The organism is Lutibacter sp. TH_r2, from assembly GCF_033101135.1.
Lineage (GTDB): Bacteria > Bacteroidota > Bacteroidia > Flavobacteriales > Flavobacteriaceae > Lutibacter.
In genome coordinates this window covers 57672-115342 of sequence record NZ_JAWMPV010000001.1, presented here as the reverse complement: position 1 = coordinate 115342, position 57671 = coordinate 57672, and the positions used below count along the sequence as shown (strand labels likewise).

At 30.5% G+C, this 57671-nt stretch carries 68 protein-coding genes (1 of these 68 only partly in view); 44 read left to right on the top strand and 24 right to left on the bottom strand.

Going from position 1 to position 57671, the window contains the following annotated elements; translation table 11 throughout:
* Window positions 1-140: 140 nt before the first annotated feature.
* The 5 genes from R3X25_RS00610 to R3X25_RS00590 all read right to left on the bottom strand — a co-directional run bounded on the left by R3X25_RS00610 (window position 141) and on the right by R3X25_RS00590 (window position 8642).
* Window positions 141-1319: a hypothetical protein gene (locus tag R3X25_RS00610; RefSeq protein WP_317670811.1), complete on the bottom strand. Its 1179-nt coding sequence runs from the start codon at window positions 1317-1319 to the stop codon at window positions 141-143.
* A gap of 17 nt (window positions 1320-1336) precedes the next feature.
* A complete protein-coding gene (locus R3X25_RS00605) occupies window positions 1337-2185 on the bottom strand; it encodes a hypothetical protein (RefSeq protein ID WP_317670809.1) in 849 nt (282 codons plus the stop codon).
* Between the two features lie 27 nt (window positions 2186-2212).
* A complete protein-coding gene (locus R3X25_RS00600; protein WP_317670807.1) occupies window positions 2213-3634 on the bottom strand; it encodes a SusD/RagB family nutrient-binding outer membrane lipoprotein in 1422 nt (473 codons plus the stop codon).
* Window positions 3635-3660: 26 nt separating this feature from the next.
* Window positions 3661-6792: a SusC/RagA family TonB-linked outer membrane protein gene (locus tag R3X25_RS00595; protein ID WP_317670804.1), complete on the bottom strand. Its 3132-nt coding sequence runs from the start codon at window positions 6790-6792 to the stop codon at window positions 3661-3663.
* 179 nt (window positions 6793-6971) lie between these two features.
* Window positions 6972-8642, bottom strand: a complete 1671-nt coding sequence (locus R3X25_RS00590) for a ShlB/FhaC/HecB family hemolysin secretion/activation protein (protein ID WP_317670802.1) — start codon at window positions 8640-8642, stop codon at window positions 6972-6974.
* 155 nt (window positions 8643-8797) lie between these two features.
* Between R3X25_RS00590 and rpsL the strand changes: the two genes are divergently transcribed.
* From rpsL to R3X25_RS00395, 39 genes are all read left to right on the top strand, one after another.
* On the top strand, window positions 8798-9172 hold the full coding sequence (gene rpsL, locus R3X25_RS00585; protein ID WP_068206887.1) for a 30S ribosomal protein S12: 375 nt from the start codon (window positions 8798-8800) through the stop codon (window positions 9170-9172).
* Between the two features lie 23 nt (window positions 9173-9195).
* A complete protein-coding gene (gene rpsG, locus R3X25_RS00580; protein WP_317670798.1) occupies window positions 9196-9672 on the top strand; it encodes a 30S ribosomal protein S7 in 477 nt (158 codons plus the stop codon).
* Window positions 9673-9682: 10 nt separating this feature from the next.
* The gene (fusA, locus tag R3X25_RS00575) at window positions 9683-11800 is read left to right on the top strand and encodes an elongation factor G (RefSeq protein ID WP_317670796.1); all 2118 of its coding nucleotides are present in this window, start codon (window positions 9683-9685) and stop codon (window positions 11798-11800) included.
* Between the two features lie 17 nt (window positions 11801-11817).
* Window positions 11818-12123 (top strand): 30S ribosomal protein S10, encoded by a 306-nt coding sequence (rpsJ, locus tag R3X25_RS00570; protein WP_070237956.1) that lies wholly within the window; start codon window positions 11818-11820, stop codon window positions 12121-12123.
* A gap of 141 nt (window positions 12124-12264) precedes the next feature.
* Entirely contained in the window at window positions 12265-12882 is a 618-nt protein-coding gene (rplC, locus tag R3X25_RS00565; protein WP_317670792.1) for a 50S ribosomal protein L3, read from the top strand.
* Complete coding sequence (rplD, locus tag R3X25_RS00560; RefSeq protein WP_317670790.1) at window positions 12882-13511, top strand: 50S ribosomal protein L4; 630 nt, start codon at window positions 12882-12884, stop codon at window positions 13509-13511. The genes rplC and rplD overlap by 1 nt, the downstream gene beginning before the upstream one ends.
* 9 nt (window positions 13512-13520) lie before the next feature.
* Window positions 13521-13811 carry a 50S ribosomal protein L23 gene (gene rplW, locus R3X25_RS00555; protein ID WP_317670788.1) on the top strand — a complete coding sequence of 97 codons (291 nt, stop codon included), beginning with the start codon at window positions 13521-13523 and terminating at the stop codon, window positions 13809-13811.
* Between the two features lie 12 nt (window positions 13812-13823).
* Window positions 13824-14648: a 50S ribosomal protein L2 gene (rplB, locus tag R3X25_RS00550; RefSeq protein WP_317670786.1), complete on the top strand. Its 825-nt coding sequence runs from the start codon at window positions 13824-13826 to the stop codon at window positions 14646-14648.
* A gap of 7 nt (window positions 14649-14655) precedes the next feature.
* Window positions 14656-14934, top strand: coding sequence for a 30S ribosomal protein S19 (gene rpsS, locus R3X25_RS00545; RefSeq protein ID WP_317670784.1), 279 nt, complete (start codon window positions 14656-14658; stop codon window positions 14932-14934).
* Window positions 14935-14943: 9 nt separating this feature from the next.
* Complete coding sequence (rplV, locus tag R3X25_RS00540) at window positions 14944-15348, top strand: 50S ribosomal protein L22 (protein WP_317670782.1); 405 nt, start codon at window positions 14944-14946, stop codon at window positions 15346-15348.
* A 12-nt stretch (window positions 15349-15360) separates the two neighbouring features.
* Complete coding sequence (gene rpsC, locus R3X25_RS00535; protein WP_317670780.1) at window positions 15361-16077, top strand: 30S ribosomal protein S3; 717 nt, start codon at window positions 15361-15363, stop codon at window positions 16075-16077.
* A gap of 26 nt (window positions 16078-16103) precedes the next feature.
* Window positions 16104-16532: a 50S ribosomal protein L16 gene (gene rplP / locus R3X25_RS00530; protein ID WP_317670778.1), complete on the top strand. Its 429-nt coding sequence runs from the start codon at window positions 16104-16106 to the stop codon at window positions 16530-16532.
* Window positions 16533-16544: 12 nt separating this feature from the next.
* On the top strand, window positions 16545-16736 hold the full coding sequence (gene rpmC / locus R3X25_RS00525; protein WP_317670776.1) for a 50S ribosomal protein L29: 192 nt from the start codon (window positions 16545-16547) through the stop codon (window positions 16734-16736).
* An 18-nt stretch (window positions 16737-16754) separates the two neighbouring features.
* Window positions 16755-17012, top strand: a complete 258-nt coding sequence (gene rpsQ, locus R3X25_RS00520) for a 30S ribosomal protein S17 (protein WP_317670774.1) — start codon at window positions 16755-16757, stop codon at window positions 17010-17012.
* A gap of 2 nt (window positions 17013-17014) precedes the next feature.
* A complete protein-coding gene (gene rplN, locus R3X25_RS00515; protein WP_317670772.1) occupies window positions 17015-17386 on the top strand; it encodes a 50S ribosomal protein L14 in 372 nt (123 codons plus the stop codon).
* A gap of 13 nt (window positions 17387-17399) precedes the next feature.
* A complete protein-coding gene (gene rplX / locus R3X25_RS00510; protein ID WP_317670770.1) occupies window positions 17400-17705 on the top strand; it encodes a 50S ribosomal protein L24 in 306 nt (101 codons plus the stop codon).
* A 2-nt stretch (window positions 17706-17707) separates the two neighbouring features.
* Window positions 17708-18259 carry a 50S ribosomal protein L5 gene (gene rplE / locus R3X25_RS00505; RefSeq protein WP_317670768.1) on the top strand — a complete coding sequence of 184 codons (552 nt, stop codon included), beginning with the start codon at window positions 17708-17710 and terminating at the stop codon, window positions 18257-18259.
* Between the two features lie 3 nt (window positions 18260-18262).
* The gene (gene rpsN / locus R3X25_RS00500; RefSeq protein WP_317670766.1) at window positions 18263-18532 is read left to right on the top strand and encodes a 30S ribosomal protein S14; all 270 of its coding nucleotides are present in this window, start codon (window positions 18263-18265) and stop codon (window positions 18530-18532) included.
* 74 nt (window positions 18533-18606) lie between these two features.
* Entirely contained in the window at window positions 18607-19005 is a 399-nt protein-coding gene (gene rpsH, locus R3X25_RS00495; protein WP_317670764.1) for a 30S ribosomal protein S8, read from the top strand.
* Window positions 19006-19023: 18 nt separating this feature from the next.
* Window positions 19024-19569 (top strand): 50S ribosomal protein L6, encoded by a 546-nt coding sequence (gene rplF / locus R3X25_RS00490; RefSeq protein WP_317670762.1) that lies wholly within the window; start codon window positions 19024-19026, stop codon window positions 19567-19569.
* Between the two features lie 15 nt (window positions 19570-19584).
* Entirely contained in the window at window positions 19585-19938 is a 354-nt protein-coding gene (gene rplR / locus R3X25_RS00485) for a 50S ribosomal protein L18 (protein ID WP_317670759.1), read from the top strand.
* A 6-nt stretch (window positions 19939-19944) separates the two neighbouring features.
* Complete coding sequence (rpsE, locus tag R3X25_RS00480) at window positions 19945-20469, top strand: 30S ribosomal protein S5 (protein WP_317670757.1); 525 nt, start codon at window positions 19945-19947, stop codon at window positions 20467-20469.
* A gap of 10 nt (window positions 20470-20479) precedes the next feature.
* Window positions 20480-20662, top strand: coding sequence for a 50S ribosomal protein L30 (gene rpmD / locus R3X25_RS00475; protein WP_317673370.1), 183 nt, complete (start codon window positions 20480-20482; stop codon window positions 20660-20662).
* A gap of 13 nt (window positions 20663-20675) precedes the next feature.
* The gene (rplO, locus tag R3X25_RS00470; protein ID WP_317670755.1) at window positions 20676-21128 is read left to right on the top strand and encodes a 50S ribosomal protein L15; all 453 of its coding nucleotides are present in this window, start codon (window positions 20676-20678) and stop codon (window positions 21126-21128) included.
* 10 nt (window positions 21129-21138) lie between these two features.
* Window positions 21139-22473: a preprotein translocase subunit SecY gene (secY, locus tag R3X25_RS00465; RefSeq protein WP_317670753.1), complete on the top strand. Its 1335-nt coding sequence runs from the start codon at window positions 21139-21141 to the stop codon at window positions 22471-22473.
* Window positions 22473-22688: a translation initiation factor IF-1 gene (gene infA / locus R3X25_RS00460; RefSeq protein WP_068206835.1), complete on the top strand. Its 216-nt coding sequence runs from the start codon at window positions 22473-22475 to the stop codon at window positions 22686-22688. The genes secY and infA overlap by 1 nt, the downstream gene beginning before the upstream one ends.
* Window positions 22689-22700: 12 nt before the next feature.
* Window positions 22701-22817 carry a type B 50S ribosomal protein L36 gene (ykgO, locus tag R3X25_RS00455; RefSeq protein ID WP_073370549.1) on the top strand — a complete coding sequence of 39 codons (117 nt, stop codon included), beginning with the start codon at window positions 22701-22703 and terminating at the stop codon, window positions 22815-22817.
* 2 nt (window positions 22818-22819) lie between these two features.
* Complete coding sequence (gene rpsM, locus R3X25_RS00450) at window positions 22820-23194, top strand: 30S ribosomal protein S13 (protein WP_317670741.1); 375 nt, start codon at window positions 22820-22822, stop codon at window positions 23192-23194.
* Window positions 23195-23299: 105 nt separating this feature from the next.
* Window positions 23300-23683 (top strand): 30S ribosomal protein S11, encoded by a 384-nt coding sequence (gene rpsK / locus R3X25_RS00445; protein WP_317670739.1) that lies wholly within the window; start codon window positions 23300-23302, stop codon window positions 23681-23683.
* A gap of 83 nt (window positions 23684-23766) precedes the next feature.
* Window positions 23767-24372, top strand: a complete 606-nt coding sequence (gene rpsD, locus R3X25_RS00440) for a 30S ribosomal protein S4 (protein ID WP_317670737.1) — start codon at window positions 23767-23769, stop codon at window positions 24370-24372.
* 95 nt (window positions 24373-24467) lie between these two features.
* Window positions 24468-25460: a DNA-directed RNA polymerase subunit alpha gene (locus R3X25_RS00435; RefSeq protein WP_317670735.1), complete on the top strand. Its 993-nt coding sequence runs from the start codon at window positions 24468-24470 to the stop codon at window positions 25458-25460.
* Window positions 25461-25522: 62 nt separating this feature from the next.
* On the top strand, window positions 25523-25996 hold the full coding sequence (gene rplQ, locus R3X25_RS00430) for a 50S ribosomal protein L17 (protein ID WP_317670733.1): 474 nt from the start codon (window positions 25523-25525) through the stop codon (window positions 25994-25996).
* An 88-nt stretch (window positions 25997-26084) separates the two neighbouring features.
* Window positions 26085-26750, top strand: coding sequence for a hypothetical protein (locus R3X25_RS00425; protein WP_317670732.1), 666 nt, complete (start codon window positions 26085-26087; stop codon window positions 26748-26750).
* Between the two features lie 2 nt (window positions 26751-26752).
* A complete protein-coding gene (gene carA / locus R3X25_RS00420) occupies window positions 26753-27856 on the top strand; it encodes a glutamine-hydrolyzing carbamoyl-phosphate synthase small subunit (protein WP_317670730.1) in 1104 nt (367 codons plus the stop codon).
* Between the two features lie 156 nt (window positions 27857-28012).
* A complete protein-coding gene (gene eno / locus R3X25_RS00415; RefSeq protein ID WP_317670728.1) occupies window positions 28013-29302 on the top strand; it encodes a phosphopyruvate hydratase in 1290 nt (429 codons plus the stop codon).
* A gap of 178 nt (window positions 29303-29480) precedes the next feature.
* Window positions 29481-30767, top strand: coding sequence for a citrate synthase (locus R3X25_RS00410; protein ID WP_317670726.1), 1287 nt, complete (start codon window positions 29481-29483; stop codon window positions 30765-30767).
* Between the two features lie 82 nt (window positions 30768-30849).
* Entirely contained in the window at window positions 30850-31764 is a 915-nt protein-coding gene (locus tag R3X25_RS00405; RefSeq protein ID WP_317670724.1) for a dimethylarginine dimethylaminohydrolase family protein, read from the top strand.
* Between the two features lies 1 nt (window position 31765).
* Entirely contained in the window at window positions 31766-32701 is a 936-nt protein-coding gene (ctlX, locus tag R3X25_RS00400; protein ID WP_317670722.1) for a citrulline utilization hydrolase CtlX, read from the top strand.
* Window positions 32702-32730: 29 nt separating this feature from the next.
* Entirely contained in the window at window positions 32731-33147 is a 417-nt protein-coding gene (locus R3X25_RS00395) for an Rrf2 family transcriptional regulator (RefSeq protein WP_317670720.1), read from the top strand.
* 60 nt (window positions 33148-33207) lie between these two features.
* Here R3X25_RS00395 and R3X25_RS00390 read toward each other — a convergent pair whose 3' ends face one another.
* From R3X25_RS00390 to R3X25_RS00370, 5 genes are all read right to left on the bottom strand, one after another.
* Window positions 33208-35016: a hypothetical protein gene (locus tag R3X25_RS00390; RefSeq protein ID WP_317670718.1), complete on the bottom strand. Its 1809-nt coding sequence runs from the start codon at window positions 35014-35016 to the stop codon at window positions 33208-33210.
* A 160-nt stretch (window positions 35017-35176) separates the two neighbouring features.
* Entirely contained in the window at window positions 35177-35911 is a 735-nt protein-coding gene (locus tag R3X25_RS00385) for a head GIN domain-containing protein (RefSeq protein ID WP_317670716.1), read from the bottom strand.
* Window positions 35912-36005: 94 nt separating this feature from the next.
* Window positions 36006-37769, bottom strand: coding sequence for a PspC domain-containing protein (locus R3X25_RS00380; RefSeq protein WP_317670714.1), 1764 nt, complete (start codon window positions 37767-37769; stop codon window positions 36006-36008).
* A complete protein-coding gene (locus R3X25_RS00375; protein WP_317670712.1) occupies window positions 37762-38106 on the bottom strand; it encodes a PadR family transcriptional regulator in 345 nt (114 codons plus the stop codon). The genes R3X25_RS00380 and R3X25_RS00375 overlap by 8 nt, the downstream gene beginning before the upstream one ends.
* Window positions 38107-38136: 30 nt before the next feature.
* On the bottom strand, window positions 38137-38514 hold the full coding sequence (locus R3X25_RS00370) for a DUF4870 domain-containing protein (RefSeq protein ID WP_317670710.1): 378 nt from the start codon (window positions 38512-38514) through the stop codon (window positions 38137-38139).
* Window positions 38515-38667: 153 nt separating this feature from the next.
* Between R3X25_RS00370 and R3X25_RS00365 the strand changes: the two genes are divergently transcribed.
* Both R3X25_RS00365 and R3X25_RS00360 read left to right on the top strand, forming a co-directional pair.
* Window positions 38668-39126 carry a DUF4442 domain-containing protein gene (locus R3X25_RS00365; protein WP_317670708.1) on the top strand — a complete coding sequence of 153 codons (459 nt, stop codon included), beginning with the start codon at window positions 38668-38670 and terminating at the stop codon, window positions 39124-39126.
* A gap of 5 nt (window positions 39127-39131) precedes the next feature.
* Window positions 39132-39932, top strand: coding sequence for a TIGR00266 family protein (locus R3X25_RS00360; RefSeq protein WP_317670698.1), 801 nt, complete (start codon window positions 39132-39134; stop codon window positions 39930-39932).
* Between the two features lie 51 nt (window positions 39933-39983).
* Here the strand turns inward: R3X25_RS00360 and R3X25_RS00355 are convergent, their stop codons facing one another.
* From R3X25_RS00355 to R3X25_RS00340, 4 genes are all read right to left on the bottom strand, one after another.
* Entirely contained in the window at window positions 39984-40631 is a 648-nt protein-coding gene (locus R3X25_RS00355; protein WP_317670696.1) for a hypothetical protein, read from the bottom strand.
* Window positions 40632-40634: 3 nt separating this feature from the next.
* A complete protein-coding gene (locus tag R3X25_RS00350; RefSeq protein ID WP_317670694.1) occupies window positions 40635-41129 on the bottom strand; it encodes a sigma-70 family RNA polymerase sigma factor in 495 nt (164 codons plus the stop codon).
* Between the two features lie 123 nt (window positions 41130-41252).
* On the bottom strand, window positions 41253-41951 hold the full coding sequence (locus R3X25_RS00345; RefSeq protein WP_317670692.1) for a DUF4369 domain-containing protein: 699 nt from the start codon (window positions 41949-41951) through the stop codon (window positions 41253-41255).
* A 53-nt stretch (window positions 41952-42004) separates the two neighbouring features.
* Window positions 42005-43306 (bottom strand): DUF819 domain-containing protein, encoded by a 1302-nt coding sequence (locus R3X25_RS00340; protein ID WP_317670690.1) that lies wholly within the window; start codon window positions 43304-43306, stop codon window positions 42005-42007.
* A gap of 98 nt (window positions 43307-43404) precedes the next feature.
* Between R3X25_RS00340 and R3X25_RS00335 the strand changes: the two genes are divergently transcribed.
* Entirely contained in the window at window positions 43405-45603 is a 2199-nt protein-coding gene (locus R3X25_RS00335; protein ID WP_317670688.1) for a S46 family peptidase, read from the top strand.
* Between the two features lie 29 nt (window positions 45604-45632).
* Window positions 45633-47801: a S46 family peptidase gene (locus R3X25_RS00330; protein ID WP_317670686.1), complete on the top strand. Its 2169-nt coding sequence runs from the start codon at window positions 45633-45635 to the stop codon at window positions 47799-47801.
* A gap of 52 nt (window positions 47802-47853) precedes the next feature.
* Here R3X25_RS00330 and R3X25_RS00325 read toward each other — a convergent pair whose 3' ends face one another.
* Genes R3X25_RS00325 through R3X25_RS00305 form a run of 5 tightly spaced genes read right to left on the bottom strand, consistent with a single transcriptional unit; the run spans window position 47854 to window position 50506 of the window.
* A complete protein-coding gene (locus R3X25_RS00325; RefSeq protein WP_317670684.1) occupies window positions 47854-48033 on the bottom strand; it encodes an Arc family DNA binding domain-containing protein in 180 nt (59 codons plus the stop codon).
* Between the two features lie 3 nt (window positions 48034-48036).
* Complete coding sequence (locus tag R3X25_RS00320) at window positions 48037-48975, bottom strand: alpha/beta hydrolase (protein ID WP_317670682.1); 939 nt, start codon at window positions 48973-48975, stop codon at window positions 48037-48039.
* The gene (locus R3X25_RS00315; protein WP_317670680.1) at window positions 48968-49471 is read right to left on the bottom strand and encodes a hypothetical protein; all 504 of its coding nucleotides are present in this window, start codon (window positions 49469-49471) and stop codon (window positions 48968-48970) included. Before R3X25_RS00315 ends, R3X25_RS00320 begins: the two co-directional genes overlap by 8 nt.
* Window positions 49471-49644, bottom strand: coding sequence for a DUF4177 domain-containing protein (locus tag R3X25_RS00310; protein WP_317670678.1), 174 nt, complete (start codon window positions 49642-49644; stop codon window positions 49471-49473). Before R3X25_RS00310 ends, R3X25_RS00315 begins: the two co-directional genes overlap by 1 nt.
* 1 nt (window position 49645) lies before the next feature.
* Window positions 49646-50506 carry an SPFH domain-containing protein gene (locus R3X25_RS00305; protein ID WP_317670676.1) on the bottom strand — a complete coding sequence of 287 codons (861 nt, stop codon included), beginning with the start codon at window positions 50504-50506 and terminating at the stop codon, window positions 49646-49648.
* Between the two features lie 115 nt (window positions 50507-50621).
* Between R3X25_RS00305 and R3X25_RS00300 the strand changes: the two genes are divergently transcribed.
* Window positions 50622-51398 (top strand): S1/P1 nuclease, encoded by a 777-nt coding sequence (locus R3X25_RS00300; RefSeq protein ID WP_317670674.1) that lies wholly within the window; start codon window positions 50622-50624, stop codon window positions 51396-51398.
* 4 nt (window positions 51399-51402) lie between these two features.
* On the opposite strand, the gene R3X25_RS00295 is transcribed toward R3X25_RS00300, so the two are convergent.
* From R3X25_RS00295 to R3X25_RS00275, 5 genes are all read right to left on the bottom strand, one after another.
* Window positions 51403-52017: an RluA family pseudouridine synthase gene (locus R3X25_RS00295; protein WP_317673369.1), complete on the bottom strand. Its 615-nt coding sequence runs from the start codon at window positions 52015-52017 to the stop codon at window positions 51403-51405.
* 332 nt (window positions 52018-52349) lie between these two features.
* Entirely contained in the window at window positions 52350-53027 is a 678-nt protein-coding gene (locus tag R3X25_RS00290) for a hypothetical protein (protein WP_317670672.1), read from the bottom strand.
* A gap of 108 nt (window positions 53028-53135) precedes the next feature.
* The gene (locus R3X25_RS00285) at window positions 53136-54689 is read right to left on the bottom strand and encodes a LamG-like jellyroll fold domain-containing protein (RefSeq protein WP_317670670.1); all 1554 of its coding nucleotides are present in this window, start codon (window positions 54687-54689) and stop codon (window positions 53136-53138) included.
* 10 nt (window positions 54690-54699) lie between these two features.
* Window positions 54700-56286, bottom strand: coding sequence for a LamG-like jellyroll fold domain-containing protein (locus R3X25_RS00280; protein WP_317670668.1), 1587 nt, complete (start codon window positions 56284-56286; stop codon window positions 54700-54702).
* Between the two features lie 10 nt (window positions 56287-56296).
* On the bottom strand, window positions 56297-57671 hold the 3' portion of the coding sequence (locus R3X25_RS00275) for a LamG-like jellyroll fold domain-containing protein (protein WP_317670666.1). Its footprint extends 1070 nt past the window's final position; 1375 of the gene's 2445 nt are visible here — the last part of the coding sequence; its start codon lies beyond the right edge, outside the window — the gene reads right to left on this strand; the stop codon is at window positions 56297-56299.

Here is a 57671-nt window from a genome sequence, read left to right as displayed (position 1 = left end):
AATTTAACAATTTAAATAATAAAGTCCTAACAATTAGTATTTAAAATATTTTCATTTTTTATTAAAGTATTTTTTTGATTAAAAAAGCCATCAGTTTTAACTGATGGCTTTTATTAAAATTTATGACTTAATTTTTAAAATTAAGGACAAACATTTGTAGAATCATACAATGTACCTTCTGGAATATTTACACCATCAAATGCAGTTCCCCAAGATAGTACAGTACCATCAGGTTGAACAACACCTAAATTATGTTCTCCTTCATAATCACCAGATGTGTAGCTAATGCTAAATTCAGCACCAGCAGGAACTTGTATATATTCTTCTAGAATATCAGCTGTAGGAGAATAATCTGTAGAAACACCATTAAGTGTTACTGTTATGTAGGCTCCATCCCAACCGTCACCCCAAGAATCATATAGGAAAAAGTACCATTCACCTTCAGCATCTAAAAGAGGTTGTGATTCACCAATAGAAGTAATTGTATAAGAATCTCCTGTTTTTACAAGTTCAGCAAGTACAAAATAAGCTGCAGAACATTGAGTTGAATTATTTAGTGCAGCAGCGTACTCATACGTCATTCCGTTTATAGTACCAGCTTGGTTGATCTCCATTGTTAAATCTAAATCTCTAAAGATTGTTTCATTAGCAGCATAAAAATCAGCTACTATATAATACGTACCATCTGCAGTTGAAGCATCTAAAACTAAAGTTTCAAAACTTCCACCATCAGCTTGAGCAATATCACCAGCATTGTCTGGAGTAGAAGAAACTAATAATCTTAAATCAGCAAAATCTGTAGCGCTTATTTCTTCACCAGCGTCATCAGTTACAATAGACATATCCCAAGCTAAATCTACCACTAAATCACCATCTGTGTAATTAAGTATTGTAAATTCAGTAGTAACAGGTGTTAACGCTGCGTTAGAAGTTGTTTCAGTACCAACTTGAATTTGTAATGTTTCTGTATCTTCAATTAAATCATCAGCTAAAATTTTGATTGAACCACTTGCAGAAGTATAACCTGCAGGTATAGAAATCAAATCAGTCATTTCATAATCATCAGAATTAGCAGTACCTCCAATTTGAACAACATGTAATTTAACATCAACTACTTGTGTTTCGCTCAAAGTAACGGTATACGTATATTCTGAATCATCTTCAATTAAAGTTGGATTTGTGAAATCCAAATCAATTGCTAATGAAGGAGACGAAGGAGAAGTTACACTAAACCCAGTTTGCTCATTTTCATCACAACTAAATATGATAGCACTCAAAGCAAAAAGCATTAAGAACTTTTTAATAATATTTATTTTCATCTTTTTTAAGTTTTAAATTATTTTTTGGTATAAGTTCCTACACAAGTTACATCTCCACTTGAAAAACTAACCGTATAAAATATTTTTAAATCACCAGTAGCACCATCTACATAACCAGCTTCTGTATTAAATACATCGTTACTGTAGTACCCTTGTGCTAAATCTTGATCTGGCACGTTTAATTGACCACATACATCAGAAAAGTTAAACCCTTGATCTGGCGCAATAGATCCAACTGACCAAGCGTAGATAGATGTTGTTTTATAGTATCCAGGACTTACTTCAGTAATTTCTTCATTTGGAAAGTTAATAACATAACCATTACTAGATACCATAGTTAAATCGTAAGTACCAGCTAAATCAGAAGAACAGCTTACAGTAATACTGTAAGAACCATCATTTGGTCCAGCATATATTACAGATCCATCAGATTTAGTCATTTTAGTTTTAAAAGTTATAACATCTCCAATTCTTAAGTCGTCAGCAGTAATTCCTAAACCATCAATATAGTCATCTACAGTAGTATAAACTAAAGAGATAGGTAAAGTTGAAGAAGTTGCAACACTTGCTTCAGTTCCACCATTTATAGACTTTACAATTTCATAGGTAGCAATGTCAGCTCCACCAGACATTAAAAGTACACCCAAATCTAATTCAGAAGCAGCAAAAGAAATAGTAGCTGTTTCGAAATCTGTAGATGAAGGAACTCCTAAAAGTTTTCCTGTGGAATTTGAATTTACGGCAACTATAACACCACCTTCGGCAGCGGTGCCAGTCATCATGTCTTCGGTATTGAAATCTTCATTATCATTACAAGAAATGAATAATAAAGAAAACACTACGAATAGATTAAATATTTTTTTCATAATTATATGTTTTAATTAGTTATTAGCTTAATTCATCCACCAAACTGGTGTTGTTAATTCATCGGCACCTTGAGCGGCAACTGCAGCATCATAATTAGCTTTGTTAATAGATGACTCTGTAGTTGGATAATTATATCTAGATGGAATCTCATTTAAGTCTGCTTCAAATGCAGGGCTTAATACAGGGTAACCTGTTCTTCTCCATTCTGTCCAAGATTCAACTCCTTGTGCAAATAATGCAATCCAATTTTGCTCTGCAATTTGTTGTAATGCAGTTGCTGTGTTAGATTGTAAAAATTGACCAGAAATGTATGCACTTCCATCAACTCCGTTGAAATCCATAGAAGCAGTAATACCTTCTATAAAATAATCGTTTGCAGTTCCAGAAATATACCCTTTAGTTGCAGCTTCAGCCATTAAAAATTTTAATTCTGCATTTGATACAAAATAACCTGGTAATTGAGGACGTAAATAAAACTCACCTAAAGCAGATACATTAGTATAGTTATAATCATCATTTGGTACATCTGTATATCCTGAAGGTTTTCCTCTATAGATATCAGCATCATTTAATGCTGCATAAACTTCTAATCTAGGGTCACTAGTTGATGCTAACATGTCTACTAAAACAGAATTAACTTTCCATTCACCTCTAGTACCATACACAATAGTTTCATATAATGGATTAGCGCTTGGGTCTTCGTCTAAATAAACTAATTTGGCTTCATCATCATTACTAGCAAATAAATTACCAGAATCTACTAAAGCTTGTAAAGCTGAAGAAACATTCATTTTTCCAGAAACTCTCATTAAAGCTCTGAATTTTAATGAAGCAGCAAATTTTTTCCATTTCGTTGCATCTCCACCATAAACAACATCATTTGTTTCATCGATAGATCCACCAGTTCCAATTAAAGAAATTGCTTTGTCTAACATTGAGAAAATTCCACTGTAAACTACATCTTGTGTGTCATAAGCAGGAGCAATGTTTCCTTCATCAGCTGTAATAGCTTCAGTAAAAGGTATTGAACCATAACAATCTGTTAAAAAAGCATATCCATATGCTTGTAAAGTTAAAGCAACTCCCATCATGGTATTGTTACCTTCAGATTCTGCAATATTATACATAGCGTCTGCATCTGATATAACAATTGCATAATAATCATCCCAAACAGCCGTAATAACACTTTGTCTTGGTATATATCTTGCTTCATCGTTATATTGCACTTTGGCAAATTGTTGAGACCAACAAGCTCCCATATCTCCACCAGTAAAAGTGCTATAAGATCTGTTTTGTGCAGCTCTAGCAATACCTGGTATTAACAAACTAGAAGGCACCGTGGTAGGATTGTTCGGGTCTGTATTTATTTCTTCAAAATCATTATCGCAACTAACAGTAGTCACCAATAAGCTCAAGAAGAGAATAGTTATAATTTTAAATCGTTTCATATTCTAATATTTTATAATTATTTTAGTTATAGTTTTAATTGGATGTTAAAACCGATACTTCTTGCTGATGGTAATTGTCCAAATTCTTGACCTTGTTCACCGTTATCATCACTAAATGAAGTTTCAGGATCAATATGTGGAGCATTTTTGTGTATAATAAGTAAGTTACGACCAACTAAAGAGAAATTAACATCAGTTAACATTGTTTTCTCAATAATTCTTTTAGGTAATTTATAAGATAACATAACTTGTCTTAATTTAACATATGAAGCGTCAAATACAGAACTTTCAACTATACTATTAGAATAAGCTCTTTTGTTATAATCTTCAGCAGTTCTTACTACATTGTTTGCAACATATTCACCGTTAACTAACATAACACCATCACCAACAATACCAGTTTCTCTACCTAATAAAGTTTCTTCTAATACACCAGCGTATCTACCCCAAGAAGTTGTCATAGAATATATATCACCACCTATTTTAGCATCAATTAAAGTATTTAAGCTAAAGTTTTTGTAACTAAACATAAAATTAGCACCACCTGTCCAATCAGGAGCAATGTTACCTAGTACTTTAGTACCAGAAGCTATTGAAGGTAAACCGTTTTCATAGATAATATCACCACTAGGACTTCTGTCAAAGTAAGAACCTACAATGTCTCCATATGCATGTCCTTCTCTAGCTTCTAATGTCATTGACCATTGACCACCTAATACTAATGATTCTAAACCACCTAATGAAACTACTTCATTTGTGTTTTTTGCAAAGTTAAGGTCTAAATCAAATTTGAAATCTCCTTTATCTACAAGAGTAGCTCCTAATTGAAGTTCAACTCCTTTATTGTTCATTTCTCCAACATTTTGGATAGCACTAGAATAACCAGATGCAGCAGTTACTTGAACAGGAACAACTAAATCTGTACTTGTTTGATCATAGTAAGTAGCATTAAATCTAACTTTACTATTAAATAATCTAAGGTCTAAACCAAATTCAGTACCTGAAGTAGTTTCAGACTTAATATCAGGATTGTTTAATGTTCCTGGTAAATAAGCAACTGTATTTCCTCCCCATGTTTCAGTTGATAAAGCATATGTTGGTTCTAAACTATATGGGCTTAAAGCTCCAATACCACCAACTTCAGACCATCCACCTCTTACTTTTAAGAAGTTAACTACATCTGAATTAAAGTCTATCATATCTGATACCACAGCAGATGCAGTAACAGAAGGGTAGAAGAATGAGTTATTACTCATAGGTAATAAACTTGACCAGTCATTACGTCCAGAGAATTCTAGGAATAAGTAATTTTTGTAAGAGAACTTACCAAAACCAAATAAACTGTTAATTCTTTGTTCTGAAAATGAATTACTTAATACCCAGCTACTACCAGCAGCTAAATTACTAACGTTATATAAACCAGGTAATTGTAGGTTTGGAACACCAGTGTAAGCTAATTCAGATTTTCTACGCATAGAGTTTCCACCTGCGCTAATTTCAAAATCTATATCTTCAGTTATTTTTGTAGCGTAAGAAGCAATCAATTCAGTGTTTGTTTCAGTATATGTACGGTTTGTTTCACTATAATAACCGTTTGGTGCACTATTACTTCCAAATGCTTGTCTGTAATTTTGTCTAGAGTTCCAAAAGTTTGTACCAACTTTAGCGCTAATATTAATTTTATCGCTTAAAGCATAGTTAAGAGCGATGTTTCCAACAACTCTGTCTTTAGCATACTCTCTTGTGTTTGTGTCTAACACCCAGAAAGGGTTATTTTGAAACACTGTATTCCAGTTTAAAGGTGTACCTTCAGCAGCAGTACCTTCAGCAGCTAATGGTAAATTTTCCCAATCTCTTAAAGCTGCAAAATCAACGTTTCTACCAGACCAAATCATTTGTTGAACTGGATTTTCGTTGTTATATCCTTGAGTTACAAAGTTATCACTTTTAGAACGTGTGTAGTTAACATCAAAAGAAGCTGTTAATTTATCTGCCATAGTATATGTAGAAGAAGCTCCAATAGAGTAACGTTTTAAATCTGTATTTGGTACCATACCAGTTTGATCCATATGACCAATTGATAAACGGTAACCCATATCTTCAGATCCACCTGTAAATGAGATACTGTTGTTTAATGTAATACCAGTATCATAAAAATCTTTGATATTGTCAGGTTGAGAAACCCATGGTAATGGAGCACCATCAACAGTGTATGAGTTCCATTGTACAAATTCTAAACCAACATCTAATGGAGGTCCCCAACTTTCATCAACTCCACCATCACCTGTAGAACCATCTATCCATTCAAAGTAGTAAGGATTAGAACCTTGTCCGTAAGAATTTTGAAAATCAGGTAATAATAAAGGGTCTTCCATACTTATAGTACTGTTATAAGTAATACCTAAACCTTGTCCTTTTCTACCTGTTTTAGTTTTAATTTGAATTACACCATTTGCAGCTCTTACACCATAAAGTGCAGCAGCAGCAGGTCCTTTTAAAACAGAAATAGATTCAATATCATCAGCGTTAATATCTGAAATACCATTTGGTAAATCAGCTCCACCACCATCTGAAGAGTTACCGTAGTTTCCACTTTCTAATGGAACTCCGTTCACAACATATAATGGTTGGTTATTACCAGTAATAGATGCCGCACCCCTTAAAACAACACGAGAAGAAGAACCAACGGCTCCAGAACTATTTGTAATTTGAACCCCAGCAACTTTACCGGAAAGTGAATTTACAATGTTACTTTCACGAGCAGCAGTCATTTCTTCACCACCAACTTGCTGTACAGCAAAAGTTGCAGATCTTTTTTCAACTTTTCTACCAAAACCAGTAACTACAACTTCCTCAAGTGCTTCAGCACTTTCAGTCATTGTAACGTTAATGACATTAGATGAACCAACAGTTTTTTGAGCTGTGTTCATACCAATAAAGCTATATAGAAGAACATCTCCTGTTTTAGCTTTGATAGTATAGTTTCCATCAAAATCAGATTGAGTACCTGTATTAGTACCTTTAATTATAACTGTTACTCCAGGCAGTGGCCCACTTGCATCGGCTACCTTACCCGTAACAGTTTTTTCTTGTGCATACGATATATGCACTAGTAACGCTAGAAATAACGTTAAAAAAACATTTAACTTTGTTTTCATTTGTATAATTATTTGAATTAATCAGGTCAAAAATCATAATAAAATGTTAATAATCCAAACTAAATACCGATAAAATGCTAAAATATGTTAAAAAATGTTCGTAATTAGCTGTTGAATGTGTTATATTGATGATTATAATTTAAAATTAAGACAAAGTTAATTTAACATTGTAGTCAAACTTAAAATAGATAGGAGATTTTAATTAAAATTTTTGAAGTTTTAAATTTTATTGGGATATTTTCATACTTACCAAGCGCATAACCAATATTAAATATACTTGATTTTGTTGTAAAGTTATAGCCTAAACCTAGACCAAATAAATTAGAAGTGGAATTTTCAATTTCGTTATCTATAAATCCTATATCTATAAAAGAATATAAATAAGAATTGTTATTAGTTAAGTGTTGATATTCTATAGAATTGGTTGAGTATTTAGTAGTTAAAATACTTTCTTCGTCAAAACCTCTTAATGAATTAAAACCTCCTATTTGGAATTGTTCATTTTCAAAAGTAGTATCTGTTACCAAATACGCATTATCCGATTTAAAATATAAAAAGTTTTTTTTGTTTAATTTTTGAAGATAGTTGAAATTTAAGGAGTATAACTGCTGATCATTATTTGATAAATCTTTTCTTTTCCCAACAATTGCTTTTGACTCAAATGATAACTTTGTATTTTGTAAATGATTATTCTCAAAAAGTTGATAGGTAAATGAAGCGCCATAAAGTGTTTTGGAATAATTATTTATTAGTGGGTTGTTATTTTCATTTGTAATGTTAGATTTCTCTATGTTTATAACGGAACTAATAATTACATTGTTTTTAAGATGATATCCTAAATTTATTTCTGTAGTTGAATTTACATAGGTAGAATCTTTTCTTATTAATTCAAATTCACTTTTAAAATTAAAATTAGTATTAAATATATAAGGTGTGTTGTAATTAATGTTAAGTGTTTTTTGTTGAGTGTTTCCAATCCAGTTAAGTGATATTTCTTCAGCACGATTAAAAACATTTGAAAGTTGTAAATTAAGATATCCATTTAATTGTAATTTATCTTCATTTTCATTTGAGAAACTTATCAAACCATCAAATTTACTGTTAGATTTTTTTTTCAAATAAATATAAACTTGTGTAGAATCTTTAGAGAAAAGTACTTCAGGATCTTTAATTGCATTAAAATACTTCGATTCATCTATTCTTTTTTTGAAGGATTTTAGAGACGCTATATTAAAAGATGAATTATTTTGAATATTTAAAAATTTTCTTAATTTTTTTATTGGAAACTCATCATAGCCATAAGTTACTATGTTATTAATACTTCTTTTATTCTCAATATTGATATTTAGATTAGCATAAATTTCATTTTCAATTATTTCAAAATCATTTAATTTAATAGTTGTAAAAGTAAAACCTTCTTTTTCATATGTTGAAATAAGTTGATTTAATACTAATTCTGTTTTGTAGGTAGGAATTTTAAAAATAGAGTCAAAATATTTAATTGAAAGTGTATTCAAGAGTTTATTAACTAATGGTTCATTTTTATAGTGAATTTTTATAGAGTCAAATTTTCTTGTAAAATAAAAATCAGCAATTATTGTAGAGTCTTTTACGCTACTTTTGTAATAATTATCAAAATAACCTTTGAGAGTTAATAGTGTTGAAATAGAGTCACAACTTTTTAAAGCTTTATTTTTGGAGATAAACTTTTTATTTAAGTCAAAGGTTGCTAGTTCTACATTAAATATACTGTCTTTTGAAGTTAATTTTAATTCAAAATTTTGAGCACACATATATATATAAGGTGTAAAAAAAAGAAAAACTATTAAGTAATAGGATTTTTTGCTCAAAACCATCAATTTTTAAGTTTGTAAATGTACTATAAAAAAATGTTAGGAAAATATAATTTGGTAGGTGTTTGAATTACAATAAATTATTTGTACATTTGCGCACTCTTAAAAAAGAGCATTTAGAAAAATAAAAGTAATTATAACAAAAATTTAGTATGCCAACAATTTCGCAATTAGTACGAAAAGGAAGAACCAAAATAACTAAGAAGAGTAAATCGGCTGCTTTAAATTCTTGTCCTCAACGTAGAGGTGTATGTACTCGTGTATACACAACTACACCAAAAAAACCTAATTCAGCAATGCGTAAAGTTGCAAGGGTAAGGTTAACAAATGGAAATGAAGTGAATGCTTACATTCCAGGTGAAGGACACAATTTACAAGAGCACTCGATAGTATTAGTTAGAGGTGGAAGGGTTAAAGATTTACCAGGTGTTAGATACCACATTGTACGTGGAGCATTAGACACAGCCGGTGTTGACGGAAGAACTCAACGTCGTTCAAAATATGGTACAAAAGCCCCAAAGAAGTAATTTAAAAACTTTAATGTAAAGACATGAGAAAAAGAAGAGCGAAAAAAAGAGTGCTTTTACCGGATCCAAAATTTAACGATCAGTTAGTAACGCGTTTTGTGAATAACTTAATGTGGGATGGTAAAAAATCTGTAGCTTTTAAAGTATTCTACGATGCGTTAGAAATTGTAGAGGAAAAGAAACAAGATGAAGAAAAATCAGCTTTAGAAATATGGAAAGAAGCTTTAACTAACGTTATGCCTCACGTAGAAGTGCGTAGTAGAAGAGTTGGAGGAGCAACATTCCAAATTCCAATGCAAATTAGACCAGACCGTAAAGTGTCACAAGCTATTAAGTGGTTAATTAGTTTTTCTAGAAAAAGAAATGAAAAATCTATGGCTCAACGTTTAGCTGCTGAAGTATTAGCTGCTTCTAAAGAAGAAGGTGCTGCAGTTAAGAAAAGAGTTGACGTTCATAAAATGGCTGATGCAAATAAAGCATTCTCTCACCTTAGATTTTAATAATTAGAAAATGGCAAGAGATTTAAAATATACAAGAAATATTGGAATTGCAGCTCATATTGATGCGGGTAAAACTACATGTACAGAGCGTATTCTATATTATACGGGAGTTTCACATAAAATTGGTGAAGTACATGATGGTGCTGCAACAATGGACTGGATGGAGCAAGAGCAAGAAAGAGGTATTACAATTACTTCTGCAGCTACTACATGTGAGTGGCAGTTTCCAACTGAAAATGGAATACCTACTAAAGAGGCTAAAGGTTATCACTTTAATATTATCGATACTCCAGGTCACGTTGACTTTACAGTTGAGGTGAATCGTTCATTAAGAGTATTAGATGGTTTAGTGTTTTTATTTAGTGCTGTTGATGGTGTTGAGCCTCAATCAGAAACTAACTGGAGATTAGCAGATAACTATAAAGTTCCTAGAATTGGGTTTGTAAATAAAATGGACCGTCAAGGAGCTAACTTTTTAGCTGTTTGTCAACAAGTAAAAGAAATGTTAGGATCTAATGCAGTTCCTATCGTTATGAATATTGGTGACGAAGACAACTTTAAAGGAGTGGTTGATTTAGTGAAAAACCGTGCTATTGTTTGGCATGATCATACACAAGGGTCAACTTTTGATGTTATTGATATTCCTGAAGAATTAAAAGAAGAAGCTCACGAATTACGTGGTAAACTTATTGAAGAAGTTGCTGCTTATGATGAGGCTCTTTTAGAAAAATATATGGAAGATGAAGATTCTATTACTGAAGAAGAAGTGCATGCTGCGCTTCGTGCTGCTGTAATGGATATGTCAATTATTCCTATGGTTTGTGGTTCAGCTTTTAAAAATAAAGGTGTTCAATTTTTATTAGATGCTGTTTGTAGATACTTACCAGCACCAATTGATAAAGAAGGTGTTGTAGGAATTAATCCAAATACAGAAGCTGAAGAATTACGTAAACCAGATGTAAAAGAACCATTTGCTGCATTAGCATTTAAAATTGCTACAGATCCTTATGTGGGTCGTTTAGCTTTCTTTAGAGCTTATTCAGGGCGTTTAGATGCAGGTTCATACATTTACAATAGTCGTTCTGGTAAAAAAGAACGTATTTCAAGAATTTACCAAATGCACTCTAATAAACAAAATGCTATCGATTATATAGAAGCTGGAGATATTGGTGCAGGTGTTGGATTTAAAGATATTAAAACAGGAGATACAATGTGTGATGAAAAACACCCTATTGTATTAGAATCTATGGATTTTCCTGATCCAGTAATTGGTATTGCAGTTGAGCCAAAAACAAAAGCAGATGTAGATAAATTAGGAATGGCTTTAAGTAAATTAGCTGAAGAAGATCCTACATTTACTGTTAAAACAGATGAAGCTTCAGGTCAAACAATTATTTCAGGAATGGGTGAGTTACACTTAGAAATTATTGTAGATCGTTTAAAACGTGAATTTAAAGTTGAAGTAAACGAAGGTCAACCACAAGTTGAATACAAAGAAGCGTTTACTCAAAAAGCAGATCACAGAGAGGTTTATAAAAAGCAATCAGGTGGACGTGGTAAATTTGCCGATATTAAATTTATTATAGAGCCTGCTGATGAAGGTGAAACTGGTTTAACCTTTGTTAATACCATTAAAGGTGGTAATGTACCTAAAGAATTTGTTCCTTCTGTAGAAAAAGGTTTCAAAATGGCTATGAAAAATGGTCCTTTAGCTGGTTACGAAATGGATAGTTTAAAAGTAACTTTATATGATGGTTCATTCCACGCAGTGGATTCAGATCAACTATCATTTGAGTTAGCTGCTAAATTAGGTTATAAAGCTGCTTCAAAAGCCGCAAAAGCTGTAATTCTTGAACCAATTATGAAAATTGCTGTAGTAACACCTGAAGAAAACATGGGTGATATTGTTGGTGATTTAAATAGAAGAAGAGGTCAAGTAAACGCAATGGATGATAGATCAGGAGCAAAAGTTGTTAAAGCTACCGTTCCTTTATCAGAAATGTTTGGATATGTAACAACGTTGAGAACTTTATCTTCTGGTAGGGCATCATCATCAATGGAGTTTTCACATTACGAACAATGTCCAAGCAATATTGCAGAAGAAGTAATCGCTAACGCAAAAGGTTAATCTCTAAATTATAAACTATGAGTCAAAAAATTAGAATAAAATTAAAATCATACGATTACAATTTAGTAGATAAATCTGCTGAAAAAATCGTAAAAACAGTAAAGAATACTGGAGCGGTTGTGAATGGACCAATTCCATTACCAACTCATAAAAAGATTTTTACAGTATTACGTTCACCACACGTAAATAAAAAATCACGTGAACAATTTCAATTAAGTTCTTATAAAAGATTATTAGACATTTATAGCTCTTCATCAAAGACTATTGATGCGTTAATGAAATTAGAACTTCCAAGTGGAGTTGAAGTAGAAATTAAAGTTTAATTTCTAAACCAAACAAAAAGTTTGGTACATGTCCCAAGCAGTTGTCGAGGGAAAAACGGAAAAAAAATACATCAGGGTTGAAGTGTTTTTGACCCTGTTTGTTTTTAAATAAATAGAATATTAATTAATAATTAAATTAGAATGTCTGGGTTAATAGGTAGAAAAATCGGAATGACCAGCTTATTTGACGAAAATGGGAAAAACATCCCATGTACAGTTATAGAAGCAGGTCCTTGTGTAGTTACCCAAGTCAGAACCGAAGAGGTTGACGGGTATAGTGCCCTTCAAATTGGTTTCGATGACAAAAAGGCAAAAAGCTCTAATAAAGCTTTAGACGGTCACTTTAAAAAAGCTGGTACCGTAGCCAAAAGAAAAGTCGTTGAATTTCAAGAATTTGAAGAAGAGCATAAATTAGGAGATGAATTAACAGTTGAATTATTTGCTGAAGGTGAATTTGTAGATGTATCTGCAACTTCTAAAGGTAAAGGATTTCAAGGTGTTGTAAAGCGTCATGGTTTTGCGGGTGTAGGTCAAGCTACTCACGGTCAACATAACCGTTTAAGAGCCCCTGGTTCTATTGGTGCTGCATCTTATCCAGCTCGTGTATTCAAAGGAATGCGCATGGCTGGTAGAATGGGAGGTAAAAAAGTTACAGTTCAAAATTTAAGAGTTTTAAAAGTGGTTGCTGAAAAGAACTTACTTGTTGTTAAGGGAGCAGTTCCTGGACATAAAAACGCTTATGTAATTATTCAGAAGTAATGAAAGTATCAGTTGTAGATATCACAGGTAAAGATACAGGTAGAAAAGTTGAACTTTCTGATGCTGTATATGGAATTGAGCCAAACGATCACGCTGTTTATTTAGATGTAAAACAGTATTTGGCTAATCAAAGACAAGGAACTAGCAAAGCTAAAGAACGTGCTGAAATTTCTGGTAGTACTAGAAAAATTAAAAAGCAAAAAGGAACTGGTACTGCTCGTGCGGGAAGTATTAAGTCTGGTGTTTTTAGAGGTGGTGGTAGAATATTTGGTCCTAGACCTCAAGATCACTCTTTTAAATTAAATAAAAATTTAAAAAGATTAGCTCGTAAATCAGCGTTAAGTATTCAAGCAAAAGAGAACAATATTATAGTTTTAGAAGACTTTAATTTTGAAACTCCAAAAACAAAAGAATTCAAGCAAGTACTTGAAGCTTTGGGAATTGAAAACAAAAAATCGTTGTTAGTGTTGGCTGAATCAAATAATAATGTATATTTGTCATCGCGCAATTTAAAAAGAACTAAAACCGTAACTAATTCAGGTTTAAGTACTTACGACTTGCTTCATGCAAACAAGGTAATCCTTTCAGAAGGATCTTTAGAAGGAATTGAATCTAATTTAAGTAAATAGGTAACAGATATGAGTATTTTAATTAAACCTATTATAACGGAAAAAGCAACAAACGATAGTGAGTTATTTAACCGCTTTGCGTTTATTGTTGATAAAAGAGCTAACAAAGTTGAAATTAAAAAAGCTGTTGAGGAAACTTACGGTGTTTCAATTGAAAGCGTAAAAACATTGAACTATCCTGTTGGACGTAAAACAAAATTCACTAAAAGTGGACTTGTAGAATCGAAAAAAGGAGCTTATAAAAAAGCAATTGTTCAATTAGCAGAAGGAGATAGTATTGATTTTTATAGCAATATCTAATAAGATAAGAAAATGTCAGTTAGAAAATTAAAACCAATAACACCAGGTCAGCGTTTTAGAGTAGTAAATGGGTTCGACACCATAACTACTGATAAGCCGGAGAAAAGTTTACTTGCTCCGAAAAAAAGATCTGGAGGTCGAAACAATAGAGGTAAAATGACTATGCGCTATATTGGTGGTGGTCATAAAAAGCACTATAGAATTATTGATTTCAAAAGAAACAAAAATGGTGTACCTGCAACAGTTAAATCAATTGAGTATGATCCAAATCGTACAGCATTTATAGCTTTATTAAGTTATGCTGATGGTGAAAAGAGATATGTTATTGCTCAAAATGGTTTAAAAGTTGGTCAAACAGTTATTTCTGGTGAAGGAGCTACTCCTGATGTTGGAAATACAATGTTATTAAGTCAAATTCCATTAGGAACAACAATTTCTTGTATAGAGTTACATCCAGGTCAAGGTGCTGTTATGGCGCGTAGTGCTGGATCATTTGCTCAATTAATGGCAAGAGATGGTAAGTATGCAACTATTAAGTTACCTTCAGGTGAAACAAGATTAGTTTTGTTAACATGTAGTGCTACAATAGGTGTTGTATCTAATTCAGATCATCAATTATTAGTTTCTGGTAAAGCTGGTAGAACTCGTTGGTTAGGAAGAAGACCAAGAACTAGACCAGTAGTAATGAATCCAGTTGATCACCCAATGGGAGGTGGTGAAGGTAAATCTGCAGGTGGTCATCCTAGATCAAGAAACGGTATACCTGCTAAAGGATTTAAGACTAGATCTAAGACAAAGGCAAGTAATAAGTATATTATAGAACGCAGAAAAAAATAATTGAGATATGGCACGTTCATTAAAAAAAGGACCTTATGTATTTCATAAGTTAGAGAAGAAAGTTGATGGAAACGTTGAGTCTGGAAAAAAAACAGTAATCAAAACTTGGTCTAGAGCCTCGATGATTACTCCAGATTTTGTTGGTCAAACTATCGCTGTTCATAACGGTCGTCAGTTTGTTCCAGTATATGTTACTGAAAACATGGTAGGTCATAAGTTAGGAGAATTTTCACCAACACGTTCGTTTAGAGGACATGCAGGTGCAAAAAATAAAGGAAAAAAATAGTAGGTAATCATGGGAGTTCGTAAAAAATTAAGAGCACAACAAATAAAAGAAGAGAAGAAGCAAATGTCATTTGCTAAACTTACAGGTTGTCCTACATCACCAAGAAAAATGCGTATTGTTGCTGATTTAGTAAGAGGAGTAGAGGTTGAAAAAGCTTTACAAATCTTAAAATTTAGCTCAAAAGAAGCATCAATTAATTTAGAGAAATTATTATTGAGTGCCATTGCAAACTGGCAAGCTAAAAATGAAGACTCAAATATAGAGGATGCAGGTTTAATCGTAAAAGAAATTTACGTTGATAGCGCAGGAATGTTAAAAAGATTAAGACCAGCACCACAAGGTCGTGCACATAGAATTAGAAAACGTTCTAATCATGTAACTTTAATCTTAGGATCAAAAATTGAAAGCAATTAATCATAAGTAGAAATGGGACAGAAAACAAATCCAATAGGAAATAGAATCGGAATTATCAGAGGATGGGAATCTAACTGGTATGGAGGAAAAAACTACGGAGATAAAATTGCCGAAGATGATAAGATAAGAAAGTATATTCATGCTAGATTATCTAAAGCAAGTGTTTCTAGTGTAATTATTGAGCGTACACTTAAACTTGTAACCGTTACTATCACTACTGCTAGACCTGGTATTATTATCGGAAAAGGTGGACAAGAGGTAGACAAGTTAAAAGAAGAGCTTAAAAAAATCACTGGAAAAGAAGTACAAATTAATATTTTCGAAATTAAGCGTCCAGAATTAGATGCTCGTTTAGTTGGAGCAAGTATTGCTCGTCAAATTGAAAACAGAATTTCATACAGACGTGCAATTAAAATGGCAATCGCTGCAACTATGCGTATGAACGCAGAAGGTATTAAAGTTCAAATATCAGGTCGTTTAAATGGGGCAGAAATGGCTCGTTCTGAACACTATAAAGATGGTAGAATCCCTCTATCTACTTTTAGAGCTGATATTGATTATGCACTTGTTGAAGCCCATACAACTTATGGCCGTTTAGGTGTAAAAGTATGGATAATGAAAGGCGAAGTTTATGGTAAACGTGAATTATCTCCATTAGTAGGCTTGTCTAAAAAACAAGGTAAAGGAGGAAATAATTCTAAGAGATCACAAGCTCGTAGAAGAAAGTAATTTTTTTTAAAAATTAAGAAAGTACTATGTTACAGCCAAAGAGAGTAAAATATAGAAAAGTTCAGAAGGGAAAAGGGAATATGAGTGGAAATTCTGGTAGAGGACATCAGTTATCTAACGGAATGTTTGGAATTAAAGCCCTAGAGCAGAACTTACTAACGTCTCGTCAGATAGAAGCAGCTCGTGTTGCCGCAACACGTTATATGAAAAGACAAGGTCAATTATGGATAAAAATATTTCCAGACAAGCCAATTACCAAAAAACCATTAGAAGTACGTATGGGTAAAGGTAAAGGTGCGCCGGAATATTTTGTTGCCGTAGTTAAGCCAGGAAGAATAATGTTTGAAGTAGGTGGTGTGCCTATGGAAATTGCAAAAGAAGCTTTACGTTTAGCAGCACAGAAATTACCTGTTAAAACAAAGTTTATTGTAGCAAGAGATTTTGATAACGCATAATTGAAGTAGAAAATGAAACAATCAGAAATTATAGAATTGTCAACTGAAGAGTTACAAGATAAATTAGGAAGTTTAAGAAAGAGCTATACGGATTTAAAAATGGCTCACGCAATTTCGCCTTTAGAAACACCATTGCAACTTAGAGCACTTAGAAGAACTGTTGCTCGTGTAGCAACAGAATTAACTAAAAGAGAATTACAATAATTGTATTCATAAGAAAAGATGGAAAAAAGAAATCTTAGAAAAGAAAGAATAGGTGTAGTTTCAAGTAATAAAATGCAGAAATCAATTGTGGTTTCTGAAGTTAAAAAAATGAAACATCCTATGTACGGAAAATTCGTATTGAGCACTAAGAAATATGTAGCTCATGATGAAGAAAATGACTGCAATATTGGAGATACTGTACGAATAATGGAAACACGTCCAATGAGTAAGAATAAACGTTGGAGGTTAGTAGAAATCCTAGAAAGAGCTAAATAATTATGTTACAAACAGAATCAAGATTAAGAGTAGCAGATAATACGGGAGCTAAAGAAGTTTTAGTTATTCGTGTTTTAGGAGGAACCAAGAAACGTTACGCCTCAATTGGAGATAAAATTGTAGTATCTATTAAAGATGCTACTCCAAATGGGACTGTTAAAAAAGGACAAGTTTCTAGAGCAGTAGTTGTTAGAACGAAGAAAGAAATTAGAAGAAAAGACGGATCATATATTCGTTTTGATGACAATGCATGTGTATTGTTAAATGCTGATACTGAAGACATGAAAGGAACTCGTGTATTTGGACCAGTAGCTAGAGAACTTCGTGAAAAACAATTTATGAAAATTGTATCATTAGCACCTGAAGTGCTTTAATAATTTATAAAAGATGAAATTAAAGATAAAATCAGGAGATACCGTTCGAGTTATGGCAGGAGACCATAAAGGAGAAGAAGGAAAAGTTGTAAAAGTTTTTCCAATAAAGAACAGAGCAATTGTAGAAGGTGTCAATATGATATCTAAACACACAAAGCCTAGCGCACAAAACCCACAAGGAGGTATTGTGAAAAAAGAAGCTTCTATGCACATTTCTAACTTAATGTTAGTTGAAAATGGTGAAGTAACCAAAGTTGGTTTCAGAGTAGAAGGTGAGAAAAAAGTTAGGTTTTCAAAAAAATCTGATAAAGCAATTTAATTATGGCTTATACACCAAGACTTAAGGAAGAATATAAGAGCAGAATTATGAATGCTCTTACGGAAGAATTTAGTTACAAAAATGTTATGCAAGTACCTAAACTACAAAAAATTGTAGTTTCAAAAGGTGTTGGAGCAGCTGTAGCTGATAAGAAATTAATTGATTACGCGCTAGATGAGTTAGGAAAAATAACTGGTCAAAAAGCAATTTCTACGATTTCTAAAAAAGATGTTGCAACTTTTAAATTACGTAAAGGAATGCCAATTGGGGCAAAAGTAACTTTACGTGGTGACAAAATGTACGAATTTTTAGACAGATTAGTAACTGCATCGTTACCACGTGTAAGAGATTTTAACGGTATTAAAGCCAATGGTTTTGATGGTAGAGGTAACTACAATTTAGGTATTACAGAACAAATCATTTTCCCAGAAATTGATATTGATAAAGTAAACAAAATTAGTGGTATGGATATTACATTTGTAACATCTGCTGATACTGATAAAGAAGCAAAATCGTTATTAACGGAATTAGGTTTACCATTTAAAAAGAATTAAAGGATGGCTAAAGAATCAATGAAAGCCCGTGAGGTTAAGAGACAAAAATTAGTAGATAAGTTTGCTGCAAAACGTAAAGCTTTAAAAGAAGCTGGAGATTATGAAGCATTACAAAAGCTACCAAAAAATGCATCACCTGTACGTTTACACAATCGTTGTAAATTAACTGGAAGACCAAAAGGGTATATGAGACAATTTGGTATATCACGTGTTACATTCCGTGAAATGGCAAATCAAGGTTTAATACCAGGCGTTAAAAAAGCTAGTTGGTAAAATAGAATTATAAATTGGTTTTAGGTTTAATTTGTTAGAAGAATTAAAAACCGGAACCGCAATTAATATAAATTATGTATACAGATCCAATTGCGGATTATCTAACAAGGATTAGAAATGCTGCAGCAACAGGTCATAGAGTAGTTGAAATTCCTGCTTCTAAAATTAAAAAAGAAATGACTAAAATCTTATTTGATCAAGGTTATATCTTAAGCTATAAGTTCGAGGACACTACTGTTCAAGGAACAATAAAAATAGCATTGAAGTATAGTAAAACTACGAAGGCTCCAGTAATTAAAAAATTACAGCGTATTAGTACGCCAGGTTTACGTAAATATGTTGGGGCAGATGAAATGCCACGTGTATTAAACGGATTAGGGATAGCAATTATTTCAACATCAAAAGGTGTTATGACGAACAAACAAGCTCGTCTAGAACATGTTGGTGGAGAAGTTTTATGTTACATTTATTAATCAATTAATTGAAGAAAGATGTCAAGAATAGGAAATAATCCAGTTACGTTACCAGAAGGTGTTACATTAGATATTAAAGATAATGTTGTTACTGTTAAAGGTAAATTAGGAGAATTAAGCCAAGAAATTAAAGATGATATTACTGTTAAAGTAGAAGAAGGTTCTGTTATTGTAGAGCGTCCTTCTGATAGTAAACCACACAAAGCAAAACATGGTTTATATAGAGCTTTAATTAACAATATGATTGAAGGTGTTTCAAAAGGATTTACTAAAGAGTTAGAATTAGTAGGTGTAGGTTATAGAGCAAGCAATCAAGGTCAAGTATTAGATTTGGCTTTAGGTTTTTCTCATAATATAGTTATCGATATAGCTCCTGAAGTAAAGGTAGAGACAGTATCAGAAAAAGGTAAAAATCCAATTGTAAAATTAACTTCACACGACAAGCAACTTGTAGGTGCTATTGCTGCAAAGATTAGATCTATGCGTAAACCAGAACCATACAAAGGTAAAGGAGTTAAATTTGTTGGAGAACTAATAAGAAGAAAAGCAGGTAAATCTGCATAATAAAGTTAAAGTATTATGGCATTATCAAAGCTTGAAAGAAGACAAAGAATTAAGCATAGAATTAGAAAAATTGTTACTGGAACATCTGTTAAACCACGTTTATCAGTTTTTAGAAGTAACAAAGAAATTTATGCTCAATTAGTAGATGACACAACAGGTAAAACTTTAGCTGCAGTATCATCAAGAGATAAACAAATTGAAGCTACAGGATCAAAAACTGAAGTTGCAAAAGCAGTAGGAAAAGCTATCGCGGAGCAAGCAACTAAAGTAGGTGTAGAAACTGTTGCATTTGATAGAAATGGATTTTTGTATCACGGTAGAGTTAAAGCTCTAGCAGACGCTGCAAGAGAAGCAGGTTTAAAATTTTAGTAAATTATGTATCATAAATATACAAACGTAGAAAGAGTTAAACCTAGCGGGTTAGAACTACAAGATCATTTAGTAGGTGTACAACGTGTTACAAAAGTAACTAAAGGTGGTAGAGCATTTGGATTCTCTGCAATTGTAGTTGTAGGAGACGGAAACGGTGTTGTTGGACACGGATTAGGTAAATCTAAAGATGTGGCTTCGGCAATTGCAAAAGCAATTGAAGATGCAAAGAAAAATTTAGTAAGAATTCCAATTTTAAAACAAACTTTACCTCACGAACAAAAAGGTAAATTTGGTGGAGCAAGAGTATTTTTAAAGCCTGCATCTCATGGTACAGGAGTAATAGCTGGTGGTGCTGTTCGTGCCGTATTAGAATCAGTTGGTATACACGATGTACTTTCAAAATCTCAAGGATCATCTAACCCTCACAATGTTGTAAAAGCTACATTCGATGCTTTATTACAATTACGTAGTGCTAGTATGATTGCTCAAGAAAGAGGAATTTCTTTAGAAAAAGTATTTAAAGGATAAATAAGGAATGATGGCAAAAATTAAAGTAAAACAAGTTAAAAGTAAAATTAGACGTCCTCAAAATCAAAAATTGACATTAGAGGCGCTTGGATTACGTGGAATTGGTCACGAAGTAGAACATGAAGCTACTCCTGCAATCCTTGGAATGGTAAATAAAGTTAAACACTTGGTTTCTTTCGAAGAAATCAAATAACATTTTATAAAAAATGACATTAAATAACTTAAGCCCAGCAAAAGGTTCAGTTAAATCTCAAGGTAAGCGTGTAGGTAGAGGACAAGGTTCTGGAAAAGGTGGAACAGCTACAAGAGGTCATAAAGGAGCTAAATCACGTTCTGGTTATTCACGAAAAATTGGTTTTGAAGGAGGTCAAATGCCTTTACAACGTCGTGTACCAAAATTTGGTTTTAAAAATATCAATCGTATAGAATATGTTGGAATAAACCTTCATAAATTACAAGAATTGGTTGACAATAATAAAGTATCTGACACTATTACACTAGATGTTTTAGTTGAGAATAGATTAGCTAGAAGAAATGAATTAGTTAAAATATTAGGAAATGGCGAATTATCTGCTAAACTTAATGTAACAGTTCATAAATTTACAGCTACTGCTAAAGCAGCAATTGAAAAAGTTGGTGGTACAGCAGAAACTTTATAATATATAATAGATGAAAAAGTTTATTCAAACCATAAAAGACATTTGGACAATAGAAGAATTAAGAAATAAAATTCTATTGACTCTTGGTTTTATGGCTATTTACCGTTTTGCCGCACAAGTTCCACTTCCTGGAATTGACATTGCAGAAGCACAAGCTGCTTTAAAAAGTCAAACTGGAGGAGGTGGTATATTAGGATTATTAGATATGTTTACTGGAGGAGCATTTGCAAAAGCTTCTGTTGTAGCATTAGGTATTATGCCTTACATATCTGCTTCTATTGTTGTGCAATTAATGACTATTGCAGTTCCATATTTACAAAAGTTACAGAAAGAAGGTGAAAGCGGTAGAAAACGAATTACTCAAATCACTCGTTGGTTAACAATCGCAATTACTATGGTTCAAGGACCTGCATATATTACTAACATTTATAATTTAATACCAACTTCAGCATTTTATATTAGTGGAGGTATGTTTTGGATAACTTCTATGGTTATTCTAACTGCAGGAACTATATTTGCAATGTGGTTAGGTGAAAAAATTACTGATAAAGGTATTGGTAATGGTATTTCATTATTGATTATGATTGGTATTATTGCTCGTTTCCCAAGTTCATTTATGCAAGAAGTTGCTTCTAAATTAGAAGCTTCACAAGGAGGTGCATTTATGATTTTGATTGAAATAATTCTTTGGTTATTAGTAATTTTAGTATGTGTTTATTTAGTAACAGCTGTAAGAAGAATAGTTGTTCAATATGCACGTAAAACCGTTGCTGGTAATATTAAGAGTGTTGCAGGAGTTAGAGATTATGTTCCTTTGAAGTTAAACGCTTCAGGTGTAATGCCTATCATCTTTGCGCAAGCAATTATGTTTGCTCCAGCACTTTTACAAAGATCAAGTAATGAAACAGTAAGTGCTATTGGAACTGAATTTACTAATATGTTTGGATTATGGTATAATTTATTATTTGCTTTTTTAATAATTGTTTTCAGTTATTTTTATACAGCAATTACTATACCTACCAACAAAATGGCTGATGATTTAAAACGAAGTGGTGGTTTTATTCCAGGTGTAAGACCAGGAAAAGATACTGCTAATTTGTTAGATAGAGTTTTATCTTTAATTACATTCCCGGGATCGTTATTTTTAGCACTTGTTGCTATATTACCTGCATTTGTGGTAAAATTAGGAGTAACATCTAATTGGGCATTATTTTACGGAGGAACTTCATTATTAATTATGGTGGGAGTTGCAATCGATACCATTCAACAAATTAATTCTCACTTATTAAACCGTCATTATGATGGTCTAATGAAAAAGGGAACTAAACGTAAATCAATAGCATAATGGCAAAACAACCAGCAATACAACAGGACGGAACAATTACAGAAGCGTTGTCTAATGCAATGTTTCGTGTAGAGTTGGAAAACGGACATATAGTTACAGCTCACATTTCAGGTAAAATGCGTATGCATTATATTAAATTATTACCTGGTGATAAGGTGAAATTAGAAATGAGTCCGTATGATTTAACAAAAGCAAGAATTACTTACAGATATTAAAGCATAAACCAGATGAAAGTAAGAGCATCAGTAAAAAAGAGAAGTGCCGAGTGCAAGATTGTGCGTAGAAAAGGCAGATTATATGTAATCAACAAAAAGAATCCTAGATTTAAACAAAGACAAGGATAATTATGGCAAGAATAGCAGGTATTGATATTCCTAAAAATAAAAGAGGTGTTATTGCATTAACATACATTTTTGGAATTGGAAAAAGCAGAGCAAAAGAAATTTTAGCAGATGCAAAAGTAGACGAAGGAACAAAAGTTCAAGATTGGACTGACCAAGAAATTAACGATATTCGTGAAGCTGTTGGGAAATTTACAATCGAAGGTGAATTACGTTCTGAAGTTCAATTAAACGTTAAACGTTTAATGGATATAGGTTGTTACAGAGGAATTCGTCATAGAGTTGGTTTACCATTAAGAGGTCAGAGAACAAAAAATAACTCTAGAACTAGAAAAGGTAAACGTAAAACTGTAGCTAATAAGAAAAAAGCAACTAAATAATAAATAGGCGTTAGATTATAGTAATTAGAAGTTAGATGAATCTGTTTGAAATAGAAATGTTTAGGATTCTAACAACTAAAAACTAACAACTAAAAACTAAACAAAATGGCGAAAGCAAGTACTAAAAAACGTAAAGTTATTGTTGAGGCAGTTGGTGAAGCTCATGTTACAGCTTCATTTAACAATATTATTATATCATTAACTAATAAAAAAGGTGATGTAATTTCTTGGTCTTCAGCTGGTAAAATGGGATTTAGAGGTTCTAAAAAGAATACTCCTTACGCTGCTCAATTAGCTGCAGAAGATTGTGCAAAAGTTGCTCATGAAGCAGGTATGAGAAAAGTAAAGGTGTATGTAAAAGGACCAGGTAACGGTAGAGAATCAGCAATTAGATCAATCCACAATTTAGGAATTGAAGTTACTGAAATTATCGATGTTACTCCATTACCACATAATGGTTGTAGACCTCCAAAAAGAAGAAGAGTATAATTAATTAAATTTTAACCGATAGGAATTTTAGATTATCGAAGGATTAAGCCTTAATTCATAATCCCTATCTATAATAAAACAAAATGGCAAGATATACAGGACCACAAACTAAAATTGCTCGTAAATTTGGCGAGGCAATTTTCGGAGATGATAAATCTTTTGAAAAAAGAAATTATCCTCCAGGACAACACGGAGCTAATAAGCGTAGAGGAAAAAAATCTGAATACGCAATTCAATTAGCTGAAAAACAAAAAGCAAAATATACTTATGGTATTTTAGAGAAACAATTCTCTAACTTATTCAAAAAAGCATCAAGTAAATCAGGTATTACTGGTGAAATTTTATTACAATTATGTGAATCTAGATTAGACAATGCTGTTTACAGATTTGGTATTGCACCAAGCCGTAGAGCTGGACGTCAATTAGTTTCTCACCGTCACATTACTGTGAATGGAGAAATTGTAAACATTCCATCATACTCTTTAAAAGCTGGAGATGTTGTTGCTGTAAGAGAAAAATCTAAATCTTTAGAAGCTATTGTAGAATCTTTAGCAAATAGAAATGATGTTTACGAATGGCTTTCTTGGAATTCAGATAAAAAAGAAGGAAACTTTGTAAGTGTTCCAGAAAGACTTCAAATTCCAGAAAACATTAAGGAACAATTAATAGTAGAGTTGTACTCTAAATAATATATAAATATATTGGTGTTTGGCCAAAGGATTTTTAAGTACTTCTTCAAATTTAAAAATCGCGCAACTAAATACCAATTAAAACGAAGAAAAAAATGGCAATTTTAAATTTTCAAAAACCCGATAAGGTTATAATGATAGATTCTACTGATTTTAAAGGTAGATTTGAATTTAGACCTTTAGAACCAGGATTTGGTTTAACTGTTGGGAACGCATTAAGAAGAGTATTATTATCTTCTTTAGAAGGGTTTGCAATAACATCACTTCGTATTGAAGGGATAGAACATGAATTTTCAACAATTGAAGGTGTTGTAGAAGATGTTACTGAAATTATTTTGAACTTAAAGCAAGTTCGTTTCAAGAAACAAATTGAGGAATCTGACAGAGAAACTGTTAAAATTTCAATTTCAAATCAAGAGCAATTAACAGCAGGAGATTTACAAAAATTTATTTCAGGATTTCAAGTTTTAAATCACGATCTTGTTATTTGTAATATGGAAAAATCTGTATCATTAGATTTAGAAATTACAATAGAAAAAGGTAGAGGGTTTGTGCCAGCTGAAGAAAATAAAAAATCAGGAGTAGCTTTAGGTACAATTTTTACTGATTCAATTTTTACACCAATTAAAAATGTAAAATATGCAGTAGAAAATTATCGTGTAGAACAAAAAACTGACTACGAAAAATTAGTTTTTGACATAGAAAGTGATGGTTCTATTTCACCTAAAGATGCGCTAACAGAAGCAGCAAAGATATTAATTCACCACTTTATGTTATTCTCTGATGAACGTATTACGTTAGAAGCTGATGAGATTGCACAAACTGAAACATATGATGAAGAATCATTACACATGCGTCAGTTGCTTAAAACAAAATTAGTGGATATGGATTTATCTGTAAGAGCACTTAATTGTTTAAAAGCTGCAGAAGTTGATACTTTAGGAGATTTAGTATCATTTAATAAAAATGATTTAATGAAGTTTAGAAACTTTGGAAAAAAATCTTTAACTGAATTAGATGAACTAGTTCACAACAAAGGTTTAAGTTTTGGAATGGATTTAAGCAAATATAAATTAGATAAAGATTAATAGCTTTCATATTTTGCTCCTCAAAATGGGTTGATGCAAGATGAAAGATAAAAACGAAGGTCATGAGACACGGAAAAAAATTCAATCATTTAGGAAGGCAAACTGCGCATAGAAAAGCTATGTTAGCAAATATGGCTTGTTCCTTAATTGAGCACAAACGAATAAACACTACTGTAGCTAAAGCTAAAGCTTTACGCCAATTTGTAGAACCTTTAATTACAAAATCTAAAAGCGACACTACTCATAATCGTAGAGTTGTATTTAGTTATTTAAGAAACAAATACGCAGTTACAGAATTGTTTAAAGAAGTTTCTGTAAAGGTTGCTGATAGACCAGGAGGATATGTACGTATAATTAAAATGGGAAATCGTCAAGGAGATAACGCTTCTATGGCAATGGTTGAACTAGTTGATTATAACGATGTTTACAATCCAAATGCGAAGAAGAAAAAGAAAACTACTCGTAGAGGTAGATCTAAAAAGGTTGAAACAGCTGTTGAAACTGTAGAAAGTAAAGAAGAAAAAAGCGAGGAATAATTGATGATAACTCGTTAATAACATAAAAAGGATAAACTATTGATAGTTTATCCTTTTTTTTATATTTGAAAACTAAATTAAAAAAAACATGAAGAAAATAGTATTTATCACAATTTTAATGTCAGCTATAAATATTTTTAGCCAAAGAATATCAATAAGTCATATTGAAAGTAGAATAGTAACAAATGAAGGAGTAGAATTTATTGGAAACTTAAAGGATAAAAACTCAAGTGATATTTATACTTATGATGGTTGGGATAATGAATCTATAATATATGTTGATAAAAAGGGATACTTACTATCAAATATAAATTTTAATACTATTTCAAATAATTTTGAGAGTAGAATAAGTAGAGAAAAGTATTTTACATATAAAAATGTATTTATTGATTCTGTAAAAATTAGAGGTCATGTATTTAAAAAAGTAAACAATGCTTTTTACGAAGTTTTATTAGATAAAAATGAAAATACGCTGTTAAAAAAACACGATGTTGAGTATAAAGCAGGAATTGTAAATAGACTTGATGGTAAAGTTGGAAAATCAAAAGTTTATTCTATTTATAAATATATGATTAAATTAGGTGATAAAATGGAAACCATTGAATTGAATAAAAAAAGTATAAATAATTTTTTTAATGATGACAGTGAGTTAGTTGATTTTGTAAAACAACAACATCTATCGTACAAAAAAGAAAAAGATTTAATTAGAATTTTGGATTTTATGTTTGATAAAAAAAATGGGATAACTAAATAAATATGAAATATAAACAACGCAAAAAAGCTATTTTATTATTAGCTGACGGAACAGTGTTTGAAGGTAAGTCCATAGGTAGTGATGGAACTGCATTTGGTGAAATTTGTTACAATACTGGAATGACAGGTTATCAAGAAATATTTACCGATCCTTCATATTTTGGACAATTAATGCTTACAACTAATGCACATATTGGTAATTATGGAGTTAATAATGATGAAGTAGAGTCAGATTCAATAAAAATTGCAGGTTTAGTTTGTAAAAATTTTAGTTTTAATTATTCTAGAGACAATGCAAGCAATTCTTTAGAAAATTATTTTGAAAAAGAAAATGTAATGGCTATTTCTGATATTGATACTAGAGCAGTAGTTAGATACATTCGAGATAAAGGTGCAATGAATGCTGTTATATCAACTAACACCAATATTGAAGAATTAAAACTTGAACTAACAAAAGTTCCTGAAATGAAAGGTTTAGAGTTAGCGTCTAAAGTTTCTACAAAAGAGCCTTATTTTTTCGGAGACGCTACATCTCCTTATAAAATATCAGCTTTAGATATTGGTATTAAAAAGAATATTCTTCGAAATTTGGCTAAAAGAGGTTGCTATATAAAGGTATTTCCATATAATTCAACTTTTGAAGATATGAAAAGTTTTAATCCTGATGGATTTTTCTTATCAAATGGACCAGGAGATCCAGAACCTTTAAAAGAAGCTCAATTAGTTGCTAAAAAAGTATTAGAAGAAAACATTCCATTATTTGGTATATGTTTAGGTCATCAAATTATTGCTTTGGCAAATGGTGTTTCAACATATAAAATGCATAATGGACATAGAGGAATAAACCATCCAGTTAAAAATTTAATTACTGGAAAAGGAGAAGTAACTTCTCAAAATCACGGATTTGTTGTAAAGAGAGAAGATGTGGAAAATCATTCAGAATTAGAAATAACGCATATTCATTTAAATGATGATACTTTGGCAGGCATGCGTATGAAAAATAAGAATTGTTTTTCAGTACAATATCATCCAGAAGCAAGCCCAGGACCACACGATTCATCTTATTTATTCGATGAATTTATTGAGAATATAAAATCTTCAAAATAATAAATTAAAAAACCTTTAACTCATTGATTTAAAGGTTTTTTAATTTAAGAAACAAATCGAAAACGTTATAGCATAATTTATGAATTATTTAATATTAGATTGTCCTTTATTTTGTAAATTTGAGGAACAAAAAATAACCAATAAAACAATATAAAAATGAGTATGATTTTAAGTGTTCACGCACGTCAAATATTCGATTCAAGAGGAAATCCAACTGTAGAAGTTGATGTAGTAACAGAAAATGGTGTTTTAGGAAGAGCTGCTGTACCATCAGGAGCTTCAACTGGAGAGCACGAAGCTGTAGAATTACGTGATGGAGGAAAAGACTATATGGGTAAAGGTGTTTTAACAGCTGTTAAAAACGTTAACGAAATTATTGCAGAAGAATTAGTTGGAATGTCTGTTTTTGAACAAAATTTAATCGATCAAACAATGATTGAATTAGATGGAACAAAAAACAAATCTAAATTAGGTGCAAACGCTATTTTAGGTGTTTCTTTAGCTGCTGCAAAAGCTGCTGCTAACGAATTAGAAATGCCATTATACCGTTACGTTGGTGGTGTAAGTGGAAACACTTTACCAGTTCCAATGATGAACATTATTAATGGTGGATCTCACTCTGATGCTCCAATCGCATTTCAAGAGTTTATGATTATGCCAATTGCTGCTAAAAACTTTACAGAAGCAATAAAAATGGGATCTGAAATTTTCCATAATTTAAAAGCATTAATTCATGATAGAGGTTTAAGTACTGCTGTAGGAGATGAAGGTGGATTTGCTCCAACTTTTGATGGAACTGAAGATGCAATTGAAACTGTATTAAAAGCAATTGAAAAAGCTGGATACAAGCCAGGTGCTGAAGTGAAATTAGCTTTAGATTGTGCTTCTGCTGAATTTTTTGTTGATGGAAAATACGATTACACTAAATTTGAAGGAGATAAAGGTGTAATTAGAACTTCAAAAGAACAAGCTGAATATTTAGCTGAATTAGCTGCTAAATATCCAATTATTTCTATTGAAGATGGTATGGATGAAAACGACTGGGAAGGAACAAAATATTTGACTGAATTAATTGGAGATAAAGTACAATTAGTTGGTGATGATTTATTTGTTACTAATGTTGAACGTTTAGCAAGAGGAATTAAAGAAGGAATTGCAAATTCAATTTTAATTAAAGTTAACCAAATTGGTTCTTTAACAGAAACAATTGCAGCGGTTAATATGGCACATAATGCAGGTTATACTTCAGTAATGTCTCACCGTTCTGGAGAAACAGAAGATAATACAATTGCTGATTTAGCAGTAGCATTAAATTGTGGACAAATTAAAACTGGTTCAGCTTCACGTTCTGATAGAATGGCTAAATACAACCAATTATTAAGAATTGAAGAAGAGTTAGGAAGTGTTGCTTACTATCCTCAACATAAAGCTTTTAAAGTTTTATAAATAAAAACAAATAAAATTTAGAAAAAGCCGAGATTTATCTCGGCTTTTTTGCATTTGTAACAATATGTACATATTTAGCAAATCAAAACCGTAATTCTTTTAGATTAAGATTAAAATTCATTAAATTCGTTAAATCTTAAAAATTAATAATTAACAATCAAAATATACGTATATAACTATGTCAGAAACTGCAACTTTAGAAATAAATGGTAAAAAATATGAATTTCCTTTGGTTAAAGGTACTGAAAATGAAATTGCCATTGATATTAGTACTTTAAGAAGTGTAACTAGTGGTATTACTACGCTAGATAATGGATTTAAAAACACAAGTTCTTGCGAAAGTGCAATCACGTTTTTAGATGGTGAAAAGGGAATTTTACGTTATAGAGGTTATGCAATTGAAGAATTAGCAGAAAAATCTGATTTTCTTGAGGTTGCTTATTTACTAATTTTTGGAGAACTTCCAACAAAAGAACAAAACGAAAAATTTCATAGAGATATTCAAAAAAAATCTTTAGTAGACGAAGATGTTAAAAAGATTTTAGATGGATTTCCAAAAACAGCTCACCCAATGGGTGTGCTATCAGCTTTAACAAGTGCCCTAACAGCTTTTAATCCAAGAAGTGTAAATGTAGATTCAGAAGAAGATATGTACTGGGCTATTGTTAAAATTTTAGCAAAATTACCTGTTTTAGCAGCTTGGGCTTATAGAAAAGAAGAAGGTTTACCACTAGAATATGGTGATAATTCACTTGGGTATGTTGAGAATTTCTTAAAAATGATGTTTGATTTACCAAACGAAGTATATAAATCAAACCCAGTAATTGTTAAAGCATTAGACAAATTATTAATTTTACATGCAGATCACGAGCAAAACTGTTCTACATCAACTGTTAGAATTGCAGGATCATCTCATGCTGGTTTATTTGCTTCTATTTCTGCAGGAATTTCTGCATTATGGGGAAGATTACACGGTGGAGCAAACCAAGCAGTTATTGAAATGCTAGAAGAAATTAAAGAAGATGGTGGTGGATATCAAAAATATATTGAGAAAGCTAAAGATAAAAATGATCCTTTCCGTTTAATGGGATTTGGACATAGAGTTTATAAAAACTTTGATCCTAGAGCAAATATAATTAAAGTTGCAGCAGAGGAAGTTTTAGCAGATTTAGGTATTGATGATCCAGTACTTGATATTGCTAGAGGATTAGCTGAAGTTGCTTTAAATGATGAGTATTTTAAATCAAGAAATTTATATCCAAACGTAGATTTTTATTCAGGAATTATATATAGAGCTATAGGTATTCCAGTTCCAATGTTTACAGTAATGTTTGCAATGGGTCGTTTACCAGGTTGGATTGCACAATGGAGAGAAATGCGTTTGCGTAAAGAACCTATTGGAAGACCAAGACAAGTTTATATTGGAGCAACAGAAAGATCTTTTATTGAAGAAGATAAAAGATAGATAATATAGTATATAAAAAGTTTGTTTAAACCTCGTATTAATTTACGAGGTTTTTCTATTTTTGAGAACAAATTTTATTAATATGATAAGTTTAAATGTTCAAGATGAAACATCTCGATTAAGAGCTGTAGTTTTAGGTACTGCAATTAGTAATGGACCCATACCAACAATTGAAGAAGCTTATGACCCAAAGTCTATTGAGCATATAAAAGCAGGAACTTACCCTTCAGAAGAAGCAATGGTTCTAGAAATGGAAGCATTGGTAAAAGTTTTTGATAAATATAAAATAAAAGTATTTAGACCTACTATTATTGAAGATTGTAATCAGATTTTTGCAAGAGATATAGCATTTGTAATTGAAAATAAATTAATACTTTCTAACATACTTCCTCATAGAGAAAAAGAACTGGAAGCTATTCAATATATAATAAATCAAATAGAACCTGAAAATGTAATTCATACAACGTCTGATGTACATTTTGAAGGTGGAGATGTAATGCTTTGGGGAGATTATATTTTTATTGGAACCTATAAAGGAGATGATTATGCAGATTTTATTACTGCTCGTACTAATATGAAGGGAGTAGAGTTTATTAGAGAATTATTTCCAAATAAAATTGTAAAAGAATTTAATTTAAGAAAATCTAACACAATTGCACAAGATAACGCACTTCATTTAGATTGTTGTTTTCAACCTGTAGGAAAAGATAAAGCAATTATACATAAGGATGGTTTTTTAGATATTGAAGATTATAATTTTTTAGTTGAATTATTTGGCAACGAAAATTTATTTCATATTTCAAAAGAAGAAATGTATTATATGTTTTCAAATGTATTTTCAATAGCAGATAATGTTGTTGTTTCTGAAACAAATTTTACTAGATTAAATACGTGGTTGCGTAATCAAGGTTTTATTGTAGAAGAAGTTCCTTATGCTGAAATTGCTAAACAAGAGGGTTTACTACGCTGTTCAACATTACCTTTAATTAGAGATTAAAATGAAACAAATTACCAATACAATTTTAATGATTCGCCCTGTTCGGTTTAGAATGAACGAACAAACAGCTGTTAATAATTATTATCAACACGAGTTGGATGAATTAAATTCTGAAACCGTTCAATTTAAAGCATTACAAGAATTTGATGCTTTTGTTGAGAAATTAAAAAGCATAGGTGTTAATGTTGTTGTTGTAAATGATAGAAAAGAAACGGATACTCCAGATTCAATTTTTCCAAATAATTGGATGAGTTTTCATGAAGATGGTACTGTTGGAGTCTATCCAATGTTTGCTGAAAATAGAAGGTTAGAACGTAGAGAAGATATATTTGAAATTCTTGAAGATAAAGGATTTGTTATTGAAAATTTTGTTGATTATACTTCAGCAGAAGAGGAAGAAATATTTTTGGAAGGTACAGGAAGTTTAGCATTAGATAGAGTAAATAGAAAAGCATATTGTGCACTTTCACCTAGAGCTGATGAAGACTTATTTATAGAATTTTGTGAAGATTTTGAATATACACCTATTCCATTTGTAGCAAACCAAACTGTAGAAGGTGAGCGTTTAGCAATATATCATACAAATGTAATGATGGCAATAGCAGAAACATTTGCTGTAATTTGTTTAGAAAGTATTGATGATAAAAAAGAACGTAAAAATGTAGTAAAGCATTTAAAAGAAGATGGTAAAGAAATAATTACTATTACTGAAACTCAAGTAAACAATTTTGCAGGAAATATGTTACAAGTTTTAGGGTTAAACAATGAACGTTTTATGGTAATGTCTAGTGCCGCATACAATAGTTTAACTAAAAATCAAGTAAACGCCATAGAAAAACATTGTAAAATATTGCATAGTTCTTTAGATACTATTGAGGCTTGTGGCGGTGGTAGTGCAAGATGTATGATGGCTGAAGTTTTTTTACAAAAAGCATAATTCTAGTTAACTTTTTTGTAATTTTAACTATGCTTTCAAAAAAGACAAAATACGGTTTAAAAGCTTTAAGTTATTTGGCAAAACAAGAACCAAATGTTCCTGTTTTAATATCAGATATTTCTGAATCTGAAAATATTTCAAAAAAATTTTTAGAAAGTATTTTATTGCTTCTTAAAAAAAATGGAGTACTTGCATCTAAAAAAGGAAAGGGTGGAGGTTATTATTTATTAAAACCTGCTGAAGAAATAAAAATATCAACAGTTATTAGAGTTTTGGAAGGTCCAATTGCAATGTTGCCTTGTGTAAGTTTAAATTATTACCAACAATGTGATGATTGTAAAACAGAAGAAGCTTGTAGTTTAAATAGATTAATGGTTGAAGTTAGAGATAGTACACTTAAAATTTTAGAAAATAAAACACTCGCTAACTTTCATTGCGGAGATTAGATTAAAAAGATAGAATAAAAAAAGGTGTTTCATTTGAAACACCTTTTTTATTTTTTATAGTTATGCTTTAACTAAAGTAGGAACTTCAATTTCAAAAAGCTCATTTTTAATTCGTTCTAATTCTTTTAAAAGAACTTCATTACTAGTTTCAAAATAATTTTTTGTTGAAGAAAATAAATCTTGATAATAAGAAATACCATCGTTTAAATTAGTTTGAAAAGTAGTTAAATATTTTTCATTTTTTTTATTCAACGAGTCTGATAACTCGGTTACTTTATTTGAAAAATAATCTACATACATAGTTAATTCTTTAATAAATAAATTAGGTCTATTAGTTACTTCAATAATATTATTTTTTCCGTAAATATGATCAACCATATCTTTTAAAGAAACTTTTTTAGTGTAATAAGCCATATTAGGACCAGGGCAAATTGCAACACCTTGGTCTTGACCTTTTCTTTCAATACCATAAGCAATTAACGATGAATTTGCTAAACCTTCACACAAACAAGTTTTATCAGTAATAGCTTTATACTTTTTAGTATAATCTTCAGTACTTAAACCTTCTAATTTTAATTCCTCAATTTTTTGAGTTTGTAATTTTTTAGAAGCTAAACAAATAGGTTTTCCTTTTTCGTCCATACTTAAAGCTAAAAACTTTTTAGGACATGGACTTCCTGGTTTTCCTTCGGCAATTTTTGCGTTTTTAATTATTTCGTTAGATGAACCTCTAACGCTATTAAAAGGAACACCTAAAGGAGAAACATTACTTAAATATAAATCTTCTTCTTTAGCTTTAATTAAAACGTCCATAGTTGCAGGTTCAACAGTTGTAGCTTCTGGAACTAATAAAAATGGCGTTCCCCAACCAATTGAATCAACATTGTAGTTGTCTAATAAAAAGTTATGTTCTTTAGAATTTCCAACACCACCTTGTACGGTAATATTTAAATTCATTTTTTCAGTTGGAACTATTTTTCCTTTACTTTCTAGAGCAGCAGTAAGTATTTGTGATACTTCACTTTTTAAATCTTCTTTATTTGTTTTAAATTCTTCTAATATTGGTCCCATTAAATAACCATCAGAAGCAAAAGCATGTCCGCCACAATTTAAGCCAGATTCAATTCTATATTCTGAAACCCACAAGCCTTTCTTAGCTAGAAATTTACCTTGAATTATTGCAGATCTATAATCACTTACTTTAAGAATAATTTTCTTTTTTAGTTCTCCTTTTTTATTAGGGAAAAAATCTTCAAATTCTTCAAAATAGCTATAAAGTCTTGGATTCATTCCGGCAGATAAAATAATTGAAGATTCTAAATTACTATTGGCAAACCCTCTTAACGCTGCATGTGCATCATTAAATTCATTAGGAAGTTTTTCGTTTCCTTTAAAATTAGGTTTGTCTAATTTAGTCATAATGTTAACATCGATACTACCTAGTTTTAGGTTTTCTTCAATCCAATTATGAACTTCTTCTTTTATTTTGTTGTGCTTAAATGTTTTAGTGAAACTTTGTTTTAGTTCAGAAAAATCTGGAAGCATTTCCATGTATTTATCAAATTCACTATGCTTTTCGTCAAAGCTATGCTTCAAATTCTCAAATTTAGCTTTTACAATAGTATCAACTGTATTTAAGTATGAAGTTATTCTTTTAGCTCTAAAATCTTCAACTTTGTTTGAAATTGATTTAAACGGAAGTTCAAATTTGTTAGAGTAATATTCATTCATTTTCTCAACTATAACATCATCAACTATTGACATAACTGATGATATACCGTATTTAGCAACCTTTATTGGACTATCTAATGTAAAAGATAACCCCATAACTGGTATGTGAAAAGAATGACCTTTATTAATTTTTGTCATATTAATTTCTTAAAAATTGTTTATTAAACATGTAAAAGTACGTATAACTAAAGTTAAATTCAGTTAAATTTTAATTAATAATTGTGCATGCATAATAAAATAAAGTCGGTTTGCAACCTAATACAAACCGACTTTTTCCAATTAAATATATAAATTGGAGTTAGCTTCCTGATACACTTCCTCCTGAAGAAGTATTTTTATCTATGTTTTTTGGACTTCCTTTATAATCTATATCTCCACCGCTACTAGCTTTAGCTGTAAGGTTTTCTTTAACATTTACATCTATATTAGCACCGCTGCTAACTTTTGCTGAAACATCCATAGCAGTTAATTCATCGGCATCAATAGAACTTCCGCTGCTTGCTTTTGCAGTTAGTTTATCTGTTTCTCCATATATATCTATATCTGCTCCACTTGAAGTTGAACTTTCAATTTCTATTGTTTCAACAGTGGCTTTTATAGAACTTCCACTACTTGAGTCTAATATTAAAGTTTCAGATTGAATGGTGTTTTCGGTTTTTACTGAAGCACCACTAGATGTACTAATTTCTGATATATTTTTGGTGGTTAAATACACTTTTCTAGCTTTTGCTTTATATACATTTTTATCGAAATAGATTTTTAATTGGTTGTTTTTAACTTCTGTTATTAATAAATCAATAATATTTTCATCTGCTTCTACATTAATTTCAGTAGTATTACCTTGAGTTAAATAAAGGCTAATTCCTTGTTGGACTTTTATTTTGTCAAAATCTGAACTTATGTTTCGATCTTCAGAAATTACATTTCTGTTTCCTTTTACACCTGTAATACCTTCAACTATACATGATGTAGTTGATAAAAGAGTTAGAATTATTAGCGTAATAAATAGCGTAATTTTAGTTAAAGTGTTCATAATTAGTTTGTTTTGTTTACTCAAAAGTATTGATTTGTTGTTTTATTTTTAAACTTTACTTACTGAATTGTAATATTTTAATGATGAGTTGTATTTAGTCTATTGTAATTCCATTTTCATCAATATTAACTTCAGCATTATTGTTTGCATCTTTAATTTTTACTTTCACTCCGTTTTCATCAATTTTTAATTTAAAATGCTCGTTTTCTTCTTTGTATTCTTTTCCAAAAATTTTAGGATTACAATCCAAACATTCCAATCCGTTTTCAGTCATTTTATAATAGTTTTTTGGCATGTTTCTATCTCTAATATTTTGAATATTATCAACATCGTATAAGAATGAACTGGTTGTTTTGTCTAAATAAAGTATAGCTCCAACTGGTAAATAAATATTTACATCAATTTGTTGTTCTTTAAATTTGTTTTTGAATTCGGATAAAAAATAGCCGTTTAAGTTTAAATTATTATCCGTTAAATTAAATTGATATTCTATAGATTCAGCAGATTCATTTGCTGTTAATCTACTTTTTCCTTCAGATTCTTTTCTAATTTTAACAAATGCATTTAGTTTGTCTGTAGCTTTTACATCAACATTAATTCTGTTTGAGTATAACTTTTTAATTTCATTATCATAAACAGTTTCAAAACTATACCGTCTGCGTAATTCTCTATTTACTGAAAGGTTATCGTCACCTATCATTTTAATTTTTATAGTATCATTTTGTACAATTGGTAATTCTTCAGTTTGGTTAAAAACTCCATCATATGCGGTTTGTGTTGCATAATTAATTCCAGCAAAACCTAACCCTAGTAATGAAATTATCCAAATACCTAAAAGAGAAAGTTTTGTAGTTGTACTGAATGATTTTACATTGCTAGAAATAATTTTTAAACCTAATAGAAATAGCACTACAAAAGGTACAGCAACTGCAAGAAACAGAAATATACCTAGTACCCAACTTGGAATAACTGAATTCATCATAAAAGCAGGTAAATCCATAAATACTGGTGAATCATGAAATTCTCCTCCAAAATCAAACAGTCCAATACTTCCAATAGATAATAAAGCTATTATGCCACCAATAATTATTATTGAAGATATTAGTATTAACAGCGCTCCAATAAATTTACCAAGTACGTTAAAAATTGCAGATACTATTTTTGCTATAATATCAATTAATTCTTGAAAACCTGATTTTGCTTTATTTTGAATATCGCTTTTTTTTAAAGAGTCAGTTACATTATTTACACCATCTTTTATATTTTCAGAAACATCGTTAAATTCTTCTCTAATTTTTTTTTCTATGTTTGAAATATTTACAGGTTCACCTTTCATTTGTAATTTTTCAGTAGTGGTTTCAGCTACAGGAACTAGTATCCATAATAAAGGATAGATAAAAAAGCCAACACCAAATCCAAAAGCAAGTACTAACCAAATAATACGCATCCAAATAACATCTTCCATTCCAATATAGTGAGATAACCCTGAACAAACTCCACCTAAAAATTTATCGTCACCATCTCTAAATAATTTTTTAGCATTAGTACGTGGTCTGGATTTGTATTGAGGAGCATCGTCAAAAATTTCTTCATCTACCATATAGTCTTCGGGTTTACCCATAATTTTGGTAACCTCATCAATATCAGCTTCATTTACAACCTGGCGAGCGTCTTTAACTCTTTCAGAAAGCAATTCACCAATTCTAAGTTCAATATCATTTATAATTTCATCTCTTCCTTGTGGATCATCACTTAAAGATCTTCTAATAGCATCTAAATAGCGTTTCAATTTCTGATAAGCAATTTCATCAATGTGAAAAAAGATACCTCCTAAATTTATATTAATTGTCTTATTCATTGTTAGTTGGTTTTTTGGTAGTTACTAAATTTACAGCCTCTACAAGCGCACTCCACGTGGTGTTTAATTCTTTTAAAAACAAGATTCCTGTTTCGGTTAAGGCGTAATATTTTCTTGGTGGTCCAGATGTTGATTCTTCCCAGCGATAGCTTAAAAGACCAGCATTTTTTAGTCTAGTTAATAAAGGGTAAACAGTCCCTTCAACAACTAATAGTTTAGCATCTTTAAGTTGCGAAAGTATTTCAGAAGTGTATGCATCACCATCTTGTAAAATGGAAAGAATACAGAATTCTAAAACTCCTTTTCGCATTTGTGCTTTTGTGTTTTCTATCTTCATAAGTGAGATTTATTTTTTAAAAGCGTTTTATTATTTTATAAATTCTATAGTTAAAGGATATCTATACGGTTCATTTCTATTAGCTTTAATTGCAGCTTGTAATATTAGAATAAATCGAATAATTGCAATAATTACAACAATTGAAACACCTCCAAAAATTCCAAAAAAGTTTGGAAAATCGAAAAATGAAGTTGAAAAAACACTTAATCCAAATACAAAACTGTAAAGTAAAAAGCTTAAGTTAAAGTTCACTGCTTCTTTTCCGTGCATATCTAGAAATGCACTTTCATCTTTTTTTAATTGCCAAAAAATTAGTGGAACTATTATTCCCCCTAATGGAAAAACATAACTTGCAAAAGCAGATATATGTATTAAAAAAGCATTGTTTGTTTCCGTTTGTGTAGTCATTTTATGTATAACCTTTTAGTTTCTTATGCAAATATATATATAAAAAACAGTACTATGCAAACCATAGTACTAAAATTTAACATAATTTAACATATAATTATTTTTTTTGAACTTGAAAAATTTGCATAACTTTAAAAAATAAATCATACGTTGATGAAATTAACTAGAAAAAAATTAAATAAATTTTTAATGTTTAAGCTTCCTTCGGCTTATTTGTGTGGTGTACGCTTAAGCAACCTTTTAAATAATAGTGCAACTGTAACGGTTAGACATAGATGGATTAATCAAAACCCATTTAAATCTATGTACTTTGCTGTACAATCTATGGCTGCAGAATTAAGTACTGGTGCTTTGGTAATTGCTAAAATTATGGAGAGTAATCAAAAAATATCTATGTTGGTAACTAATCATCAAGGTAGTTTTAGTAAAAAAGCTACGGGTAAAATTACTTTTACATGTGAAGATGGACATTTAATAGATGCAGCAATAGAAAAAACAATTGAAACTGGAGAAGGTCAAACCTTTGTAATGCATTCATTAGGAAAAAATGAACAGAATGAAACAGTTTCAACTTATCAATTTGAATGGAGTATAAAATTAAAATCTAAATAAAAATTATGAATGCACACGAAATAAATTACCATATTTATGGAGAAGAAATGCAGTATGTTGAAATAGAATTAGATCCACAAGAAGCTGTTGTTGCTGAATCTGGAAGTTTTATGATGATGAATGATGGTATAAGGATGGACACTATTTTTGGAGATGGAGCAAATCAAGATGAAGGAATATTAGGCAAATTGTTTTCAGCAGGTAAAAGACTATTAACAGGTGAAAGTTTGTTTATGACGGTTTTTTCAAATAATGGATCAACTATAAAAAAGGTTTCTTTTGCTTCACCTTATCCAGGTCAAATAATACCAATTGATTTAAGTGAATTTGGAGGGAAATTTGTTTGTCAAAAAGATGCTTTTCTATGTGCAGCTAAAGGAGTTTCAGTTGGTATTGAGTTTTCAAAAAAATTAGGAAGAGGTTTATTTGGAGGTGAAGGTTTTATTATGCAAAAATTAGAAGGTGATGGTTTAACTTTTGTACATGCTGGTGGAACAATGTTTAAAAAAAGATTAGAATCGGGAGAAGTTTTAAAAGTTGATACAGGTTGTGTTGTTGGCTTTACAAAAGATATAGATTACGATATTGAATTTGTTGGAGGAATTAAAAACACTGTTTTTGGTGGTGAAGGATTATTTTTTGCTACTTTAAAAGGGCCAGGAACTGTGTATGTACAGTCGTTACCATTTAGTAGATTGGCAGGTAGAATTCTTGCTTTAGCTCCACAAACGGGAAATAAAACTAGAGGTGAAGGAAGTTTATTAGGTGGAATTGGAGATATTTTAGATGGTGATAATAGGATTTAAATAAAACTGTAATGCATAAAAAAACCGAAGTAATTACTTCGGTTTTTTTTATTAAATTTCTAATGAGGCCAACTCTTTATAATTTTTTTTGAGTCTTTTAATTAGAATACCATAAATTATTCTATAAAACACCCAGATAAATAACGAGGCTATAATAATTGTTATTACTTGTATAATAATAAAAGTTTTAACAAATGTTTCTGGGTTAATATCTATACTAATATTGTATTGTTCTCTGTAAAAATCTAATAAATGTTCAGGGTTTATTAGAAAAAAGGTATTCATTAAAACTGATAAAATTATAAAACCAGCAATATTGAAAATTATATAGTATTTTACTGTTTTTCTGGTTTTTAAAATATTGTTCATTAACTTTTTAGTTGTATCTGTAACCGAAATTGCTTTGTAATTTCTATAAAACAAATAGATAAAACCAAATAATACTAGGTAGTAAATAATATAAGTAACTTTTAAAAAGCCCATTAAATTAAATTCTTCAAATATAGCAAATGAACTATCAGGGAAAAACAAGTTTAATGCACTCCAAAAAACTAATTCTGCAATACAAATAATTAATAACCATTTTACAATTGAAGATGATTTTTTATGAATTAAGTTATAAATTTCATCAAAACTTAATTTAGGGTACGTTGATTCTTTCTTTTTCCAGTCCTTTTTCAGTAAATCTAATTCTTCCATACCTTAAGGGTTTAATATTTTTTTTAATCGTGTTTTAATTCTATTCATTTTAACACGAGCATTCACTTCACTAATACCTATTGTTTCAGAAATTTCCTTGTAATTTTTATCTTCTAAATACAAAAATATTAGAGCTTTATCTATGTCTGATAATTGATGTATTGCTTTATACATTAATTTTAATTGTTCTTCTTCAGTATTATCATAATTTGTAGCTTCAATTTTATGTAAAACAGTATCAAAATCTTGTGTTCTTATACTTCTTTTAGATTTTCTATATAGCGTAATAGCTGTATTTAAACCAATTCTGTACATCCAAGTACTAAACTTTGAATCTCCTCTAAATTTTGGATATGCTTTCCATAATTGAATGGTTATTTCTTGAAACAAATCATTGTGCGCCTCTTGGTTAGATGTATAAATTCTACACACTTTATGAATTATATTCTGGTTCTTTTGAAATTCAGAAATAAATTTATGTTCAAGTTTTTTATCCACAAGTTAAAGTTAGTTCAACTAATTAGTAGTGTTAATAGTTGAATTGTTACATTTTTGTAAAAATAAAAAAGCAACTCATTTTAGAATTGCTTTTTTACGTATTTTTTGAAGAAATATGAATTGTTATTTTTCATTTTCTTTAATTCTAAGTATAAACTCATCCAAAGCAACTCCATATTTTGAAGCCTTAATTTTTTTGGTTAACGAGTTGTTTATGGTGTCTAATAATTTTACGTTAGCATAGTTTAATTCGGCTAAAGCAAGGTAAGGTGCAATTTCACTATTGTTATGGTTTACCGCATAATTAACGGTATAGTAAAATTTTCTTCGTAATAATTGTTGCTCATTGTATTTAATAGCGTTTAAAAGCGAATCATTATCGTTTTTTTGAGCTTCAAACTTATCTTTAATAATGTCTAATTGTTTGCTATTAAATTTCATTATCATTTCTTTATGCTCATCATACATTTCCTGGTTTTTTGAACCTTTTACTTCAGCAGCATATTCAAATTTTTCTAATTTTGTTGTGATTGTAATTTCTCCTTTTTCACCAAAAAAAGGAATTATTTTATCAGCAGAATTATTTAATTGTAAGTAATACATTTCAGGACTTTCAACATGATCAACTAAAGTAAAAGTACTTTCGCCTTCTACAAAAGCTGAATCTACAGCAACAATTGCTGTATCTTTCATTTTTTGTAAATAAATAGTTCCCTTTTTAAGTCCTTTAACTGTTCCATTTACGGTCATATTTCCAGTTTTGCTTTTTCCACAAGAAATAATTAGTAAAGCAACAATTATATATTTTAAAATATTTTTCATTTTCTATCTTTTACATTACAAATATCTATCAAAAAATTCACTAAAAAAAGAAATTAAGGCGCAACTATTCGCATTAATTCAGCAGTTAACATAGCTCCGTAAGTTCCAACTACATAGCCAAAAACAGCTAATAATACTCCTACAGTTGCTAACGATGGATGAAAAGCAGCAGCTACAACTGGAGCAGAAGCAGCACCTCCAACATTTGCTTTACTACCAATTGCTAAAAAGAAATATGGAGCTCTAATTAATTTTGCCATAATTATTAGTAAAACTACGTGCGTTGCCATCCAAACTAAACCAACTACTAATAAACCAGGATTGTCTAATATTTTTGTTAAGTCCATTTTCATACCAATTGATGCTACTAAAATGTAAATAAATACACTTCCAATTTTACTAGCTCCGGCACCTTCATATTTTTTTAATCCAGTAAACGAAAGTAAGATTCCTAAAAATGTAGCAATACTTATCATCCAGAAAAATTGTGATCCAAATGAAGACATTGCTGATTTAGGATCTGCAACAGCGGCAATGTTTTCTTTTAAATATGATGATATACTTTCAGCTCCCCAATGTGATAAACCTACAACCGTAAAAGCAATACCTAATATTACCATAAAATCAGTTAATGAAGGGTTTCTCGAAATTCTTGCTCCATAACTAGAAACCTTATCTTTTAAATCTTCAATAGCAGATGTATCTGCTTTTAACCATTTATCAATTTTATCTTTTTTACCAATTCCAAATAAAAGTATAGCCATCCAAATATTTGCAACTACAATATCTACAATTACAAAACTAGCATAGTTAGCTTGATTAAATTTATAGATTTCTAACATTGCAGCTTGGTTTGCTCCACCACCAATCCAGCTTCCAGCTAATGTTGCTAAACCTCTCCAAACAGCATCAAAGTCAGCTCCTCCAACTGTTTCAGGAGATACTAACGAGACTAAAAGTATAGCAATTGGACCACCAATAATAATACCGGCAGTTCCGGTTAAAAACATAATTAATGCTTTTGGACCCAAATTAAAAACCGCTTTTAAGTCTATGCTTAAAGTCATTAAAACTAAAGCAGCAGGTAATAGAAATCTACTCGCCACATAATATGCTTGAGAACTATGTTTAGTAATTTCCCCAGTATTGTCAATAGTTTTCCATTCAGGAGAAATTAACCCAATTGTTGTAAAAGCAGCAGGCAACATATAAGCCATTAATAATGCAGGAATAACTTTGTAGAATTTTTTCCAAAATTTATTCTCACTATTAGAAGTATAAAAAACAAATCCCAAGCAAAGCATTAATATTCCAAAAACAATGGTGTCTTGTGTAAAAAAGGGTGTAGTATTCATGTATTTTTTTGATTTTTGCTAAAATACATTTTTTTAGGAAGTTTTTAAGATTAAAAATTTTCGGTTTATGTATATTTGGAAGATTAAACAATTAACAAATGAAATTTATAAAATATTACTTTTTACTAGCACTTATTATAGTTTCTTGTAAAACCACTCAAGAAACAACAAAAGTTGCTACAACCCAAACTCAAACTGTAGACACTCGTGAAATTCAAGGAGGAATGTGGATTCCTTCATTATTAAAAGGAATGAATGAGAACGAGATGAAATTACTTGGAGGTAAATTATCTGCTGAAGAAATTTATTCAGTAAATAATTCTAGTTTAAAAGATGCTATTGTGCATTTTAATGGTGGTTGTACTTCTGAAGTTATTTCACCAAATGGATTATTATTAACTAATCATCACTGTGGTTACGGTGTAATTCAATCACATTCTAGTGTTGAACACGATTATTTAAAAGATGGTTTTTGGGCAAAAAGTTATGCTGAAGAATTACCTAATAAAAACTTTTCTGTAACTTTTATTAAAAGAATTGATGATGTAACCACAGCTATTTTTGAAGGTGTAACTGATGAAATGGATGAAGCTGCAAAAATGAAATTAATAAATCAAAATATTTTAAAAGTTAATAAAGCTGCTCAAAAAGAAGCTTGGCAAGATTCTAATGTAAAATCTTTTTACAACGGAAATCAATATTTATTATTTGTTACTGAAGAGTTTACAGATGTTCGTTTAGTTGGTGCTCCACCAACATCTATAGGGAAATTTGGTTCTGATACCGATAACTGGATGTGGCCTAGACATACAGGGGATTTCTCAATGTTTAGAATTTATGCTGATAAAGATAATAAGCCTGCAGAATATTCAAAAGATAATGTTCCTTATAAACCTGCGCATCATTTACCAATTTCGTTAGATGGAGTTGAAGAGAATGATTTTACATTAGTTTTTGGTTTTCCAGGTAGAACAGACGAATATTTACCTGCTGTAGCAATTGATCAAACAGTAAACGTATTAAATCCTGCAAAAATTGAAGTTCGTGAGAAAGCATTAAAAATTGTAGATGGATTTATGCGTAATGATAGAGCTATTAAAATTAAATATGCATCAAAATATGCTTCAATAGCAAACTATTGGAAAAAATGGATTGGAGAAAATCAAGGAATTGAAAAATCAAACGCCATTCAAAAGAAGAAAGATTTAGAAGCTGAATTTTCTAAAATTGTAGATGAAAAAGATTTAGTAGGTTACAAAACATTACTTTCTGATTTTGAAACGTTATACAAGGAAACTGAAGCAGTTTCATTAGCTAGAGATTATTGGATTGAAGTGGCTTATAGAAATGTAGAACTTTTAGGTATTACTTTTAGAGCTTTTCAATTAGAACAAGCATATTTAAGAGGCGGTGAAGAGGCTTTTGAAAGAGTTAGAACTTCAGGAATAAATAGATTAAAAGGAACGTACAAAAATTATAGTGCAAAAGTAGATAAGCCTGTTTTTGAAAAGCTAGTTAGTTTATATGCTGAAAAAGCACCATCAGATTATGTGCCAGATTCTATGAAAAATGTTGATTTTTCATTATTAACAAATACTATTTATGCAAACTCTAAATTAACAACTTTTGAAGGTGCTGAAGAATTATTTAGCGGAACTGCTAAAGAAGTAATTGAGAAATTAAACGCAGATCCGGCTTATACTTTTGGAAAAGATTTACACAGTACTTTTTACTTTAAAATAGAACCAAAATTTCAAGAGTTAAATTTAAAAATAGAAGCAGTTCAAAAAGAGTATATGAAGGCTTTAATAGAAGTTTTCCCTAACAAACGCTTTTTCCCAGATGCAAATAGCACATTGCGTGTAACTTATGGACAAGTAAAAGGTTACGCTCCAAAAGATGGAATGCGTTACGGAAACACAACGTATTTAAAAGGTGTATTAGAAAAATATGTACCTGGAGATTATGAGTTTGATGTACCTAAAAAGTTAATAGAATTGTACAATACTAAAAATTACGGGCAATATGCAGATAACGGAAAAATGCCAGTTTGTTTTATTGGAACTAACCATACAACGGGTGGAAATTCAGGAAGCCCAGCAATTGATGCTGAAGGTAATTTAATAGGACTTAACTTTGATAGAGTTTGGGAAGGAACTATGAGTGATTTAAATTACGATGCTGATATTTGTAGAAATATAATGGTAGATGTACGTTATGTATTATTTATTGTAGATAAGTTTGCTGGAGCTCAAAATTTAATAGATGAGATGACTTTAGTTCATCCAAAAAAATAAAAATCAATCAATTATTAATTATATAGAACATGAAAAACTTTAAATCGTATTTACTACTTGCTATTGCATTTATTTCAATTAATGCATTTGCGCAGGTTGATACAAAAAAAATTCAAGGCGGAATGTGGATTCCTTCATTATTAGAAGGAATGAATGAAAACGAAATGCAGTTATTAGGAAGTAAAATGACTGCCGAAGATATTTATTCAGTAAACAAATCTAGTTTAAAAGATGCTATTGGGCATTTTGGAAATGGTTGTACTTCTGAAATGATTTCTTCACAAGGATTATTATTAACAAACCACCACTGTGGATACAGTAGAATTCAATCGCATTCAAGTGTTGAACATGATTATTTAAAAGATGGTTTTTGGGCTAAATCTATGGATGAAGAATTAGCAAATCCAGGTTTAACAGTTACATTTATTAAAAGAATAGACGATGTTACCAATCAAGTTATGGCTGGTGTAACTGAAGATATGGACGAAGCAGCAAAAGCTGGTTTAGTAAACAAAAATATTCAAAAAGTTACAGAGGCAGCTCAAAAAGAAGCATGGCAAAGTGCTTATACACGTGAGTTTTTTAAAGGAAATCAATACTTATTATTTGTTGTTGAAACGTTTACAGATGTTCGTTTAGTTGGAGCACCACCATCATCAATTGGAAAATTTGGAGCTGATACAGATAACTGGATGTGGCCACGCCATACAGGAGATTTCTCTATGTTTAGAGTATATGCTGATGCAAATAATAGACCAGCAGAATATTCAAAAGATAATAAGCCTTATACACCAGCACATCACTTACCAATCTCTTTAGATGGTGTTGAAAAATATGATTTTTCAATGGTTTTTGGTTTTCCAGGAAGAACAAACGAATATTTACCAGCAGTTGGTGTAGATCAAATTGTAAATAAACTAAATCCTGCAAAAATTGAAGTTAGAGAAAATGCGTTGAAAATTATCAATGAGTTTATGAGAGCTGACCAAGAAATTAAAATTAAGTATGCTTCAAAATATGCTGGAGTTGCTAATTATTGGAAAAAATGGATTGGTGAAAATCAAGGTATTCACCAAACAAATGCTATTGAATTAAAACGTGAACTAGAAGCTGATTTTACTAAAAAAGTAGCTGAAAAAGATTTAGAAGGTTATTCAACTTTATTAGCTGATTTTGAAACATTATATAAAGAAATAGAAGAGGTTTCTTTAGCACGTGATTATTGGATTGAGGTTGCTTATAGAAATGTAGAATTGTTAGCAAATTCATTTAGAACTTTTCAATTAGAACAAGCTTATACTAGAGGTGGAGAAGCTGCTTTTGAACAAGCTAGAACTAGAGTTTTAGAAAGTTTAGAAGGAACATTTAAAAATTACAGTGCAAAAGTAGATGAGCCTGTATTTGCTCGTTTAGTTAGTTTATATGCTGAAAAAGCACCTGCTGAATATGTACCTGAAAACATGAAAAATGTTGATATTGAAGCTTTAACTAAAGATATTTTTACTTCGTCTAAATTAACAAGTTTAGCTGGAGTTGAAGAATTATTAAGTGGTACAGGTGTTGAGGTAATGGCAAAATTGAATGCCGATAAAGGACATGCATTTGGTAAAGAATTACATACTATTTTTTATACTAAAATTGAGCCTACATTTCAAAGTATAAACTTAAAAATTGCAGCTGTTCAAAAAGAATATATGAAAGCTTTAATGGAAGTTTTTCCAAACAAAAGATTTTTCCCAGATGCTAATAGTACGTTACGTGTAAACTATGGTAGAGTAGAAGGTTATCAGCCAAAAGATGGTGTTTTCTACACAACTTCAACTACTTTAAAAGGTGTTATGGAAAAATACAAACCTGGCGACTATGAGTTTGATGTACCTGAAAAATTACGTGATTTATACGAAGCTAAAGATTACGGACAATATGGTGAAAACGGTACTATGCCAGTAAATTATCTATCTACAAACCATATGACTGGTGGAAACTCTGGAAGTCCGGTTGTAGATGGAGAAGGTAATATGGTTGGATTAGCATTTGACACTACTTGGGAAGGTACTATGAGTGATCTACATTTTGATGCAGATATTGTAAGAAGTATTATGGTTGATGTACGTTATGTATTATTTATTATTGATAAATATGCTGGTGCAACTAATTTAATTGATGAAATGACGTTAGTTCACCCAAAAAAGAAATAATAACATTTTATATGTTATAAGAAAAAAGCCAAACTTTTAAGTTTGGCTTTTTTTATTCTCCATTATTTTCAGTGGTTTTCTTTTTTGGAAGTCGTTTAGCATCTTTTAAGCATTTATTTAGCATCCATTCTAACTGTCCGTTAGTGGAACGAAACTCATCAGAAGCCCATTTTTCAATAGCTTTTAACATATCTTCGTTTATACGTAATGCAAATGCTTTTTTCTTTGCCATAATTTATTTTAAATTGTTTACAAAAGTACTAATACTTTCAGTTAAATGTGGCATAATTGGTAATTCAGGTTTTGAATACGATGCTATATTCTCGTTTTGATCACCTTTAATTTCTTTAAAAATATGATTCATATTTTCAATAAGTAAAAGTTGGGATGTTGTATTTGCCTTGTGTAATAATTTAGCATCTTCAGTTTTTACTTGAATATCTTTAGTACCGTTTATAATTAGAGTAGGTATAGTTAATTTTTTAATTTCATTTTGAGGATTGTATTTTAACCAAGAAGTTAAAAAAGGTTGTACAGATCTGTTAAATAATGAAGCTAAAAGTGGGTTAAAATCTTCTACAGTATTTCCTTTTTTTAATTCGGAAAGTACATGTTTTGTTTCATCAACTAAATATGGAGCTTGTGATGAAATTTGCTCTGTAATAACTTCATCTATTGGTCTTCCAGCTCCAGCAATAGAAATAAATGCATCAATATTATTTTTAGCAGCTACCATTCCAACTAAACTACCTTGACTGTGACCTATTACAATAATTTTTGAGTAAGAATCTTCATTTTTAAAATATTGAATTACTGATGTAGCTTCATTAATAAAATTGTTAAAGCGTAATGCATTAATTTTTTTGGTATCTTCTTTTGTAAAAGAAAGTACGCTTTTATCGTATCTGTAACTAGCTATGTTTTTTTTAGCTAAACCTTCAGCTAAAAGTTTTAATGAGTTGTTTTTGGTTGCAACACTATTTCCATTTCTATCGGTTGGACCAGAACCTGGAATTATAATAACCAGTTGTGTTTTTTCTTCAGAATTAATGGATATTAGATTGCCATTTAATGTTACTTTTTCTGAAGGAATACTTAATTCAGTATCTGTATAGTTTTGACTAAATACAGAAGTGCAAATAAATAATGCTAGGTATATTAAAATTCTAATCATTTTCTTTGTTGTTATAGTTAATAGCTTGTTCTGCTTTTTCTTTTAGTTGCGTTCCAATTAGTAGTTTTTTACCGCTTTTTAATTCTAACTGAATACCAATATTTCCTGAAATATTATAAGCAATACCTCTTTTAACAAAGAAAAAACCACCTTTAAAACCCCAACCACCATATTCTGAAATTGGATTGTATTTTCTAACATACGCTTTTTCAATTTCTGCCCAAGTAATTGTTTTATACTTTAATTGAATAGGATAAAATTGATATTTAATTCCATCTTTATCTATCCGTGTTTTTAGTTTAATAATTAGTATAAAAGATACTACTAAAATAAATATGACTAACGGTAATAATAAATCTAAATTAGATATTAAATTTTTATCAGTTTTTTCACTCCATTGATTTGTTATTGTAAGTATTGGAGCAATTAATCCAATAATTAAAACAATCATTAACCAAGTTTGAGTAAATTTTTGCGACTCTTCAAATACACGCATTAAACTCTATTTTTATTTCGTTCTAAAACAGCTTTTGTAAAATTACCACTTTGGTTAAATGCAACATTTTTAACTCTCCAACCTTGTGAAGCATGTTTGTTAAATATATCTTCAAAAACAGTATCGCCTGTTTTCCATACACTTTCGGGTTTTACAATTTTATATTCGTACATATTAATGGTTTAAGGTTCCTGCATTTACAATTGGTGTAGCATCTTTATCAGAGCAAAGTACTACCATTAAATTACTTACCATAGCAGCTTTTCGTTCTTCATCTAATTCTACAATATCATTTTTACTTAATTCTTCTAAAGCCATTTCAACCATGCTTACAGCACCTTGAACAATTTTATGTCGTGCAGCAATAATAGCAGTTGCTTGTTGACGTTTTAGCATAGCATTTGCAATTTCTTGTGCGTAGGCTAAATACCCAATTCTAGCTTCTAATACTTCTATTCCAGCCATTTCTAAACGTTCTGAAAGTTCTTTTTCTAATGCTTCACTTACTTCATTTACACTTGCGCGTAGTGTAATTTCTTCTTCTTTGCCTTCATCTTCAAAATTGTCATACGGATATAAGCTAGCTAATTTTCTAACAGCAGCATCAGATTGAACTCGTACAAAATTTTCATAATTGTCAACTTCAAAAGCGGCTTTGTAAGTGTTTTTTACTTTCCAAACAGCTATTGTGCTAATCATAATTGGGTTTCCTAATTTGTCGTTTACCTTAACGCGTTCACTGTCAAAATTACTAGCTCTTAATGAAATTCCTCTTTTTTTATACAATGGATTTGCCCAATAAAATCCGTTTGCTTTTACGGTTCCTATATATTTTCCGAAAAGTAAAATTACTTTTGAAGTATTTGGGTTCACTAAAAAGAAACCAGGCAACACTATAATTAACAATGCAATAGCTATTAAAAATAACCATATAATAGAATTTGTAAGTGCAAAAATACCTCCAACTAAAATTGCAACCAGTACAAATAGCATAAAGTACCCGTTTGATAATTTGATAATTTTTTCTTGTGACATTGTATGTTTGGTTTAAGTGATATTAAAATGATATCATAAAGATATAAATATTTTTTTAATATTTCCAAATTTATGCAGTATTATTTTTACTAACTTTGCTGCAAATATTTTAGAAGTGAAAAAAGTAATAGTAATAATAGCCGTATTTTTTATAATTCCATTAAAAGCTAATAATCCAAATTGGGGACAAACAGGTCATAGAACCATTGGAGATATTGCAACAAAATATTTAAAAGGAAAAACAAAGCGAAATATTAATGAAATATTAGATGGACAGAGTTTAGTTATTGTATCTACTTATGCTGATGAAATTAAATCGGATAGAAAATATAGTAAGTATAGTGTTTGGCATTATGTAAATAAACCTTTTGAAAAAACTTACCAAGATGCAGAGAAAAATCCGAAAGGAGATTTAGTTACTGGAATTAAAGAATGTGTTGCGATTTTAAAAAATAAAAAATCTTCAAAAGAAGCTAAAGCTTTTCATTTAAAAATGTTAGTGCATTTAATAGGAGATTTACACCAACCAATGCATGTTGGTTTACGAGAAGATAAAGGTGGAAACGATTTTCAGGTTCAATGGTTTGGTAAAGGAACAAACTTACATAGTGTTTGGGATAGTAAAATGTTAGATAGTTATAACATGAGTTATTCTGAATTAACAACTAATATTCCTGAATTTTCAAAAGAGCAAATAAAATTTATTCAAAAAGGAACTTTTGAAGATTGGGTAAATGAAACTGGAGAGCTAGCAAAAATAACTTATGGATCTGCCAAAAGTGGTGAAAACTTAAGTTATAGATATATGTATAATCATTTTAAATTGGCCACTGAACAATTACAAAAAGGAGGTATTCGTTTAGCTAAAGTTTTAAACGATATTTTTGCTTAATTTGTTAATTACAAGTATTGTAGCGCCTTTTTTCTCGAATTAAAAATGTTTTAAATTTACGAGGTATATCTAATTTGAAATGTAGCAATTCAAAAGTTTTTGGATGTTGTAGTTTTATTTCTAAAGCACATAAAAATAATCCTTTACCTTTTTGAAGTGTTTCTGAATTACCGTATAATTTATCACCTAAAATAGGATGACCAATTGAAGCTAAATGAATTCTAATTTGGTGTGTTCTTCCCGTTTTTGGAGCTACTTTTAGACATGATAAATAACCAAATTTTAACGATTTAGAAGTACTTATAATTTCAAAATTAGTTTCGGCTGGTTTATTTTCTATAGGAGAAGTTATAGGGTTATTATTTAAAACGTTTCCTAAAGCTATAGATACATATTTTTTTTGGATACTTTGATTTTCAAATTGTTTACCTAATTCAATTTGAGCTGTTTTTGTTTTTGCAATTACCAAAATACCCGAAGTTTGATTATCTAATCTATGCACAGGTGTTGGCCATTGCAGCGCATCTAGTTGTGTGCTTTTTGTTAAATTAAAAGGTAAAGCATTGTAAACTGTTCTAAATTGATTTCCGCTTACAGTTAATCCAGCAGGTTTGTTAATAATTGCTAAATAGTCATCTTCAAAAATAATAGGTAAACTTAATTTGTATATTTTAGGAGTGTTTGTAACTGTTTCTATTAGCTCAATTATTTGACCGTATGTTACCCAAGTACCAGTTTCAGCTTTTTCTCCATTAATTAAAAATTGTCCACGTTTAATTCCTTTTTTTATTCCACTTTTTGAAGGAATAAAAGTTTTAAAAACAGAAGGAGCATAATCTTGTAAACGAATATTAGAAACTTCTTTTGGAACTGTATGTGAGTGTATTATATTAATGGTAGAATAGAGTTAGAGTTATACAGTAATATGTTTACTAAAGTTGTTTAGGAAATTTAATCTTGTTGAATAACTCCAATAGTTGCAATTTGTCCTGTTGCTAAATTCCATTCTTTAGAGGCAATTAAATTATCATGTTCATCGTAAAGTAATAATTCGGCTGTGTTTGGACCAGATGAACCTTGATTCATTGCCTGAAAATCTACACGATTGTAACCATTTACTAAATGCATATACACCATATAACTACTAGCCTTTAGGCTTATGTTAGTACTTAATGGTTTTTCGTTTAAATATATTTTAATAATATCACCATCTACGTAACTATAATCTCTGCATACAACTCTAACTGTTTTGGCTTTTGTGTAAACAGTACCCATGCTTACACTACTTTTAAGAGTTTTATTAGTAACATCTTTACCTTCCCAATATTTTCTGCCAATAATATCTTTGTCAGGTGGTTTAACCATTAAAAAATCTGGATCAATATTAGGTTTAGAATTGCTAATGGTAGTTGCAATTTTTTTTTCATCTATTTTATTCATGTTGTTTAAATCAACATTTATTGTAGGCGACGTTTTTTCTGTAACTTTTTTTGCTTGTAATAAATTGGTACTTGTTTTAGAAGAAACTTCATTATTAATTTTTTTGAAAGAAGTAGAATCCAATTGTGCGAAAGAATTCAATCCTATTAAAGAAATTAAAAATACTATGTGTTTAAAATTAAATTTCATATACATATTGCTATCAATAAAAGTACCAAGCTGTTTAAACTTGTGTCAAAAATAATAAAAAAAGCCTCAACTAAAGTTGAAGCTTTTGTTAAAGGCTGTTAAACTGTGTTAATTTACTATAAATTTCATCGTTTGATAGCTATTTGAAGTATTTACTTTTGCAATGTAAATTCCTTCTCGTAAGTTTTCTAGTTTAATTTCTTCCTCAATTTTTGAAGTTTTAAAAACTTTTTGTCCTAATAAATTATAAACTTCAATAGATTTTATTTCATTTAAGTTTTGTGTGATTTTGAAGTGAAGTGTATTGTTTGAAATGTAGAAATTTCTTTCTGTGGTTTCGGTTAGTTTTTCAATGTTAAGTGCATTATTAGTATAAAGGTTTAAAATATCTGATTCAGAAAGAGCTGATTGGTATATTCTAATATCATCTAAATCACCTTGAAAATAGCCATTTTCAGGATAAGTGTAGCTCCCAAAATATTGGGCAGTTCTAACCATTTTTGTAGGGGTAAATCCGTTGAAAGTTCCAATTAATTCAGCATTTTTATAAGCTTTCATTAAGCCTGTTTCATCAACAGTACAAGTAATCATTGTCCACGTATCCGTTGTTAATGGGCTATTAGGGTATGTAGCAGTATCATCACAATAGAAAAGATATTTAGTGCTTCCATCTAATGTATGAAACATAAGTGTGTTAGTCGTAGATTGATTCCCAATATAAATGTTATTATTATTCCAACCAGACGAGAGATCCATTATCAATCCCCAATTATTAAAAGTTTCCCATTTTACCCATAAATTAAAACTCATTGCTCCTCCATTTTCCCAATCACCAATATCTATGTAATCGTTATTTGAGTTTCCGTGATAATGGTATGCACTATTAGCGTTTCCAAATCTATCAGTTGTTAATGTTGGACCGTAAACAGTACCATGGTGTTCATTTCCACTTTCATCGTTTGCATTTCCATTAAAAGGGTAGTAGGCTATTAAATCTGGTATTTCATATAGCTTCACATCATCAAACCACATTTTAGTAGTTCCTGAATTTCCTGCTGTTAATAATACATCAGTTGGTATAGTAGTTGGGTGTGCTGGAAAATCACTGGTTGTTGAAAAATTGTATGTGCCTGTTACTTGAGTTCCATCAATATAAACTTGATATAGCTTTGTACTTAAATTAGCTTTAATCTTAATGTGGTACCATTGATCGACATTATAACTTTGAATTTCATAGGTATTTCCATTTGTATAATTCGCAACTATTTTACCATTGATAAACTCTACTCTTAAACAACTGGTTCCCCAAGAACCAGCATTTGGGTTGTACAATGCAATATTACCTGTTTGACCAGAAAGTATTTTTTCTGCTTTTATAAATGCTTCAACACTCAAATTAGTAGGCATTATTGATGGCGTTTTAGTAAGAGCAGCAGCCCATGAACTAGCACCTTCAAGTTCAAAAGAATTATTTGGACTTACTGACGTAGTATTTACTACTTTTTGATTAACATCACCTGTACCGTTGAATTTAATAACCCAGCCTGTAGGTAAATCTCCTAAAGTTTCAGCATCAAAGTTATCATCAATAATTTGTGATGAAACAGAAATATGTGAAAAAAGAAGAAATATTAATAGTGATAATAGTAGTTTTGTTTTCATAATAAGAGTTTTATCTATTTATAAATTTTAAAGTTTGATAGCCGTTTTCTGTATTTACTTTTGCAATGTAAATGCCTATTCGTAAATTTTCTAGTTTAATTTCTTCTTCAATTTTTGAAGTTTTAAAAACTTTTTGTCCTAATAAGTTATATACTTCAATAGATTTAATATCATTTAAATTTTGTATGCTTTTGAAGTGAAGTGTATTTTTATGTATAAAGAAAATACTTTTTGTAGTAGAGGTTTTTTTTTCAACGTTTAGTGAATTGTTAGTGTAGAAATTAAGAATTTCAGATGCTGTAAGTGCTTTGTTGAAAATTCGTATATCATCCATTTTTCCTTTTACAAAACCTATAAAATTATTTAAAGGAGCTCTTTTACCGATGTATAAATCACTTGTGCTAGAATCTAATGTGTCGCCTCCTTGTGGAGTTGTTGTTTGTTCAATACCATTTATATAAACCTTTCTAACTCCATTTTCATAGGTTCCTGTTAGCATAATCCATTGATCGCTATAAGTATTGAATGAACTAACATTGTATCCGCTACTTCCAATATTGAAGCCTAATTTACCGTTTGAATTTGAAGGGTTATTAGTAAAAATTAATTCATATCCGGTATGAGTATCATAACCACCTTTTGAAATTCCTTTCCATGAGCTATCAGTTAAAGGATTATCATTATATAGCCACATTGAAATTGTAAGATCACTATTAGAAATATCTAGTGAATTACTATTTGGTACTTGAATAAAATTATCAATACCATCAAAACTATAAGCATTATCAGTATTTCCAAATCTGTCAGTTGTTAAAGTAGCTCCATTAACTGTTCCGTGGTTTTCATTTCCACTTTCGTCATTTGCATTTCCGTTGAAAGGGTAGTAGGCTACAAGTTCTATTGGATAGCAACTATAACCAGAAACCCAATTAGTATTGTCCATATTATAGAGTGTACCTGTATTCCCATTTCCAGAGTCATCAGCAGTTGAGGTGCCAGAGCCTTCCTCAAATTTCCAGTTTAAAACAAGTCCGTTTTCATTTCCAGTTAAACATTTATTGAAAGTACCTAATATTTCAGTATTAGTTCTAATGGTATTCCATACTCGTACATTATCAATTTGACCATTAAATTGTTGGCCAATATCAGCTTCGGTATCATTTCCTTTTCCAACAACAATTAGTGTATTACTTGTCTGAACATTATAAGTGAACGACAAAACAGGTTGTCCATCAACATAAAACTGACTACCATTAGTAACATTATCATCAAAAGTTATTGCAACATGATGCCATTGGTCATCATTCAATATGACATTAGATTCTTTCTCAGTATTACTTCCCCAATCATAAGCTATTAATTCATTGTCATATAAGAACATTCCATAAGCAGCTTGTTTTACAAGTATTCCTCTATAGGTAGTTCCAGCATCGGCTGTTTTTATCCAAGCTTCAATTGTCCCTTGGGTAAGATCAAGTGAAGCATTGTCTAACCCTTTAACGAATGTGGCTGGTGATGACGAAGTAAAATCTAATCCAGTTTGTGAAAAGCAAATGCATGAAGTTAATGCAAATACTATAAGTAGTTTTGTTTTCATAATAAGAGTTTTATCTATTTATAAATTTCAAAGTTTGATAGCCATTTTCTGAATTTACTCTTGCAATGTAAATTCCTACTCGTAAATTTTCTAGTTTAATTTCTTCTTCAATTTTTGAAGTTTCAAAAACTTTTTGCCCTAATAAATTATAAACTTCAATAGATTTAATATCATTTAAATTTTGTATGCTTTTGAAGTGAAGAGTATTGTTTGAAATGTAGAAACTGGTTTCTTCATTTTTAGAGTTTTTTTTCACATCTAATACTCCAGTATTGTAAAGAGCTATAATATCAGATTCAGTTAGTATTGAACTGTATACTCTTAAATTATCTATAGAGCCATTAAAAAAACGATGTGTATTAAACATACTTCCAATATGAATTGGAATATCGCTAGCAGTATTTATTAATGAAGTATCACCATTATTGTATGATAAGGTAGTTAATAATATGCCATCAGCATACAATTGAATAAGTTGTACTGTTTTTCCAATTGAAGGGTCGAAAACTGCTGAATAAAAATGCCAGTCGTTATCTGTATTGTCAAAGCCTTTAGTACAAGCAGCTCCATTAATATCAGCTCCCAAACCTTGAGCTCGACTATTTACACTTAATTCAAATCTATTTCCGTAGGAGTCATTTGATCCATATGAGATTACAGCATTATCCCAAGTACTGTATGGGATTTCATCAGTTTTTGCCCAAAATGTTATGGTTCGTGGAGATTCGCCAACAGGACCTGCAGCTTGACAAATAATTGTATCATCAATTCCATCAAATAGATATGCATTATTTTCATTTCCATTCATATCTTGTGTTAAAGTAGCTCCATTAACTGTTCCGTGGTTTTCATTTCCACTTTCATCATTTGCATTTCCATTAAAAGGGTAGTAGGCTTCTAAATTACTAGTGTTAAATTTTTGTTCATTGGCATAATATTTTACACCATCAATTTCAGCCCAAGCTCTATAATAATAGAATTTGCCTTCTGTTAGCCCTGAAATATTATCAGAATAAACTCCTAAATCAGTAGCTGAATTAGTTAAACTTGTTGCGGTAGTTATATCAAAATTAGATTCGTTAGCATATACAAATCCTCTTTCAATAGTATTTGTTGTTTCTGCAAAAAGTATGTTTCCGTTTAAATTGGCAGAGGTTGATTGCTGATTAGTTGCTTGGTTTGTTGTTAAGTTAGTTATGGCTTCATAAGCACCAGCATCCATAATAGTATTAATGGTTCTATTATTTCCTATAATGTCAACAGTTGGAGTATCTGTTGTTGTTGGATAGGACGAGTTATCTCCAAAATCAATAGCAGCAGATTGTGGATTTAAAGACCAATCAGCATTTAAAATTTCGTCTAATTGTTCAGGAGTAGTTGCAATA

Bases quoted from the DNA above. Each gene is read 5' to 3' on its own strand.
- secY (WP_317670753.1), top strand. From the start codon at position 21,139: ATGAAAAAGTTTATTCAAACCATAAAAGACATTTGGACAATAGAAGAA.
- rplE (WP_317670768.1), top strand. From the start codon at position 17,708: ATGGCTTATACACCAAGACTTAAGGAAGAATATAAGAGCAGAATTATG.
- R3X25_RS00610 (WP_317670811.1), bottom strand. From the start codon at position 1,319: ATGAAAATAAATATTATTAAAAAGTTCTTAATGCTTTTTGCTTTGAGT.
- rpsQ (WP_317670774.1), top strand. From the start codon at position 16,755: ATGGAAAAAAGAAATCTTAGAAAAGAAAGAATAGGTGTAGTTTCAAGT.
- rplP (WP_317670778.1), top strand. From the start codon at position 16,104: ATGTTACAGCCAAAGAGAGTAAAATATAGAAAAGTTCAGAAGGGAAAA.
- R3X25_RS00435 (WP_317670735.1), top strand. From the start codon at position 24,468: ATGGCAATTTTAAATTTTCAAAAACCCGATAAGGTTATAATGATAGAT.
- rplV (WP_317670782.1), top strand. From the start codon at position 14,944: ATGGGAGTTCGTAAAAAATTAAGAGCACAACAAATAAAAGAAGAGAAG.
- rpmC (WP_317670776.1), top strand. From the start codon at position 16,545: ATGAAACAATCAGAAATTATAGAATTGTCAACTGAAGAGTTACAAGAT.
- ctlX (WP_317670722.1), top strand. From the start codon at position 31,766: ATGAAACAAATTACCAATACAATTTTAATGATTCGCCCTGTTCGGTTT.
- rpsE (WP_317670757.1), top strand. From the start codon at position 19,945: ATGTATCATAAATATACAAACGTAGAAAGAGTTAAACCTAGCGGGTTA.
- rplC (WP_317670792.1), top strand. From the start codon at position 12,265: ATGTCTGGGTTAATAGGTAGAAAAATCGGAATGACCAGCTTATTTGAC.
- rplR (WP_317670759.1), top strand. From the start codon at position 19,585: ATGGCATTATCAAAGCTTGAAAGAAGACAAAGAATTAAGCATAGAATT.
- R3X25_RS00390 (WP_317670718.1), bottom strand. From the start codon at position 35,016: ATGACAAAAATTAATAAAGGTCATTCTTTTCACATACCAGTTATGGGG.
- R3X25_RS00355 (WP_317670696.1), bottom strand. From the start codon at position 40,631: ATGGAAGAATTAGATTTACTGAAAAAGGACTGGAAAAAGAAAGAATCA.
- rpmD (WP_317673370.1), top strand. From the start codon at position 20,480: ATGGCAAAAATTAAAGTAAAACAAGTTAAAAGTAAAATTAGACGTCCT.
- rplD (WP_317670790.1), top strand. From the start codon at position 12,882: ATGAAAGTATCAGTTGTAGATATCACAGGTAAAGATACAGGTAGAAAA.
- rpsH (WP_317670764.1), top strand. From the start codon at position 18,607: ATGTATACAGATCCAATTGCGGATTATCTAACAAGGATTAGAAATGCT.
- R3X25_RS00410 (WP_317670726.1), top strand. From the start codon at position 29,481: ATGTCAGAAACTGCAACTTTAGAAATAAATGGTAAAAAATATGAATTT.
- R3X25_RS00325 (WP_317670684.1), bottom strand. From the start codon at position 48,033: ATGGCAAAGAAAAAAGCATTTGCATTACGTATAAACGAAGATATGTTA.
- R3X25_RS00330 (WP_317670686.1), top strand. From the start codon at position 45,633: ATGAAAAACTTTAAATCGTATTTACTACTTGCTATTGCATTTATTTCA.
- R3X25_RS00290 (WP_317670672.1), bottom strand. From the start codon at position 53,027: ATGAAATTTAATTTTAAACACATAGTATTTTTAATTTCTTTAATAGGA.
- eno (WP_317670728.1), top strand. From the start codon at position 28,013: ATGAGTATGATTTTAAGTGTTCACGCACGTCAAATATTCGATTCAAGA.
- fusA (WP_317670796.1), top strand. From the start codon at position 9,683: ATGGCAAGAGATTTAAAATATACAAGAAATATTGGAATTGCAGCTCAT.
- rplF (WP_317670762.1), top strand. From the start codon at position 19,024: ATGTCAAGAATAGGAAATAATCCAGTTACGTTACCAGAAGGTGTTACA.
- R3X25_RS00370 (WP_317670710.1), bottom strand. From the start codon at position 38,514: ATGACTACACAAACGGAAACAAACAATGCTTTTTTAATACATATATCT.
- R3X25_RS00405 (WP_317670724.1), top strand. From the start codon at position 30,850: ATGATAAGTTTAAATGTTCAAGATGAAACATCTCGATTAAGAGCTGTA.
- rpsJ (WP_070237956.1), top strand. From the start codon at position 11,818: ATGAGTCAAAAAATTAGAATAAAATTAAAATCATACGATTACAATTTA.
- R3X25_RS00280 (WP_317670668.1), bottom strand. From the start codon at position 56,286: ATGAAAACAAAACTACTTATAGTATTTGCATTAACTTCATGCATTTGC.
- rpsG (WP_317670798.1), top strand. From the start codon at position 9,196: ATGAGAAAAAGAAGAGCGAAAAAAAGAGTGCTTTTACCGGATCCAAAA.
- R3X25_RS00605 (WP_317670809.1), bottom strand. From the start codon at position 2,185: ATGAAAAAAATATTTAATCTATTCGTAGTGTTTTCTTTATTATTCATT.
- R3X25_RS00375 (WP_317670712.1), bottom strand. From the start codon at position 38,106: ATGAAGATAGAAAACACAAAAGCACAAATGCGAAAAGGAGTTTTAGAA.
- R3X25_RS00365 (WP_317670708.1), top strand. From the start codon at position 38,668: ATGAAATTAACTAGAAAAAAATTAAATAAATTTTTAATGTTTAAGCTT.
- carA (WP_317670730.1), top strand. From the start codon at position 26,753: ATGAAATATAAACAACGCAAAAAAGCTATTTTATTATTAGCTGACGGA.
- rpsM (WP_317670741.1), top strand. From the start codon at position 22,820: ATGGCAAGAATAGCAGGTATTGATATTCCTAAAAATAAAAGAGGTGTT.
- R3X25_RS00380 (WP_317670714.1), bottom strand. From the start codon at position 37,769: ATGAATAAGACAATTAATATAAATTTAGGAGGTATCTTTTTTCACATT.
- rpsK (WP_317670739.1), top strand. From the start codon at position 23,300: ATGGCGAAAGCAAGTACTAAAAAACGTAAAGTTATTGTTGAGGCAGTT.
- rpsN (WP_317670766.1), top strand. From the start codon at position 18,263: ATGGCTAAAGAATCAATGAAAGCCCGTGAGGTTAAGAGACAAAAATTA.
- R3X25_RS00310 (WP_317670678.1), bottom strand. From the start codon at position 49,644: ATGTACGAATATAAAATTGTAAAACCCGAAAGTGTATGGAAAACAGGC.
- R3X25_RS00595 (WP_317670804.1), bottom strand. From the start codon at position 6,792: ATGAAAACAAAGTTAAATGTTTTTTTAACGTTATTTCTAGCGTTACTA.
- rpsD (WP_317670737.1), top strand. From the start codon at position 23,767: ATGGCAAGATATACAGGACCACAAACTAAAATTGCTCGTAAATTTGGC.
- rplB (WP_317670786.1), top strand. From the start codon at position 13,824: ATGTCAGTTAGAAAATTAAAACCAATAACACCAGGTCAGCGTTTTAGA.
- R3X25_RS00360 (WP_317670698.1), top strand. From the start codon at position 39,132: ATGAATGCACACGAAATAAATTACCATATTTATGGAGAAGAAATGCAG.
- R3X25_RS00600 (WP_317670807.1), bottom strand. From the start codon at position 3,634: ATGAAACGATTTAAAATTATAACTATTCTCTTCTTGAGCTTATTGGTG.
- rplX (WP_317670770.1), top strand. From the start codon at position 17,400: ATGAAATTAAAGATAAAATCAGGAGATACCGTTCGAGTTATGGCAGGA.
- R3X25_RS00320 (WP_317670682.1), bottom strand. From the start codon at position 48,975: ATGATTAGAATTTTAATATACCTAGCATTATTTATTTGCACTTCTGTA.
- rpsC (WP_317670780.1), top strand. From the start codon at position 15,361: ATGGGACAGAAAACAAATCCAATAGGAAATAGAATCGGAATTATCAGA.
- R3X25_RS00395 (WP_317670720.1), top strand. From the start codon at position 32,731: ATGCTTTCAAAAAAGACAAAATACGGTTTAAAAGCTTTAAGTTATTTG.
- infA (WP_068206835.1), top strand. From the start codon at position 22,473: ATGGCAAAACAACCAGCAATACAACAGGACGGAACAATTACAGAAGCG.
- rpsS (WP_317670784.1), top strand. From the start codon at position 14,656: ATGGCACGTTCATTAAAAAAAGGACCTTATGTATTTCATAAGTTAGAG.
- R3X25_RS00305 (WP_317670676.1), bottom strand. From the start codon at position 50,506: ATGTCACAAGAAAAAATTATCAAATTATCAAACGGGTACTTTATGCTA.
- R3X25_RS00285 (WP_317670670.1), bottom strand. From the start codon at position 54,689: ATGAAAACAAAACTACTATTATCACTATTAATATTTCTTCTTTTTTCA.
- rplQ (WP_317670733.1), top strand. From the start codon at position 25,523: ATGAGACACGGAAAAAAATTCAATCATTTAGGAAGGCAAACTGCGCAT.
- ykgO (WP_073370549.1), top strand. From the start codon at position 22,701: ATGAAAGTAAGAGCATCAGTAAAAAAGAGAAGTGCCGAGTGCAAGATT.
- rpsL (WP_068206887.1), top strand. From the start codon at position 8,798: ATGCCAACAATTTCGCAATTAGTACGAAAAGGAAGAACCAAAATAACT.
- R3X25_RS00340 (WP_317670690.1), bottom strand. From the start codon at position 43,306: ATGAATACTACACCCTTTTTTACACAAGACACCATTGTTTTTGGAATA.
- R3X25_RS00425 (WP_317670732.1), top strand. From the start codon at position 26,085: ATGAAGAAAATAGTATTTATCACAATTTTAATGTCAGCTATAAATATT.
- rplN (WP_317670772.1), top strand. From the start codon at position 17,015: ATGTTACAAACAGAATCAAGATTAAGAGTAGCAGATAATACGGGAGCT.
- R3X25_RS00335 (WP_317670688.1), top strand. From the start codon at position 43,405: ATGAAATTTATAAAATATTACTTTTTACTAGCACTTATTATAGTTTCT.
- rplW (WP_317670788.1), top strand. From the start codon at position 13,521: ATGAGTATTTTAATTAAACCTATTATAACGGAAAAAGCAACAAACGAT.
- R3X25_RS00345 (WP_317670692.1), bottom strand. From the start codon at position 41,951: ATGAAAAATATTTTAAAATATATAATTGTTGCTTTACTAATTATTTCT.
- R3X25_RS00385 (WP_317670716.1), bottom strand. From the start codon at position 35,911: ATGAACACTTTAACTAAAATTACGCTATTTATTACGCTAATAATTCTA.
- rplO (WP_317670755.1), top strand. From the start codon at position 20,676: ATGACATTAAATAACTTAAGCCCAGCAAAAGGTTCAGTTAAATCTCAA.
- R3X25_RS00315 (WP_317670680.1), bottom strand. From the start codon at position 49,471: ATGCGTGTATTTGAAGAGTCGCAAAAATTTACTCAAACTTGGTTAATG.